Origin of the sequence: Microcystis sp. LEGE 00066 (assembly GCF_015207925.1) — a bacterium.
Classification (GTDB): domain Bacteria; phylum Cyanobacteriota; class Cyanobacteriia; order Cyanobacteriales; family Microcystaceae; genus Microcystis; species Microcystis ichthyoblabe_A.
In genome coordinates, this window is sequence record NZ_JADEVX010000015.1 from 1 (window position 1) to 41,980 (window position 41,980).

A 41,980-nucleotide genomic window follows, 5' to 3' on the forward strand; every position below is an offset into this window, starting at 1 on the left:
GTGTGGGGTGTGGGGTGTGGGGAGAATAAATAAAAATAATCTCCTGAATACTGTCTCCTGACTCCTGAATACTGTCTCCTGACTCCTTTTTTAAATATTTTTCCACATCAGCAAAGAGCGAGTTTGAAAGCCGAGATTTTGGTAGAGATTAAGAGCATTGTCGTTATTGATGAAGACTTGTAAACCGACGCGGGTTTGTCCGCGACTTTTTGCCCAATCCTTAGCTCGATCGATTAGTGCGCTGGCGATACCTTGGCGACGATGCTGGGGATCGACGTAAATTAGGAAAATATGACCATAGCGATCGCCTGTCACCTGATCGACGGCGCTCCCCATCCAGAGACAAGCGATCGCCGTTTGTTGTCCTTCGACGATCCACAGAGGAGTATCAAGGCAAAAAAACTGTCTGACTGTATCAGCTAGATGGGAGAGGTTTTTTTGTTCGGGAAAAAATTCTTGATAGCTGCGGGTGAGAAAATTAATGAGTAGATAGCGATCGCCCATTTTGCCCAGTCGCAGCCGATAATTTTCGGGAAGGTTAGCCATGCCAAGGATAAGAGAAAATTATGCCCAGGGATGGCTCGATCGGAGCGGGTGCCGCTAAATCTGCCGGCAAAAAAATCCGGATGCCAGTGGCAACCAGAGCCACTAAAAACACTAAGATAGTCAGGAGCGGGGCGATATATTGTCGGAAAAAAGCCATAATTATTTGATCTCTAAACTGCTGTTTCTTCTATTTTAGGGATTGCCAGTTAGGATATCAGCAATTAAAAAAAATTCGCCCAAAAAAAGTGATCGGCATACCGATCACTACAAACCGACAACTAGACTATGACTAAACACCGATTAAATCTAACGAAGGTGCAAATAGGCCGCCTCTGCTTCTAATTGACGCACTAAAGCTTCATTTCCCTGCGCTCTAGCTACTTCCAGTCGGTGTTGCAAATTTCTGCGGAGTGTTTCTCTATGAGCGACGGTGGCCTGTGTTAGGACTTGCTGACGATTTTTGTTCATGATGGACAGACTTTTGAGCGACTTAACTTACCTTATATCTAAATCATAACATTCTCCTTGGAGAACTGTATCTTTAGCTACTGAATTTCCCATTAAGATTTATTAACGCTGTTGGCCAACCTAGGGACAAGTCAATGAAGGAACAGGCACTAATAACCCTTACTAGCGATTTTGGACTACAGGACGGTTATGTGGGCATTATCAAGGGAGTAATCGCAGGAATTGCCCCCCATGCTCGCACGATCGATCTGAATCATCAAATTTCGCCCCAAGACCTTTATACTGCTCGTTTTATCCTCCTGAATGCCTATCAATATTTTCCCGAAGGCACTATTCATCTGGCAGTTATAGATCCGGGGGTGGGAAGCAAAAGACGCGGGGTAGGGATTCGTTTTGCTGGTGGTTATTTAGTCGGGCCAGATAATGGTTTATTTAGTGGCATTTTAAGTCAATTTCCCGCTATATCTGCCGTTAATCTCAATAATTCTTCCTATTGGCGCACCCCTAACCCTAGCACTACTTTTCACGGTCGTGATATTTTTGCTCCTGTGGCCGCTTATTTGTCCCGGGGAGTACCCCTAGAAATGTTAGGTGAGATTATTGATCCCGATAGCTTGCAACAATTAGCGATCGCTGTTCCGCAAATCGAGGAAGATAAAATCAGGGGTCAAATTCAATATATTGACATTTTCGGCAATTTAATCAGCAATATTCCCGATTATCTCCTAGAGGGAAAAAATTGGTCAGTGCAGTTAGGACAAAAAATTATCCCCACAAAAAACACCTACAGTGATGTTCCTTGCGGGGAAATAGTTGCTTTTATCGGTAGTCACGGGGGGTTAGAAATTGCCGTCAATAGTGGTAGCGCCCAAAAGCAATTACACCTAAATATTGGCGATGCGATCGAGGTTAGAATAGATAGGAGACAGTGATCAAAACTGATAACTGACAACTGATAACTGATAACTGATAACTGATATAGCCTTTTAATCAATTTTCATACTAATATCTAACCAAGTAGAACGGGTAACTGGGGCGCTAGTGGAAATATAATCTACTCCTGTTTCGGCCACGTTGCGAATGCGATCGAGGGTAATATTTCCCGATGCTTCTATTTTGGTTTTACTATTAAAATTGCGGATCATCTCCACAGCAGTTTGCATCATCTCTAAATCCATATTATCTAACATAATGATCTCTACCTGCTGCTGCAGAGCTTGATTCACTTCTTCTAATTGACTGGTTTCCACCTCAATTGTGAGAGGATAGGGCATATTTTGCCGTACACGAAGCACTGCTTCCTCAATGCTGCCGGCTGCTTGAATATGATTATCTTTAATCATAATTGCATCATCTAACCCCAAACGATGGTTAATAGCGCCACCGATACCGGAGGCATATTTTTCTAAAATTCGCAATCCGGGGGTAGTTTTGCGAGTATCCACCAATCTTGTCGATAAATCGGCAATTTTCTCCACATATTTGCGAGTTTCACTAGCAATCCCACTCAAGCGCATGGCAAGATTTAAAGCGACTCTTTCCCCGATTAACAGCGCATCGAAGGAACCCTCTATCTCGGCAATAACTTTAGATTTGGGGCAGAATTCCCCCTCGGCAACGGTGGGGGTAAAGTGAATAGTGGGGTTAAGCAGTTGAAAAACTCTTTCAGCTACGGGTAAACCGGCAATAACTCCCGCTTCCTTGGCAATCCAACTAGCTTGACCGATTTTAGCATGACCGAAGAAAATTGCTTGGGTGGTGCGATCGCCTCTACCGAGATCTTCTCGTAACCAGTTTTCTAACAAGGGATCAAGAACTAATAGGGGCGGTAACATAGAATTTATCGAAACAATCGGGACGTATTTATTTTAAGTCTAGGAATGTTTGACATTTTTGTAAACTTTCTTTAATCGAAACTTATCCCCTCATAGATTAACTCGATCGCACAGTGAAAATCGAGACTAGATAGAATAATTTCTTCCCCTTGACTATAAGCGCAGTAAAACCAAATTTTATCTTCACCGCGACGATAAACCTCAACACTGATCGATTCGGGATCGACTAAAACGTATTCTTGTAAACTAGGAATCTGACGATAATATTGTAACTTTTTAGTGCGATCATAGTTTCCTGTACTGGGGGAAAGCACTTCAATAATCACTTGTGGATGTTGAATAAAATTACGAGATTGTCTATCCCTAAAATCGCAACTAATCACCAAATCGGGATAAAAATAACGACTATTATTAGCTTGTACTTTCGCATCAGATACATTGACTCGACAGCCTCGCGGACGGAGATGAAGTCTTAAAGCGGTGTAAAAATTTAGGGTAATATCATTATGAGGCAGACTACCCCCAGTCATGGCGATAATTTCTCCATCAATGTATTCATGGCGCAATTCCTGGGTAGCTTCCCATTCTAGATACTCTTCCGGGGTCATTCTTTCTGGGTATTGAGGTTGAGCGATCATTTTTCTTTTTCCTTGTCAACTAACTAAATTAATATCCCATTTCCTTTTTATGTTATACCATTTTCTCAGCCAAAGATTGAAGAATAGTCATAATTAAGCGGCGACTGATTACCCTAATGATAAGATAGAGAGACAAAGCATTATTGTCGCAGGTCGCTAAGATGACGAAAACAGTTGCCGATATCATGACTCCCAATCCCATCACCGTCACCGCTAACACTTCTCTGTCGGAAGCAGTGAAGATTTTGGCCGAAAAGCGGTTTAGTGGTTTACCTGTGGTGGATGACAATATACGACTGATTGGGGTTATCTCCGAAACTGACCTTATGTGGCAGGAAACGGGAGTAGAAGCTCCTCCTTACATTATGCTCCTCGATAGCGTCATCTATCTACAAAATCCTAGCCGTCACGAGAAATTACTCCATAAAGCTCTCGGTCAAACCGTGGGGGAAGTAATGACCGATAAACCTATTAGTATCACGGCTGATCGCCCTTTGAAAGAAGCGGCCTCGTTAATGTATGATCGTCATGTGCGTCGTTTACCGGTGATTGAGGAAGAAACCCACAAAGTAATTGGTATTGTCACTCGCGGCGATATCATTCGCGATATGGCAAAATCGGAAGCATAATGGCTTTTCTAGGGCAAAAATTAACTAAAAAGTCTTGAACAAATGAATCAATCTCAGGAAACGGTTACTTATTCCCTAGAAACTATCTTGATGCGGATTGAGGGAAAAATCGATTCGTTACAAAAAGATGTGAGGGATTTAAAGGTAGGACAAGCGGTGTTAACGGGAAAAGTTGAGGGAATAGAAAATCGACTAAACTCATTAGAAGGAAACCAAAAATATCAGGTTTGGGCATTAATTGTCCTCTTAGCTGGGGTAATTGTGAAAACTTTTTTTCTGAGCAGTAATCCCTAAATTCTTGCTTCCCTTGCAATTTCTCGGCTCTTCTAGGTTCTGTGTGATAAGTTTAACTTACTATATGATAGATCGATCTTTGTGTCCTTTGTGTCTTTGTGGTTCGTTCCACCCCCTTGCTAGGAGCAATGTATCTTAGAATACATTTTACCCACCAAATCCAAGAGAGCCATTTCTCTAACAACTATCAGGATGAAGCGCCGTCAATTTCTCACTACTACTGCCCTAACTGCTGTTAGTTTTTCCCTAATTCCTAGAAAAGTTGTTAGTAATAATTTTCCTCTAATTAAACCGCCACATCTACAACCGGGGGATGGAGTGGGTATTATTAGTCCGGCGGGGGCAACTTTTAAAGAAGATGATTTGAATATAGTCATTGAGGCTATTAAAGCTTTAAAATTAGTCCCAAAAATTGGTCAACACGCTTTAAATCGTTATGGTTATTTAGCTGGTAAAGATAGGGAGCGAGCGTCGGATATAAATCAATTTTTTGCTGATGATAATATTGCCTTAATTTTACCAATTCGCGGCGGTTGGGGAAGCGCTCGTTTATTACCTTATCTCGACTACGATTTAATTCGTCGTCATCCGAAAATTATCTGTGGTTTTAGTGATATAACTTCTTTATTATTAGCTATTTATGCCAAAACTGGTTTAGTTACTTTCCATGCTCCCAATGGCTTTTCTAGTTGGCGCACTGCTCAAACTGAAAGCTTTCGACAGGTTTTATTTTCTGGGGAAAAGTTAACTTTTAGAAATCTTCCCGATCCCGATGATGCTAATCGTTTAATGCAGGTAAAAAATCGCATTCAAACTATTACTAAAGGTCAAGCAAAAGGTAAATTAATCGGCGGTAATTTAACTACTTTAGCCTCAATAGTTGGCTCTCCCTATCTACCAGATTTTACCGGAGCTATCCTATTTTTAGAAGATATTGGTGAAGATGTTTATGAAATTGATCGCCTGTTAAATCAATTAAAGTTAGCGGGAATTTTCGATAATTTAGCTGGGTTTATCTTCGGTCAATGTAGCAATTGTAGTGCCAATAGTGAGTATGGTTCCTTAACTTTAGAAGAAGTAATCAGAGAATATATCCAACCCTTAAAAATTCCCGCTTGTCTAGGATTAACTATCGGACATTTAGAAATTATTGAAACTATTCCCATCGGTATTGCAGTAGAATTTGATGCTAATCAGGGAACGATTACTATGTTAGAATCGGCGGTTAGTAAACCCTAAAATAGCTGACTGTTGCTATTCGCTTTTTTAACTGATAAAGGAATATTTAGACTGGCGAATTCGGCTCCATCTTATTATTAGATTAAATCCGTTGATTATAGGCCACATATCAGGAGAGGCACTCATGCAAGAGGCAAAAGCTTCCAGAAGCTGATTACTGATTACTGAAAAAGCCGATTACTGTCGCGGTTGTACGGGGAAACCTTGACGCTGCAACACTTCCGCCGCATCTTGGCCCGGTTGATAGTTGATACCGAGGGTAGAGGTGGCCGAATCTTCGATGATTTTGGGAGTGAGGAGAATAATCACCTCCGAGCGACTATTCTGATTAGTCCGACTGCGGAATAAAGCCCCTAAAATGGGAATATCGCCTAAAATCGGCACTTTTGTCTCAGAACTTTGTTGGCGTTCTTGGATAATCCCGGAAAGAATTAAACTCTGTCCATCCCGGAGACGAATTAAACCCGATAATAATTCCCGGGTAATCAAAGGAGTCAATTGGTTGATTGTCGCCCCACCGCTATTAAATGGAATCTGGGGACCTGGTTGGGCAATTGTAGGCGCAACATTTAAACTGATGTAACCATTATCATCAATTTGATTCACATCGACGGTTAAGGTCAGTCCAGCATCACCAAACACAGGAGTTGTAGTTCTCACATTGCCATTGCTATTGGTATCAATTGTTGTTTCAACACTGACCAGCACTTTCTCGGTTAGTTTCACCACTGCCTGTTGACCTTCCTGCACTACCAGCGAGGGATCGGTAAGAATCTTGGCATTTCCTGTCTGAATTGAGGCTTGCAGGGTCATCAGGAATTTTTGGGGATATTGAAATAGGGTCGGCGGTTCGTATTCATACTCTATTATTCCCGTCTCTGGGTCAATATTAACATCACTCAAACCGGGTTGGAAGGGGTTAACAGTGCGACCAAAACTGGGACGAGCATAGGGTGTTGTGCCACCTACAAAGTCATTCGGTCCCTGGTTAACACGGCCAAAGGAAGCGCCATTCTGAACATCAAAAAAAGGTGCTATTTCCCGGTCCGGGTTTGTACTCCCCGATATGATATCGAAAATCGGCACAACAGGCTGTGCAAAAGCCCCCGGTCTGCCTACAGTCTCACTACTGGGTGGGTTGATATTGCCAAAGTTCAGCACCGCCGCCCCTCCATCTTGAACGAAGAAACCATCGTTAAAACCGAAGGAAAAACTACTGCGAAATTCGTCCGTATTGAGCAGGTTGACATCGATAACTTTGACGTTAACCACCACCTGACGGCGACGGGCATCCAGTTGGGTTAATAAGGAGGTGGCGATCTGGACTTGTCGGGGTTCGCCGATTAAATTGATAGAATTAAGGCGCTCGTCGGCGGCAATTCTTAAACCAGTTAAAAGTAGGGCAGCTTTTGAGCCTTCTGTGTTTTGGGGTTTCAGTGGCTCTAGGGTGGGAGGAACATCCCGGCGACCGATTACCCGTTGGGTGAGGGGATCGACGATATCCTCGGTTTTGGTAACCAAACGCTGGTATTCTGCTCCTTGGGTGGCGAGGAAAGTGGCGGCGGCGACGGCTTTAACTTGGTTGAGGCGCAGGGTGCGGCTAATCAGATTACGAGCGCCCTGGGGTAATTGCGCCCCGACAAAGATGGTTTTACCCTGACGGTTGGCCTGGAGTCCGGAAACTAACAACACGGCGTTAAAAATGTTTTCCACCGATTCGTTAGTAAATTCCAAGGAAACTGTCTGAGAAGTGGCGTTAGCTTCCCCCTGGGCGCTGGTGAAAACGACGTTATAACCAGCAATGTTAGCAAGGGTCATTAACACTTCTCTAGCGGAAGCTTCCCGCAGTAAAACACGAGGTACGGTGATATTGCGATCAAATTTGATCTTTTCGGCACTAGCATCGATATTAGAGATGGCAATATCTCCCACTGGTGGGGCGATGGCCCGGGGTAGGGTGGGAGCGCCGGAGGCTTGAGGTATGCCTTGAATGATAATTTCCGGATTGGGGACAAGGGGCGCACTTTGGGCAAGTAGTTTTTCACTGTCTAAAATGCGATCGCTGATTTCCTTTTCTACGGCCGCGCTGGAAGGGACAAGCTGATTTAGCGATTTTTGTAAAGTTTCTTGACTAAACTCTTGCGAAAATTCAATTTTTGATGTAGCAGATTTTAACTCTGAACCATGGAAGGAAATGGCGGTTTCGGCCAAGACGCTCAGGGGAGCCATCAATAAAAACGAGGCAATTGGGGGGATAAACAGGGCATAACGGGACGGATTCACTTTAACTTCACTCCTCAACGATTACGGGATTCAACGGACAAAAAACGCAATACTCACACCGGATTGAAGACTATTATTGGCGCGGACTGGCGGAGGGTTGACCTTCGGCGGGGGGTTGACCTTCAGGAGGTGGGGGTGGTGCTAACTTGGCTAATTCGGTGGCACTGAGAGGAATAATCACATCGAGAATAAAAGTCGTGGTCACGGGTCGATCACCTTGAAGAACGATAGTGGCCTTATTGTTGCCAGTACTAACTACTTTAAACGTCGATCCTTGCTTTTCCATCTGGGTATTGAGACTGTTGAGCAAAATGAGCGGCTGTAATCTTTCTAAATCCCGAATAACCTTTTGAGTGTTAACATAGTTTCCTTGAATCTTGACGTTAAAAGTTTGACGTTTGAGCTTATTATTAACCTCACTACCGAGGGAACCATCGGAGACTACCACCGGTTCTAGTCCTTGGGGTTGAAAACTAACCAGCTTAACATCGCCAGACTTAAATATATTACTAACATCTAAGAGAATAGTGCTTAAGTCCCTTTCTCTAGCAAAAAGCGAGAGTATTTGCTGTTTCATAGCTTTTTGTTGTTGTAACTGACTCTCGATTTTTTGGAATTCTGAAAATTCGAGACGGCTTTTTTGTTGATCTAGCAGTTGTTGTTTGTCGGCGGCATCGGTTTGCAGTTGCTGCAAGGTATCATAAGCGGGCATCACCCAGTTAAAAAGCAGATAGAGGGAGCCAAGTAAACCTAGCATAGCGGCAGCGATGCCACTATTACGGGGAGTAAAATTTATCCCGAAAGCGATAGGATACTCCTGAAATTCCTCTAATTTCAGCTTCTCAAATTCTTCGTTAAAGGTCATGGTTGAATCGCTCCTTGGCTTTTGAGAGTATTAATCCTAGTGATAACTCCGATCGCTCCATTCCTGACCAGATTGGGCAGTTGTTGAGTGGTGGGAGTATCACTTAATTGGGCGGTGATCACAAATTGAACCACTTGGGGGAAAGTAATATTAATATTTTTATACTGATTGTCCACCTCTACGGGTAAATCGGCCAGGGCAGCACTTTCGATCACCGTTTGCTTACCCTGCAAAAAAGGAGAAGCTTGTAGAGTTAAGAGATAATCATTGACTGCTTCGTAATTACTGGCAAAACCACTGATTTTTAAGCGCGTAGCCGAATTGGGTTGCCCTTGATTGGGGTTCGCGGGAACCTCCACCTGTTGCACACTATTTAACTGCACCCTAGGAGGAGTTTGTTGGCGAATTTCTTGGAGAATGGCTGACCAAGGACTAATCTGATTGAATACACCCACCAGAGCTTGATTTTCTGCTTCTACCGCCTTTAGTTCCCCTCTGATGTCTTCTAGTTTTTTACTTTGGACTTGTACTTGACCTAATTCCCCGTCCAATTGCTGAATTTTGGCCTGAGCTTCGCCAGTTTTCCAACCGACGGCTAAACCGAGTAATCCCGTCAGTGCCAATAATCCGGCCCCAACTCCCACACCGATGAACAGGGGTATTTGTTTACTTCGGTCAATAACGGTGGAAACCTCGAAGTTAGAGGCTGTTTGGCTAAGATGGCGATCTTTAAGAAAATTAACGTCAAGACTATACATAATTTCTGTTTATACCGATACTTTTTTGCTAACATTGATTAAGCTAAGACGTATTTTAATCGCTTATTCTTGGATTAGCCGAATTTCCCCCAATCCCTTTACTTTTGCCTCTTGCCTCGTTTCAACAAGCAATTTGAATTAGGAACAGCTTAACATTTCTGTTAATGGGTTAACAATGCACGCTCAAAGAGTCTTTGAACGAGGGTGTATCTACCAGAGCAAGAAGGAATAACCCCGGTACTCCATGAGGATACCTGTCCATTTGTCGCCCATCAATTTCTGATTTAATTACTTTTTTTCCACCCAAATTATCGATTAATTCACCAGTCCGGCTACCTGTCTTTGACCTATAAGCTTCACAACAATTTATAACGGTTTTTTCGTACTCAAATGCCTTAGATCTTAAGAATATTTTAAACTGATACTGTGACCAAGTTAACATCTGTATAACAGACTTTGATTGGATTTTTCTTCCAGACCTTAAGACCATTTCTGATACTTCAAATGTCGGCAATAAAATCCCATCGAAGTTTTCTACTAAGAATCTAGCTACTTTGTGATGTAGTTCATCAACTAGGTTTCTAATTCTTAATCTTAGTCGGTTACAGGTGTTATGATGGCATTTACAGGTTTTGGCTTTAACTTTAGTGGAACGAAAAATTAAGTCATCTAAATGATAGCACAAACGAAGACTTCTAATCACTTTAAAATGAGCGGTAATGTCTTCACTCATTGACAGTCTTGCCCCTTTGAGAGCCAGTTTCAGATCAGACCTATCCATAATATTATCTTAATACTAAAAGTTTTTCTAGTTAAGGAATCTAACCAAATAAAAATGATTTTAATTGTCTCATATTTTTTCAGTGAAATTGAATCAGCAACGATAGATATACATTTCAGGTATAGAAATAGTCAGTTAGTACACAAGCTAAAAGCAAGCTGTGATTGGGTTATAATTTTTGTGTCTATTGTCGATAATATCATCGGGTAATTTTGAGAGGTAGTTCAGCGAGATCAGCCAGGCTGTTGGCCAGGGTTCTTTTTTTGACTTGATTTCCTTCTTGATAGGAATCTGGTCGAAGAACAGCGGGAGGGTAATTACGGTTAGGAACTTTTTCTATATACATGACCTCTATTCTAGCAAATGGGGATAATTCTTGTCCATTAATAAATGTTACAAATTACATGGCTCCATCCAGAAAAGTTAATGGGTATATCCATTGATGGATAAAGATTTTCGGCTATTGTAGTAGATATGTATGGGGGAATTTCAGTAATAAGTCTATGACAAATTGATCTCTAATAACCCCGGTGGTGGTGCAATCTCGATGCGTGCCGCTTTCAGATCCACCAGTGGAACAATTTCTTTGACAAAGGGAACCAGGGCCGTGGCTTTTGAGTCGGAGGAAGGGCTTTTTTTCTTGACAGAGGCGAGATTTGCTTCTAGTTGCACTGCTAAAATGTCATTACCCGCCCACAAAATATCTACTACAACCCCGATTTTTTCTCCTGTCAGGTGATGATAAACCTCCAAGTTTACTAGCTCACTAACATGATATTCATCCGCTTTTAGGCGAGGTTTTTCCAGTTTATTCGCCCATAATTTATATCCGCGCAAAGCTTGGGCCTGTTCCCGATTTTCAACCCCCTCTAACTTGATAACATAAACATTTTTGCCCGGTAGCTCACGTCCCCTGAGCAGAGTAATTTCTCGGATTTCTCCCCCTTGAGTCTCTTGTATCCCCCTAATACCTCGCTTCTGAAAACGTTCGGGAAAATCTGATACCGATAAAACTCGCAATTCTCCCTCCAGTCCCTGGGGTGCTACTATTGTCCCAATTTCTAGCCAATTTTCTTCCATTGTCTCAATATTTTTTGCTATAGCTTTCCCTAGTATATAGCCTTTTTTGTCTCGCTCCTAGATTTTTAAAGTCTTGGTAAGGTAAAATTTTTAGTTGACCTCTACTCCTGACCATTTTTTGACTTTTTACTGGTGGCTTTTGACTGAATTATGACTATTTGGCAAGCGGATTTTTATAAATCTTCATCTTCTCCTTCTCTTAGCACAGTCTGGCAATTGTTAATTTCCGATTCTCTTGGTCATCTTATCTATGAAAATTCCTGTCCCCAATCCCAAGCTAATAGCGACTGGTTAACCCAACAGTTACAGCAAGCTTGTCAAGTCTCCCCCCCAGAAATTATCCAAGTTTTTCGCCCCCAATGCGCCAATTTATTTCTCCTCGCTGGTCAAAATTTACAGATCAAAATTGAGTTAACCCGTCACGTTAACGCTCTGAAAAAACAGCTAGAATTACGGCAAATCCCCATAAATATCGACTCTCCTCCACCGCAACCCCTACCAGACCAATTTTTAGGTCAAGAGTGGCGTTTTGCTCGTTTTCCCGCCGTTGATTTAGTTAACTTTTTTGGCGATCGCAGAATACCGATTCTTTCCCTACCAGAGGCCTTTTCTCCTTTAAAATTAGGTTTAGCCTCCACTTTAATGATCCCCGGTGTGGTTATTACCGGTGGTAAAAAATCTCTTGCCATCGCTCGTTGGTTAGAGGAAATTAACCCGGTATTTATCGATCATATTCCCACAGAAAGGGGGCGATCGGGCGGTTTAGTTTTGGAATCGGGTCTAAATGAACGTTGGATTTTTCTGACCTACGAAGATGAAGAAGTGGCCTTGGCAGCCAATGTTTATCAAGCAACCAAACAGGAAAGCCAAGGTTTGCACTTTCTCCTGATACAACCGGATGATTCTGGTCGCACTTTTACCGGCTTTTGGCTACTGAAACAAGTTTAACCCCCAAGCTGTCCCCAAGAGGCAGAGAATACCCGCTAAACCCGCTAAAGGTTGGTTATAGATACCTTTAACCCAAACTAACCCAGAATCGCTGTAAGACATCAATTCGGCACTGTCTAGCAAAGCTAATCCCCACACCCAACCGCTATGAAGTCCCCAAGCTAATCCTAAACTACCATTATCGATCGCCCGCGCCCAGACCAGAACCATCCCCATCAGAAATAAACCGGGTAGTTGCGGCAGCGTTTGCTGACGTTCCCAAAGCAGATGCAGCAGGGCAAAAATTAGGCTAGAAATGGCTCCCGCCACCCAAAAACCGTATTCTTGGCTTAATTGGCTCAAAAAGATGCCCCTAAAGATTAATTCCTCGGTAATACCCACCCAGAGAGCCACTATCAACAGGGGTAAACTCAAGGCAAAAGCACGACTTAGATTTTTTGGCTGCCAATGTACCCAGGACAAAATCCCCTCCAGAAAAAAAATTATCCCTAATCCCACCACTGCCAAGATTAATCCTTTGGTTAGGGAGATAAATAGGGAAAATGACCAAATTAATCCGTAATTATGGAGGCTGCTCCCCTCTATCTTCAATAATCCCCAGATAACTAAGGGAGCCAAGGCGTAAAGAGAGGCCACTAGGGGCAATTTCTGCTCAGGTTTTGTCCCTTGCAGCGGTTGCCATCCCAAACGACTCCCTAAACCAATGGCAATCGGCAGCCAGAGAATTAACCAGGCTAACAGGAAAATAATAATTTTTATTAAGGCAGCCATGTTCATTGTCAATTAGGTGTCAGAGAAGTGGGGTGTGGGGTGTGGGGTGTGGGAAGAATAAACAAAAATAATCTCCTGAATACTAACTCGGAGTCTCCTGTCTCCTAACACCCATAAAACAAACCCCCTAGGCATAGGATAACTGTGGAACTCTGCTCTGGTAAAGCCTAGCTCCAACAAAAATCCATCCCTAGGGGGTTGCGAAAAAGAAGAAAAAGTGCTTAAGGAAAACCCCTCAAGTTGATAAAAGAGGCGGTCAGGGGTTAGAATTAGGGATAAGAATCTATATTGTCTTCTTAGTCGGTCTTGTCAAAACTAGCCCTTTTGACTGCCGATTTTTTTTGTCCTTATCCCTACTCCGTAACCTATTTAAGCTTCTACCGGTTCTTCTGATTCCGTTTGTTTGAGGTGGATGTGCTTGTAGCCAAGTTTGATTTCAAACTCATCGCCGGGCTGCAAGTTCATTTGTTCGGTATAGGTGGAACCGATGACGATTTGACCATTTTTATGGACACTAACCCGGAAAGTGGGTTCGCGGCCGCGGCCATCTTTAGTGCCTTCGGGATCGAGAGGAACCCCTTTTGCACCTAAAACAGCATCGTAAAAGTCGGTTAAATTGACCCGAACCTGGCCATCTTTACTTTGAGAGTAGTAACCACAACGTTTTGCCGTTTCGCGACGGGGTAAGTGGGATAACTCTTTGACTTTTTGAAGTAGAGCTTTCCCGGTTAGGGGAGTAGGAGAGATGTCACTCATGGTACTTTTTAATGTTCCTTGATTTTTGACTGACTGTCAATTAAGTTTACACTGACAAATTGATCATACCAAAAATCTTGCCAAAAATGTCTAGAGGGGAATAATAAATTTTTTAAAACTGATGGTTCGGTGATGACAATCGTGCTAAGAAGACCCCGGACTAGGTAGTAACTGTAAACCTTGTGGGGGAGAGGAAATTTTTGGACAAGACTCTGGCAATTTTTGGTCGGGTGCGAGGAAAACAGGAGGGAGAAAGTGAGGACATAAAACCGTTTAAGCTATACCTAGCAAGGAATTGAGAAACTATACTTGTGGTTGGAGTTGGCAAAAAACTAATGACCCAGAGCAGTAAATCCGGGGGGATTAAACTGTTTTCGAGCGACTTGCCCATCTATCATTAGGCCTAGATACCCACCCCTTGGCTCAACCGACCGGGGAAAATCTTAAGGATTAATTACCATTACTAGCTCCCCTTTGGCCCGTTAACATCGATTATCCTGAGTATTAGGAGTCCCTCACCCCCGTGCCGAGTATGGAAGTTTCTTTTAAAATTCTGCGTCAACGACCCAACGACACCCCCTACCTAGAAAATTTTACCCTAGAGGTGGAGGCCGGAAATACAATTCTCGACTGCCTTAATCGCATCAAATGGGAACTTGATGGAACTTTGGCCTTTCGTAAAAATTGCCGCAATACAATTTGTGGCAGCTGTGCGATGAAAATTAACGGTCGTTCGGCCTTGGCTTGTCAACAAAATATCGCCAGTGAATTAAACCATTGTAGCCAAAAAGATGCCGGAGAAATTCCCGAAATCACGATCGCCCCTCTGGGGAATTTACTAATTATTCGGGATTTAATCGTCAATATGCAGCCATTTTGGGACGATTTAGAAAAGGTTGAACCTTATATTAGTAGTCAAGCACGCACCATTCCCGAACGAGAATTTCTGCAAACTCCAGAAGAAAGAGCCAATCTCAATCAGATGGGTAACTGCATTATGTGCGGGGCCTGTTATTCGGAATGTAACGCCAAGCAAGTGAATCCTGATTTTGTCGGTCCCCACGCTTTAGCAAAAGCGCAGCGCACCCTAGCAGATTCCCGCGATGGTAATCAGGAAAGTCGCCTAGAACTTTATCATCAAGGCACCGCCGGGGTTTGGGGGTGTACGCGCTGCTATTTCTGTAATGCGGTTTGTCCTATGGAAGTGGCTCCTATGGATCAGATCGGTAAAATTAAACAGGAAATACTCGCTCGCAAGTCGGACGATAGTAGTCGTCCCATTCGTCACCGGAAAGTTTTAGTGGAATTAGTCAAAGCAGGGGGATGGGTTGATGAACGCAAATTCGGCCTCTATGTGCTGGGCAATTATTGGCGCGATTTACAGGGTTTATTAAGTATTGCCCCCTTGGGATTGCGGATGATTGCTAAGGGTAAATTTCCCACTTCCTTTGAAGCTTCCGAGGGAACCGAGGAAGTGAGAGGTTTAATTACTGCCATTCAAAATTCTTCCTCTTGATCACTCTCGATGGTTAGAGTAATTCTGAGATGATTATGATCTATATTCTATTTGACTGGAGAACCCCTTATCATGTTCGATCGAGATAGTATCCGTGGTTTTTCTGCCCTGATTACCCTTGTGGGAGTCGCTTCTAGTTTGGGTTTTAGCTTCAACGCACCGGCTTTCTCCCAAGCTACCTCTAACAATTTACCATTACTCTTAGCCCAAAAAAGCGAAAAGGTGCGAGTAGCGGTTTTAGACTTCGATTATAGCGGTCTCAGTAATCCCCAGTGGTTAACATTTCTCAGTGGTGGAGCCAGTGGTGTCAGTGATATTCTCGTCAACAAATTGGTGGAAAGTGGTCGCTATACAGTCATTGAGCGCAGTCGCATTGATGCCGTCCTCAGAGAACAAAATTTTGGGGCTTCGGGACGGGTAGATGCCGCTACCGCCGCTCAAATCGGGCAAATTTTGGGGGTGGACGTGGTAATTATCGGTTCGATTACCCAATTCGATTTACAAAAAAAACAATCAGGTGGCTCGTTTATTATTTTTAGCACCGCCAAGACAGAAACCGATGCTTTTGTCAAGTTGAATGTCCGGGCAATTAATACCACCACGGCCGAAATTATTACCACCGCTCAGGGAGATGGTAGTGCCAATCAATCCGATGGTTCAACCGTGGTTTTAGGGGTTGGGGGTGGTTCCCAAACCTCCAACGAAGGGAAATTACTCAGTATTGCCACCGATAAGGCAGTGGCGCAGGTGGTGGATAATCTCAATAATAAAGCCGACCAAATCGCCGCTACACCTCGCTCGCTCCCGACTGTCACCGCTTTAGTGGCTGCCGTGGCGGGAAATGAAGTAATTCTCAATAAAGGTACGGGAGAGGGTTATCGTGTTGGTTTACGCATTTCCATCGAAAGGACGACCCAAACGGTCAAGGATCCGCAAACGGGTAAGGTGATCCGTCAGATTACTCAACCGATTGGCACTCTCGAAATTGTCGAAGCTGATGGTCAATCTAGCGTCGGTCGTATCATTACCGGTAATGGTTTTAAAATCGGTGATTTAGCTAAACCGATTCGTTAATTGGGAATTATGAATTGGGGAGGTGGGGAGGGGGGGAGATCGGTAAACTTAAAACTCAAATCTGATAACTGATAACTGATCACTGATCACTGATAAGTGAACACTCACGAAAATTTGAAGTTATGTAAAGGGAACCTGGGGGTCAGGTAAGACAACCGATAAAATTTATGATTGGAATCCCTTGGATATTCCCTAGACCAGAGCGATTAACGAAAACTATCAAACAATGGTACAAGATCAAAAACCCACGGTGATCATTACTGGGACAACTTCTGGAGTCGGTCTCTACGCCGCTAAATCCCTTGCTCAAAGAGGTTGGTTTGTGGTTATGGCCTGTCGGGATATCCCGAAAATGGAACAGGCGGCCAAGGAATTGAACATTCCCCGGGATAACTACTGTATTGAATTTATCGACCTCGGTTCCCTCAATAGCGTCCGGCGCTTCGTTAAAAATTTCCGGGCCTTGGGCCGCTCTCTAACCGCTTTAGTCTGCAATGCCGCTATCTATCTGCCTTTGCTCAAAGAACCCTTAAGAAGTCCCGACGGTTATGAATTGAGCATGGCCACCAATCATTTAGGTCATTTCCTGCTCTCGAATTTGCTCTTGGAAGATCTAAAAAATTCCCCTTCTCCCGACCGCCGTTTAGTCATTCTCGGCACTGTCACCCATAATCCCGATGAATTAGGCGGTAAAATTCCTCCTCGTCCCGATTTGGGCGATTTGGAAGGGTTTGCCAAGGGTTTCAAAGAGCCGATTACTATGGCCGACGGTAAAAAATTTGAATCGGTCAAAGCCTACAAAGATAGTAAGGTGTGTAATGTTCTCACCATGCGGGAACTGCACAAACGCTATCACGAATCCACCGGAATCACTTTTACTTCCCTCTATCCGGGTTGTGTGGCCGATACACCCCTTTTCCGCAATCATTACCCCTTTTTCCAGCAGTTTTTCCCCTGGTTCCAGAAAAATATCACCGGTGGCTATGTTTCCCAAGAATTAGCCGGGGAAAGAGTCGCCATCGTGGTTGCTGACCCCCAATACCGTCAATCTGGTGCTTACTGGAGTTGGGGCAACCGTCAGAAAAAAGAGGGTAAATCTTTTGTACAAAGGGTTTCTCCTCAAGCTCGCGACGAGGAAAGAGGCGAAAAAATGTGGGAATACAGCGCTAAATTAGTCGGATTAGCCTAATTTCCGATTTTGAGACTGAAAAGGGACACAAGATAACTTGTGTCCTTGTGGAAACGGGGAGCGCTGGGACAGGGAGAAACAGTCCATAACTGGGTTTTTAAAGTTTGATTGGCAGTTAATGATATTATTAAAAACCGATTTGGTATTAGGCTCTCGGCTCTTCTGGTTTCTGTGTGGAAACGAGGTCTATACTGATACTTTCTTCCGCAAAATAGCCCTAAAAGTCTTGCCCGATAAGCATTTCACGATTCCATAAGCAAAAATTATCACACAAAGTCGAGAAGAGCCGGCTCTCTTGGATTTGGTGGGTAAAATGTATTCTAAGATACATTCCTCCTAGCGAGGGGCTAGACTAACCACAAAGACACAAAGAACACAAAGATTGATCGATTCTATGTAAGTTAAACTTATCACACAGAACCTAGAAGAGCCATTGTCCAATTGACGAAACGCTCGGCAACCCCAAAGATGGCCTGATCTCTATGCTGTTGCCAGATTTTGTTTAGCTTTCCCGTTTTTTGACTAGAATAACAACGCAACCGATCACCAGCAATCCTGCTAGGGTTGAGGGTTCGGGTACAGTTTCGACGCTAAAGGCGAGAAATTGAGTAAATTGGAACTGGGTAAAGTTATTGTCGCTGACGAGAATTATTGAGCGCTTGCCGTTCGGTAAATAGGGGCCGAAGGTAATCCCCTCCACGTTATCGATGGGGATATTTAACGAGGTCAGATCGAATAATAGGGTTTTCTGGGCGGCCACGATACCCGAAACCCCATTAATACTGGGAAAGGCACTAATATCGGTGGCCCCCTCCAGGGAAACCTCGTAGATTTTCACAGTATAGCCCGTATTCCCCGGTGTTCCCGTCGTTATGGAGAAAGAACGTTCTAGGGAGAGAAAGCGTTTGCCACTATTATCAAGTGCCAGTAAATCGACGAGTCCGTTGACATCGACTGGGCTTGGAATAATCGGGGGAAGGGCGATTGGATCGGTATTGTAGAGGAATTGAGCGATCGGCTGTCCATTAGCGAGATCGTACTGCAATATCCGTGAGGGAGAACCGTTCGTTGGCGTCGCAGCCGGCCCATCCTGCACAAGCGCGTTCTCGGAGGCCGTGAACAGGAATCGCTGATCTGGGGTGGTGGTCAGACTTTCTAGAGCCAGATTATTGCGAACCCCGCTTGTGGTGGGAATCGAGTTCGGCGCGGGGATAAACTGGTTTGGAATCGGTAAAGTATCGTTCTGTTGACCGTTGGCCAGCGCGAATCGATTGACAAAGGGATCGAGAATCTGATTGTTAGAGACCTCCCCTTCGGAGGAAATATACAGATTAGAACCCACGAGCGCGATCCCTTCTGGATCGAGACTCAGCGCGGGGAAAGTTTGCCCGTTAGTCTGTAAAAGTGGGGTAACACCGGTAAAGGTAACGCCGCTATTCGTCCCATTAACATTAAATAGCGTCGGATTGATCGTTGCGGTGTAGAAACGCGCCGGGCCGTTCTGAGAGCGATCGTCCGAGATGATGTAAAAGTTATTACCCGCCGGATCGTAGGTAATGCCCGATAATCCCCCGACCGGAACGGAGACACCGTTCACGGTTCCCGCTGGGCCTGAGGGAATAAACCCCGTGGGAACAATCGATTGACCGAGAAATTGTAAATTTAAAGGCGAAGCTTGAACCGACGAGATAGCGAGGAAACCGACCGTTATGGTTCCGGCGATCCCGATGAAAAAACGAGAGGGGGATTTCATGATTTCTGTCCAAAAAAACATTAGAACTCTTGCAAATTAATTATATGTTACAATCATGTGTTAACTAATTTTTTTGGGAAAATTAGTCGCTTAGTAAACTCGTACTAAATAGGAGCCTGAAGTTTAACTTTTAACCCAAAAATATTTAGATATGCTTTAATCTCTTCGGGTCTAATTCCCCGCCGCTCGCAGGGTATAATAGAAAAATGAGTGAATACATCCATAAGAGCCATAATGTAAGTGTTTTGGGTTCTTCGTTACTTGGTATGATTCGATAGGGGGGCATAAATCGACTAAATCCTTATCTGGCAAGAGACTTAATTGATTAGTTTGCTCTAGAGCAAAAACAATTGACAAAAATCGCTAAATGCCTTTCTATATAGGGGTTACATCCCTTATAACCCCCGTCCCTTGCATAACACAAACCGAAGAACCATAATTACTTGATCGATAAAAATTTTTAAGTCAGAAAATTCAAAAATTGCTGGATGATAAAAGCATTAAACAAATCAATAAAAAATGCCCCCACCAAAGGAACAATAATAAATGCTTGGGGAGAAGCCCCAAAATTTTCCGTTACTGCTGTCATATTGGCGATAGCTGTGGGAGTTGCCCCTAGAGTTAAACCCAAATAACCGGCGCAAACTACTGAAGCATGATAGTTTTTTCCCATTAAGGGAAAGACCAGTAAAACAGTATAAATAATACTGAGTGAGAACTGCACTAATAACAGGATAGCAATCGGTCCGGCCAAATCAATCAATGTCCATAATTGTAAACTCATCAAGGACATAGATAGGAACAAACCGAGACTAACATCAGAAATTAAGGCTAAAGAGGGCGTATTAGCGGGCCAAGGAAAGCGTTTCAACACCAAAGGTATGGTATTAGTCAGGATAATTCCTGCCAATAAACAGGTGACAAAATCAGGCAATTTTAAACCGAGGGTAGTTACCCAGTAGTTAATCTGAATACCCAAACCGATAGTTAAACCAATCACCAAGATTGAATGGAGCATCGTATTGTAATCGATATTAACATTCCTCTGGCTTTGTTTAATTCCCACCGTTAAATCTTGATCTTGATTATTGGCTCGCAGTCGATTTCTCGTAATTAACCATTGAGCCACCGGTCCGCCAATAATTCCCCCTAAAACTAGCCCAAAAGTAGCACTAGCTACACCGATTTCTGATGCTTTGACGATGCCATAATTATCACGAAAAATAGGAGCCCAAGCAATGGCAGTCCCGTGACCGCCACTCAAAGAAACGGAACCAGCAATCAAACCGATGGGTAAATCTAATCCCATCACTTTTGCCACTCCTAGACCGGCTAAATTTTGTAGAATGAGATAAACCACAGCAATTATCAATAAAATTAGCAAGGGTTTCCCCCCTTGCAGCAGGGTTTTTAGTTTTGAGGACAGCCCGATAGTAGTAAAAAAAACGATTAACAGGGCATCCCGAACATTAAGGGTAAATTCAATTTGCCATTTAAAAACAGCAAAAAATAGACCGAAAAATAAGGAAGCCAAGACACCACCAGCAACGGCATCAGGAATGTTATAATATTGTAGAAATTTGATATTTTTGGTTAAATACTTACCGAGATAGAGGACTAGAATAGCAATAATAATTGTCTGGCGTTCGCTAAATTGGTAAATTTCCATTTTCTTAATCTTAGTCCTCCAAGATGGTTTACCTAAGTTTAGTCCTAATTTTCGGTGACAGACTTATCTTTAAGAAAGCCGCAACAAAAAAAGGACACAAGGTAACTTGTGTCCTTCCCGAAGCTAAGAACTTAATTTTTATTTAGCGTCGGAGAATTCCGCATCGATGACATCATCGCCACCACCAGCACCACCAGAGGGGCCATTGTTATCATTGCCACCAGGGGGGTTGCTAGGGGGCGCTTGCTGATACACACTGCTACCGATCGCGTAGAGGGCTTGTTGCAATTCCGGTAGGATGGTTTTGATCTTACCATCATCGTCTTGAGCGATCGCTTCTTTTAGGTCTTTAATCAACCCTTGGGCTTTATTTTTCTCAGATGGGGGAACCTTATCGCCTAACTCTTCCAACTGCTTCTCAGCTTGATAAACCAAGGAATCAGCTTGATTTTTGCGTTCAATGCGTTCGCGACGTTCCTTATCCACCGAGGCGTTCGATTCTGCCTCATTTACCATGCGTTCCACTTCATTTTGGGGCAAGGTAGAAGCGCCGGTGATGCTGATCGATTGTTCTTTTCCTGTACCTTTATCCTTAGCGGTGACATTGAGAATACCGTTAGCATCGATGTCGAAAACCACTTCGATTTGAGGCACACCACGAGGAGCGGGAGGGATGCCATCGAGTCGGAAAGTTCCCAAACTCTTGTTATCTTTGGCCATTTCCCGTTCCCCTTGCAGGACGTGGATTTCCACGTTAGTTTGTCCATCCACTGCCGTGGAGAAAACTTCCGATTTTTTGGTGGGAATAGTGGTGTTGCGGGTAATAATCCGCGTCATCACACCGCCGAGGGTTTCCACACCCAAAGACAGGGGCGAAACATCAAGCAGAAGAATATCTTTGACTTCACCAGCGAGGACACCACCTTGAATAGCGGCACCGACGGCTACCACTTCATCGGGGTTAACGCTTTGGTTAGGATCTTTGCCCAGAACTTTTTTAACTAATTCTTGGACGGCGGGAATCCGGGTTGAACCACCGACGAGAACCACTTCATCGAGGGCAGATTTATCGATTTTGGCATCACGGATGGCGTTTTCGACGGGAATCCGACAGCGATCAATTAAATCGGCGCAAATTTCCTCAAATTTAGCTCTAGTTAAAGTAGTATCTAGGTGTTTTGGTCCTTCGGCGGTAGCGGTGATGAAGGGCAGGTTAATTTCCGCTTGGGTAACGCTAGAAAGCTCAATTTTGGCTTTTTCTGCCGCTTCCGTGAGACGTTGCAAGGCCTGTTTATCTTGGCGGAGATCTATTCCTTCAACTTTTTTGAATTCTCCGGCTAGATAATCGACGATTTTTTTATCGAAGTCATCACCACCGAGATGAGTATCTCCAGAGGTGGCGAGAACTTCAAAGACACCATCACCCACTTCTAGAACCGATACGTCAAAGGTTCCCCCACCCAAGTCAAAAACAAGAATGGTTTCGTTAGCTTTTTTGTCTAATCCGTAGGCAAGAGAGGCGGCGGTGGGTTCGTTGATAATGCGGAGAACTTCAACCCCAGCAATTCTCCCGGCATCTTTGGTGGCTTGACGTTGGGAGTCATTAAAATAAGCGGGTACGGTGATGACTGCTTGGGTAACGGTTTCGCCGAGGTATTTACTGGCATCTTCCACCAGTTTCCGCAGTACCTGGGCGGAAATTTCTTCGGGGGCGAATTGTTTGCCCTGGGCGGGACAGTCTAATTTAACGTTGCCGTTGCCGTCCTGGAGAGTTTTGTAGGATACTTCTGTGGCTTCGTTGGTAACTTCGTTGAATTTCCGGCCGATGAAGCGTTTGACGGAATAAAAGGTATTTTGCGGGTTCATTACCGCTTGACGTTTGGCGATTTGTCCTACTAGGCGATCGCCACTTTTGGCGTAGGCGACGACTGAGGGCGTGGTTCTAAACCCTTCGGCGTTGGCGATAACGGTGGGTTTACCCCCTTCCATAACCGCGACGCAGGAGTTAGTCGTCCCTAAGTCAATTCCAACTACTTTTCCCATAATCTTTGTGCTGCTCCGATACAACTTATAGTGACTTCTAGAATCGGAACTGTACTCGGTTTTTAGGCGATACCCACCCCTATCAGTTCCTTTGTTATCTCTATAGTGCAAAATAACCCCGCTTTCTCGATAGTGTAGGTATCCGAACCTTTTTGGTAGTATTACAGTAGTCGGTAAACCTCCGGTAAAAGTGAAAAATTGTCCTGGAGTCAGTCTGAGCGGGTAATTTAGATAGTCAACAGCTTATCCTCTGTGTTAAAACACGATCGCCGATAACAATTTATCTAAATTTATCTAATTTATCGCAGAATCTCAATTGCGTTATTTTGGTTGTATCGGCTTTTTATTTGATTATTTCATAAAAACTATGACTTACAAAACTCTGGAACTTTCCACCCCGACACCGATTTTATCTTGGGCTGGCCATGAATTGGGACCCCAAGAAACCCAAATGGCTAAAAATGTCGCTTCCCTACCTTTTGTTTATAAACACATTTCTTTAATGCCCGATGTTCACTTGGGGAAAGGTGCTTTAGTCGGTTCGGTGATTGCCACGAAAGATGCCGTAATTCCTGCCGCCGTCGGAGTCGATATCGGTTGCGGCATGGCTGCCCTAAAAATGCCTTTCACTGGTGAACAATTGCAGGGAAAACTTAAAAAAATTCGCCTCGATGTGGAAGAAAATATTCCCGTCGGTTTTGCTGAAAATAAAGAAGTGGATCGGGAAGTGACCAAATGGTCAAAATGGGCGGAATTTAAACAGATTCATCGAGGTGTACAAAACCTAGAGAAAAAAGCCCTTAAACAAATGGGTTCTCTGGGGGGTGGTAATCACTTTATCGAAATTTGTTTAGATACAGAAAATCAAGTTTGGTTAATGCTCCATTCCGGTTCTAGAGGTATTGGTAATCAACTGGCCCAATGTCATATTAATACCGCCAAAGAGTTAGCCAAACTAGCAGAATGTAAATTACCTGACCTCGATCTGGCCTACTTTGTCGCCGGTACAGAAGAATTTGCCGCCTACTGGCATGACCTACAATGGGCCCAGGAATATGCCCGTTATAATCGGGAAATTATGATGGCTAGATTTAAACGCATTGTTGAAAAACATCTAGCGGGAGGCAACCCAACTAAACCCCTCTTAGTAGTTAATTGTCATCACAATTATGCCGAAAAAGAAATTCATTTTGGGGAGGAGGTTTATGTCACTCGAAAAGGAGCCGTTCGCGCCAGAGAAACCGATTATGGTATTATCCCCGGTTCCATGGGAGCGCAATCTTATATTGTTAAAGGTAAAGGAGAACATAATAGCTTCTGTTCCTGTTCCCACGGGGCCGGGCGCTTGATGTCGAGAAATCTGGCTAAAAAAACCTTTACTCTTGATGATTTAATCGCCCAAACCCAAGGGGTTGAATGCCGCAAAGATGAGGGGGTTATTGATGAGATTCCGGGGGCCTATAAACCGATCCAACAGGTGATGAATCAACAGGCGGATCTAGTGGAAATTGTCGCCACTCTCAAGCAGGTGATGTGTGTCAAAGGTTAAAAATCATGGCCAGAGCGATCGATTTTTGCCGTTTTTCTCTAGCATGAAAAAGATAGGAATCGATCGAGGATTATAAGCGATGAGTCTGACTATTGCTGCCCAATTAGCACAAATTCCCGCCCATCATCTCAATATCATGGGCTATGTGGATGAATCCGCCGTTAACGGTCCCGGTTGTCGGGCCGTGGTCTGGGTACAGGGTTGTTCTCGCGAGTGTCGAGGTTGTTTTAATCAAGCTTCCTGGTCCTTCGAGATCAATCAATTAATTACTGTTGAGTCTCTAGCTGCCAAAATTTTGGCTAATCCCCGCAATAGCGGCCTAACTTTCTCCGGGGGTGAACCTTTTTGGCAAGCAAAAGCCTTGACAGAATTGGCTAAATATGTTAAGGAAAAAGGCTTAAATGTGATGTCCTTCACGGGATTTACGATCGAACAATTGCGCTCAACCGAAGCACCGCCCCACTCTCAAGAATTATTGGCCCAGTTAGATATTTTGGTAGATGGGGCCTATGTGGAATCCCTGGCTATTCATTCTCCCGATTCTCCCGTTTCTTCTAGCAATCAACGGATTCATCTCCTCAATCCCGCTCTGGAAGATCAGATTAATTGGGCATCGGATCAAGTAGAAATTCATATTCTCAAAGACGGAACTCGAATTTTTACGGGATTTTGGGGACAGATTATCTCTTGATTGGGCCCAGAATCAGTGAGCAGTCTAGGAATTTAGGATCACAGATCCCCTAACATCAATTCCTCGACTAAATCAAAATTAGCCGTCACCGATTGCACATCATCAAGGGATTCTAGGGTGTCGATTAACTTGAATAAAAAACGGGCCTGCTCTTGATCGCTTACTTCTAGGGTATTAGTGGGAATCCAGCGTAACTCTGCTTCTTTGACCTTAAATCCCGCTGCTTGCAGAACCTTATTCAATCTCTCCAGGTTAGACACCTCAGTAAAAACTTCTGCTCCTTGACCTTCCTCCTCACTGTCAAAAAACTCGTAGGATTGGGCCTGGCCCTCTAGGGAAGCTTCTAAAAGCTTATCCTCATCAATAGTTCCCTCAAGGCGAATTACCCCCTTATGGTCAAACATCCAGCCCACACAGCCCGTTTCACCTAAATTACCGCCATTTTTGCTAAAAGCCGCCCGCAGATCCGCAGCCGTGCGATTGCGATTATCGGTCAGTGCTTCGATCAGGATCGCCACACCCCCGGGACCATAACCCTCGTAGCGAATTTCCTCAAAAGCTGAGTCATTTTCCCAAGTTCCCGCCCCTTTAGCGATCGCTCTTTCGATATTGTCATTAGGAATACCGGCCGCCTTGGCTTTTTCGATCGCCGTGCGTAGCTGAAAATTGCCCGCCGGATCGGGAACACCGTTACGCGTAGCCACGATAATGTCCCGGGATAACTGGGTGAAAGTTTGCCCTTTTTTGGCATCAACCCGCGCTTTTTGTCGTTTAATATTTGCCCATTTACTATGACCAGCCATATCTATCTAAGATATCCAACATCAAAAATCTAGCAGATCGATCGCTCTTGGTAAATCGGGGGATAATTGTCAACCAGTGCCGGGTAATGATAATAAATCCTGTTGAGAAACTATAGGGGGGCGGGTAGTGCGAGCATTTGTACTACAATTCCCGATAGGCGGTTTAAATCCAGTACAGCTTATTATAGAAAAGGTTGATTGATCAGGTGGCAATATGGCGCAATTTTCTCGCAAAACTCTACTAACCTTGGTTGCTAGTATATTAGTATTATTATTCTCCTTGGCTCCGGCCCAAGCGCTAAGTTATAATAACCGCAATTTGACCGATAACGACTTTGGGGGGCAGGATTTGCGCGATTCCACCTTCGATCACTCCAATCTGCGCGCTAGTAACTTCAGTCATGCCAATCTAGAGGGAGTGCGCTTTTTTTCGGCCAACTTGGAGGGGGCCGACTTTAGCGATGCCAATATGAGAAATGTGGATTTAGAATCGGCCCGTTTAACCAGAGCCAACTTTACCAATGCCGTTCTCGAAGGAGCTTTCGCCACTAACATTTTAATCAAAGGTGCAATTATCGACGGGGCCGATTTTACCGATGCAATTATTCGCTCTGATGTGGAAAAATATCTTTGTGAGATAGCCAAGGGAACTAACCCCATAACTGGCAGAAATACCCGCGATACCCTGTTTTGTCCCTAATCGCGCTGTCATGACCGATCGAATCTAGAGCCAGATCGGCCATAATTGCTGTAAGCTAGTATTCGATTTTTTAACAAAACCTTTAGAATAGACTTTCAAGCCAGTTCGATCGATCAGTCCCCTCTTGGAAAAAGGAAATTGTAACCATCGTGTCCACCAGTACCCTCGGCAATCAAGATAAAGAGCAGCAGTCCAGTAGTTCCCCCGATAGCTTTCTTCAGGGAGTCTCCAGAGTTGCAGGGGGAACCGCTCTCGGCCTGTTGATGGTATCCACCGCCGTGGTGACGGGGGCTGTGGTAGGATTAGCGATTAGTTACCGCAATCTACCCGATGTGAGGATTTTACGCGGTTACGTTCCCACGGAAACCAGTTATATCTACGATGTTAAAGGCAGACCCCTGACCAGCTTACACGGGGAAGCGCATCGGGAAGTGGTGGAACTCGATCAAATTTCTCCCAATCTAAAACGCGCAGTGATGGCGATCGAAGATAGCCATTTTTATCAGCATCGTGGTATTAATCCTAATAGTATCGGTCGGGCAGTAGTGGCTAACTGGAAAAGTGGCGGTGTGGTGGAAGGTGCATCTACCCTTACCATGCAGTTAGTCAAAAATATCTTTCTTTCCCATCAGCGCACCGTTAGCCGTAAATTAGCCGAAGCAGTTCTAGCAATACGAGTAGAACAGGTTTTTAGCAAAAATGACATTCTGGAAATGTACCTCAATAATATCTATTGGGGTCATAATAATTATGGAGTCCAAACCGCTGCTAAAAGTTATTTTAATAAACCCGCCTCCGAGTTAAATTTAGCAGAATCGGCGATGATGGCCGGATTAATCCAAGCGCCGGAGGTTTATAGTCCTTTTAATAATTATAAAACCGCCAAGGAAAGACAGGCACTGGTTCTCAGTCGGATGCGTACCTTGGGTTGGATTACCCCCGCACAGGAAGAGGCCGCTTTAAAGGAACCGCTGAAACTGGGTAAACCCACCGCTTGGCAAGAAAGTAAATTACCCTACGTTACCGATGCAGTGGTGGCAGAATTGCGGCAAAAATTTGGCAAAGAAACCCTAACTAAAGGGGGAATGCGGATTCAAACCACGATCGATCTCGACTTTCAAAACATGGCCGAGTCCACCATCCAACGGGCCTATAATAGCTTGCGTGGTCGCGGTATTCGCACCAAAGACCTACAAATTTCTCTAGTCGCGGTGGATCCCCGCACCCATTTCGTCAAAGCGCTCGTCGGTGGCGTTGATTACAATAAAAGTCAATTAAACCGCGCTATTCAATCCCGTCGTCAACCGGGGTCAGCTTTTAAACCCTTCGTCTATTATACTGCCTTCGCTAGTGGTCGTTTTACCCCTGAAACGGTGGTTAATGATGCTCCTGTCCGTTTTCGCGAGGCCGGCGGCTTCTATAGCCCAAAAAACTACGGTGGCGGCTTTTCTGGTCCGGTTTCCCTGCGTAGCGCTCTGATGCAGTCTCTGAATATTCCCGCGGTTGTTCTCGGTCGTCGTGTCGGGATAAATAAAGTCATTGAAGTCTGTCGTCTGCTGGGTTTCGAGAGTCCTTTAATTGCCGTCACCTCTTTACCTTTGGGTTCCGTGGATGTGACTCCTCTGGAAATGGCGGGAGCTTACGCTACTTTTGCCAGTAATGGCTGGCATTCTGAGCCGACCTTTATCATGCGTGTTACCGATAGCCGGGGTAACGTCATGCTCGATAATACACCCAAACCGAAGCTAGTTTTAGACCCCTGGGCCACCGCTTCTCTCAATTCTGTCCTACAGGGAGTTATTCAAGGGGGAACAGCAACCTCGGCTCAAATCGGTCGTCCGGCAGCGGGAAAAACCGGTACTACCGATAACGAGAAAAATGTCTGGTTTGTCGGTTATGTACCCCAATTAGCCACCGCAGTGTGGATTGGAGATGACCGAAACCGCACTTTAGGCAAAGGTATCACCGGCGGTGGTTTTGCCGCTCCCATTTGGCGCGATTTCATGGCACAAGCGCTTAAAAATGAACGAGTAGAATATTTTCCTTCTCCTTCCAAATTTCGCAAACCAACAGTTAAGTAGATAGTTAATATAATTGGTTTGATCGTAATTTATCGATCGAGTAAAGGTGGCTAGGTTAAAAATGAAACCCACGCTTTGAGCCTTCAGGTTTCCGATTAATAGGCAAGTTACCATGAGTACCATCCAAGTTCAAATTCCCGACTCATTACAGAAAAGTTTAGATGATCTAGCGGCTCGTGATGGAATTTCGATCGATCAATTTATCTCTACTGCGATCGCTGAGAAACTTTCAGCGTTGATGACAGAAAATTACCTAATAGAAAGGACCAAAAGGGGGAGTCGAGAAAAGTATCAGACAATCTTAACAAAAGTTCCCGATGTTGAGCCAGAAGCCTATGACCGGCTGCCGACTATCTGACATATCAATGCACCCGACTTTCTGCTAGACTTTGACAAGGCGGGTGAGTTCAACCGTTAGATCGATAGCGATATACCCATTAAGTTTGTCTATTTCTCGAAGGGATTAGACGAGCAAAAATGGTTAGCTTCGTTGCTGAGTTCCGAGAAATTATCGATGATTGCAAAGGTTAAGAATCGATAAGCGGGAGCGGTCACGAAGTGTTCTAAGCCATGATGCAAGCAGATCGAGGTATAACCAATCATTGCACCCGACTCAATCAAATTGACTAGCTGAGAGACTGTATGTCTGGGAAAAAGTTAGGTATTCATACTACTATCGAAATTGTAGCTTTTCTATCAGCTTTGGCTACAATTATGGGTTTTGTCTATTTTTTCTATGATCGCCACTTTGTAACTTGTAAACCTATGGAGGGATTTTCGTCAAACAGAGACGCTTATTATTCATGTCTTCGTAAACTACTTAAAGAAAATAGGTGGGAGGACGCTAATAGAGAGACTCTAAGACTAATGTTGCAAACGGTCAATAGAGAAGGAGAAGGATTTATAGATACAAAAACTATGAAAGAATTTCCTTGCAAAGATTTGTTGATTATTGAAGATTTGTGGTCAAAAGCAAGTCAAGGCAGATTTGGCTTTGATACTCAGCAAAAAATATGGAAAAGTGAAGGCGGTGAACCCTATTTAACTGATGAGAATTCAGAGGCTTACCATAGGTTTCGCAGTGCAGTGGGATGGAAAAAAGGAAAAGACCCTAACTTTTCTCTGAATGCTCCATATGGCCATTTACCAATATTAGGATCTCATGGAAAAATAGGAGGAATTGCAAACACATATCGAATTGCAGAGTGTCTAGAAAAGAAAGAGTGGGAAGCACCATAACCAAGGTGAGAGCATCTGAAAAGCTATTGACAATTGGCCAATTTTGTGATCTCTGTGGGTATTTCCAGTGATACCGGTCAGTCAGAATAGTTAAGAAGTCGACCCATTTGATTGAGATGGCCAATTCTCATCAAATATACCTGAATGGTCGGTAAGCAACCCACATAAACTTCATTTATAATAAAGTCACAAAAAAAACCTTTGCTTGAACCGATGACGACTTCCTTGACTGAGAGTCTCACCCTTGAAGATTTCCTCAAATTGCCACATTTGGAGGATTCTCCAGCATGGGAATACTTGCATGGAGTCGCAATTCAGAAACCCATGCCTAAGACTCGACACTCTATCCTGCAAAAACGTCTTTTAGCTGCGGTTGACAGCCACACTGTTGATTATACAGCTTTACCTGAGTTGCGATGTACCTTCGGCGGGCGTTCGATCGTTCCTGATGTGGCGGTAATTGCATGGAATCGAATTAACCTCAATCAAGCAGGTGAACCGGAGGACGACTTTAGGGAAGCACCTGATTGGACTATCGAAATTCTTTCACCAGATCAAAAGGTAAACCGTGTAATTGACAACATTTTACATTGTTTAAAACATGGCAGTAAATTAGGATGGATGCTTGATCCAGATGATTATTCTGTTTTAATGTTTACTCCCCAACAAGAGCCAGAAGTTTGCAGAGGGGATCACCAACTTAAGGTAATTGCAGGGGTTCAGTTAACACTGACTCCACAACAAATCTTTGCATGGCTAAAAGTTGGTCAAGCTAGACAAAGTAAGTAGAAGTCTCGGGAAAAGCACGAGGACTAACTTGGTCGTTAGAAGAAATTCAATAATAAACGGATTTAGGATAAAATGTCAAAAATTAAAAGTCCTCTGCGCTATCCGGGGGGGAAATCCCGGGCAATTAAGCAAATTCTGCCGCAAATTCCTGTCAATATTAGGGAATATCGAGAACCTTTTTTTGGTGGTGGTTCTGTGTTTTTTGCTGTTAAGCAACTCTTTGGACAACAAATAAAAACCTATTGGATTAATGACTTAAATTATGATTTATATTGTTTCTGGCAATGCGCTCAAGAAAATATTGATTTATTGGTAGCAAAAATAACAGAAATTAAACAGAAATATGATAGCGGACGAGAATTATTTCAAGATTTGACAAGGGAAGATTTAAAGTTAACCAACTTTGAGAAAGCGGTGCGTTTTTTTATCTTAAATCGGATTACTTTTTCGGGAACAGTGGATTCGGGGGGGTATTCCCAAGCGGCTTTTACCAGTAGATTTACTGATTCATCAATGGCCAGATTAACTCAAATTGCGCCGTTATTAGCATCGGTCAAAATTACTAACCAAGACTACGAAGAATTATTATTTGCTGAGGGAAAAGAAGTTTTTATCTTCCTCGATCCCCCCTACTATAGTGCCACAAAATCCCGTTTGTACGGTGTGAGAGGTAATTTACATACCAGCTTCGATCATCAACGTTTTGCCGATAATATGCGTCAATGTCAGGCTAAATGGTTAATTACCTACGATGATTGTCCAGAGATACGAAAACTCTTTAATTTTGCCCATATTATCGAGTGGAATCTTCAGTATGGCATGAATAATTATAAACAAGGAGCGGCGGCATCTGGTAGGGAATTAATGATCAAAAATTATTAGTGCGATGCCGAAGGCACTGCGTAGCAGTAAGCTAATCTTATAGCGATTGTCCCCAAGACGATAGGAGAGAATTTCCCATCCCTAGTTAGGGTTTGCTGAAAAAGTTTTTCCTGGTGGCAGGGTGTGGGGTTTGGGGTTTTACCCATTTTCAGGTGGTCAATTACCTGATTTTCAGGGAAAAAGTACCTGAATTTTCCCCCCAATCACTCCAAAGGTCGGCACTTTTTGAGGGGAAAAAAGTCCAAAAGTCTTATCCAACAAGGTTTTTAGATTTATTCAGCAGACCCTAATTAAACATTCATATTAGTGTTTTATGTTAAATCTAATGTGTATCGCATAACATCTTCCAATTGCTGTAAATAACTAGAAGAAAGTGTCCCCAACTGTCGTTGAAGTCGTTGTCTATCAATAACAACAATTTGATAACATAAGGCTACTGATTCCTGATTTAAGCCTCCTCGTCCTGCGGGAATAACCATTGTTCCGGGGATTTGTGCGCGACGTAAATTACTGGTTAATGGAATTACAACAACAGTGCTAGTGAAGCGATCAATATTGTTATGTTGGACAATAATAACAGGTCGAATACCAGCTTGTTCTGAACCACGACTCGGATTCAAATCAGCTAGATAAATATCGCCTCGCATTTATTCCTTATTCTCTTGTTCAAGGTGAGATAAATAATCGGGTAAAAAAATACTTTCTGAAAAGCTAATATCCTCTTGAGCAAATTCATTTTGTAACGATTGTGCTTCTGCATCTGAAATATTGTCCCATTTCTGAAAACGTGAATTTCTTTGTAAGGATTTGACAAATTCAAGGACTTTTTGCTGTTTTTGTAGCGGTAAAGTCTTAATACTTTGCAAAATCTGGTCTTGAAGATTATTAATATGGGTGACAGACATTTCAACTTTTACTATATCTACACTAGGCCAACCATTTTACCATAAAAAAACGCTCTTGTTGTCAATTAGTTAGCAACAATTAAATAATAGACAATAAACAATACACAAAAAACACCCCCTCAACTGACTAAATCAAGGGGCATTTATAGTATTTTTAGAAGCAATTTAGCCGACTTTTGTGGTTTCTTTTTCAGTGGATTGGGAGGGTTTTAGTTTGCGCTTGAGGGTTGAAACTGCGCCAAGTGTGCCGAGGGAGAGGAGGAAAGTTATAATTTGAGGAACACTATTAGATATGTAGATATGATTAGATAAGGTACAATGAAAGATGTAGATGCACCTACTTAAGCCATGAAACAAGTTCTCAAAAATATTGAGGTATCAGAGATTCCCACACTAATCGATACATGGATAGATATTCCTGTAAATTAATCGATAGTAAACAATGTTGTGAGTCCCCCATTTGTTCCTATGGAATAATATGTATTGACTGGAACACCATCTAAAGCTGGTATGGCTAAAGAACAACGATGGAAAGTTTTATCAAGAAATCTTTTGTACATACATCTTTTTACCGATTTCACGGGGATCAGGCAACTAACCCTACTGGAAGTTGCACCAGGAATACCTGGCACTATCGAAAATCTGCCATGATCATTTATACACTTATATACTTGACCAGATTGAGCTATTAAAAAGTCTTTGTTTTCACTTAAGTTAAATGTTTTAGCTTGTCGAGACACAGTTAGTCCCAATAAAGTTAATACAGCCGTTATGTATATTACACTTGTTTTCATTAATGTATCTCCTCAAAGTGCGAGCGCTCCCCCTCGCAGCCAGATTAAGCAACAACCCAACACCAAAGGCGGACAAAACAAAAGTACACACTCCCCCCACAACTGTATTAAAAGTTACAATTTAATAAATTTTTATATTTCTCTCTTAATCCCGATAAAGAAACCGCAGAACCAAGTCGGTTGTGAACAGCCCACCGCTTTTACCATTTTTGGTTAGTATCTGGATGTGGTATTATTTGAGGTGTGTTCGGATTATCTGATACTATCAAGGTCTATGACAACTTACTATGAAATCCTCAGCCAAATAGAGAATCTTCCCCTTACGGATAAGTTGCGACTTTTAGAGGATTTAAAAACTATCATCAAGCCGACCGTAGCACCAAAAGATGACGATGAGATCATTCCAGCCGAAGAACTTGCTGAAAGCCAAGCAGCATGGCAAGATTATTTATCCGGTCGAGATACTGGAATCACTTCAACAGAATTAAAATACAAACTATTTGGAGATAAACTTGGCTGATTATATTCTACTTAGACAAGCAGAACGCTACTTAGAAAGGATGCCTAAAAATGATCAAATTCGTCTTCTTGAAGCTTTGGATACTTTGATTTCGGATTCTACAAAATTAGATATTAAACCCCTTTACGGAAGAGATGAACTAAGATTGCGAGTGGGTAAGTATCGAGTGTTGTTTTTTGAAGATAGAGATAACAATCTATAAGTCATTACAACTATTAAACCTCGCGGCGATGTCTATAAATAATACCAGAACTCTTTTCTAGACTGCTGTTTCTCCTTTCGCCATAAAACAGTGATTCACAGAAGAAGGAGTCTCAGGTGTTTTCTTCTGTTTTACTGCTTCTCAGGCTGTATATCCTCATTCCGTGAGATATTGTGACGCGGTATGTCGGATTTGCTGCCTAATTATTGGGAATTAATGAAATCTTGAGGATGAACGATGGTAATATTGGGAATAGGGATAAAGTCATCAGGATTAAAGGTTAATAAATGGGTAATGTTAGAAGCTTTCATAACAGCAAGAAGCCTAATATCATGAGTGCGTTTTCCTTTAATGTTGTAGATGGTGACTAATTGAAACCAAAGGGGAAAAATATCCGGCGTTTCTGCAATTAATGTAAAGTTATCTAATAAATCATTGACATAATTTGTAGCTTGTGCTGGAGTCCAACCTAAACCATTAACATCAAGGGGGCGGGTTGCAACTACCCAAAATTCAATTAAAACTTGAGGAATAATAACACATTCATTAGCTGTTTCAACGATTTGAGTAATTACATTGTTAGCAAAAGAATAAGTTGCTGAAGACGTATCAGCCGCCCGAAGCAAAATGTTAGTATCCAGTAAATATTGAGTCATTAGTCTTCATACATAGTGTCACGGTGTAAAGCTTCATCAGGTAAATTCGCACTTGTTTTAGGAAGTTTAGCGATTACTTTCTGCCATTTTTGAGCTTTTTCCTGGGGAGTGAGACTATAATCTGGGGAAGGGAGGGAAATTCCTGAGGTGAGAGATTCGGTGAAGGATAACACTTCTTGTTGTTTTTCTAAGGGAAGTTTTCTTAGGTTTTTAATGATAACTTGTTCAATGTTCATTTGACTTAGACTAATAGGCAACCATATCAATCATATCTCATGCCGCAATTTCTCTATATTTAATAAATCTTTACATTCTTCTCCCTCATGGCTTACGCTGGTATCTGCACTACTTCCTTGTCAGCATCAGGATTTTCAGTGATTTAGGGATAATAGAAATAATTGAATAGGGCTACATTACCGGAGGAAACCTTAACGAGCATTTTTGATCTACTGCGTCAACTAGCGGATCAGATAGAGTACGCATCGGCAACGGAATGGCAACTTTTTACAGAATATGGGGAAAATGAACGGACATTATCAGAATTAGAAGAATTATCTAATGCCAGAGAGAGGGTAACTAATTCCTACTCCCGAATTAATAATATCCTGCTGAGAATTTTACAAGAGCAGCCGACTCTCTCAAATACGATGCTAGAGATGTTAGAAAGAGCGATTTTGCAAGGAACAGCCAGTGTGGATGCTGTTAGTGCTAGTGTTGATGAAGTAAAGAGGCAATGGAACTTATGATGACTTACCGCACCTCCTATCCCGATGAAGCAACGAGAAAACAATGTCTTGAAAGCTTACGGGAAACTAACCGCCAGATTGAGCTTTGTAATCTTTTTTTAGACGATATACTCGCCCAACTGGAAACAGAATCCCGTCAAAAGAGACGAGAAAGGCTATTGCAAAGAGGGCAAACTATTAAATAGAGGGATGCACAGAAGAAGGAGTTTCAGGTAGTTTCTCTTGTTTTACTCCTTCTCAGGCTGTATATCCTCATTCCGTGAGATATTGTGGCGCAGTATGTCCTATTCGCCTTTGCCTTCTCCCTTGACTGATCCTCAACTCGATCGCCAACTAAATTAAACAGAATTAATATCAACCGACGGGACTCAACTGACCCAATTCCACGCTCACCGCATCAAAGCGATTGTCCCTGGGACGATAGGAGAGAATTTCCAATCCCTACTTAACAATAACGGGTACGGTAGGGATCGAACCTACAACCGTCCGCTTAGAAGGCGGATGCTCTATCCATTGAGCTACGTACCCAGGAAAGCACAATTATAGATTATACTTCCAAAAGTGACAAGTGGTAGGACTAATTTTCGCCGTTGCCCCTCTTTGCCACTGTCCAAGCTTAATGATGATGGTGATGTCCGTGGTGATGATGGTGATCGGAATGAATGTGAGGAATTGTTACAGAACTATTGACAGATAAAGCCTCTTGTGATATCAAAGCTTCGATGTGTTCCTCGGCCCAATCGGCGACCATCTGGCAAAATTCGGGGTTATCGTTGACACAGGCCATCTGCACATAATTAACTTGGTCGTGTTTGCGGCGTAAAGCTTCGATAATATGCTCCACATCCAGCAAAGTTTCGTGATTTTCCGTAGCAAAGCCAATCGGCATGAAAATTAAGGCTTTTGCCCCCAATTCGATTAAATTCTTCGCCGCTAACTCTGCATTCGGTCGCGTCCATTTAATTAAGGGGGTTTGGTGATTTAACCAACCCACAGAAATCAAGGGATAACGATAGATTAATTTTTCCCGGACTAACTCGTATAAAGCTTGACTTTCATCGATTCCCGACGTAAATCCCTTAGCTTCGTGGGGACAACCGTGATTCATTAAAATAATGCCAATTTGCGAGGGAAGACAGCTACTAGCTACCTCGGCAGCGATTTTTTCTTCCACTAACCGCGCCATTAGATCTATATAAGCGGGTTGGTTATAAAACGAGGGAATATAGCGCAATCCTTTAACCCAATGTTCCCGCGTTTGTCCTTGAGCTAAAGCTTTATTAACCTGTTCGATCGCAATGCCACTGGTAAAGATAGAATCAACAACGAGGAGAGGATAGATCAAAATTTTCTCGAATTCCCGCTCGCGGATTTCCGTTAATACCTGTGCCGGTAAAAAAGGCGCACAGAAGTTAAACGCTTTGAATACCTCCACCCGATTACCCCATTTTGCCTGCAAATTGCGCTCGATTTCCTGTCTTTGATGCTCGAAAATGTGGTTATGGGGGGAAATAAAGTGATTATGCTGGTGTTGCCATTCGTGTAGGTCAAATAGGGCCAATAATTTCGCTAGGGGAGGATAAACCCAAGTCGGTACGGGAGCGAACTTAGCCGTCAGCAGATTTAAGGCCTGTTCATTATAGTTGGCGAAGTCCTCATAACTCTCCACTTCCCCGTATCCCATCAATAATACCGCCACTCGATCGCTGTGGTTGTGGGTAGCGGCTAACGGTTGTTGATCTGAAATGGCAACCACGTTTTTAACCCCGATTTTCTAAGTGAAAAACGCTATATCACTGAGATAGTAACGTTTTTCCATCCTATCCCCTCCCACGCGATAGACCGCTAAAAATTTATAACCTCTACAGAATCATACAGATTGCTTATCATCTTCATTAATAAAACGATATGTAAAGAAACTTTAAATAATGTTAAGATCGTTGCAGTCCCACCTATGAGAGATATGACAGCAGGCGTGTTTGGTAGCTTACCTTTTCCCAATCAGAGCGGCGATCAACTCATCAGTAAAGTGGTGAGTGCTGCGATCGCTGCATTATTCAAACGCACAGGCAAGCTGACAGCGACTGTCCGCGCCGAACCCGTAGCCAAATTACTGCAAGGCAGTATCGACGGTTTTGACTTTATCGGTCAGTCGATGCTCATGTACAATGGCCTACGCATCGAAGCCATGGAATTGTATGTGCAAGCGGTGGCGATCGATTTTAGTGCCATTTTTACCGGACAGGTGAAACTCCGTCAACCGACGCGGGCCACTTTGCGGGTAGTTTTAACGGAAGAAGACTTAACCACCTCTTTTAATACACCTTTTATTGTCGAAAAACTGCAAAGATTAGAGTACGAAGGTAAATCAATTCACTGTCAGAACACGGAATTAATTCTCAATGACGATAAAACTTTAACTCTGAAAAGTCTCATCAAATTGGGAGAAGAAGAACCAATTCTTCTAGAAATGACCACTGCTGTGGTTGTGGAAGAACGGCGAAAAATTCAATTTGTTGAGGTGGTTTATCAAGGCGACGAAAGATCGAAAGCTTTAGGAGAAGCTTTAATCAGCCACGTTAACAACCTCATGGATTTAGATAAATTTGCCCTCGATGGTACTCAATTAAGGGTCGATCGACTACGTTTAAAAGATAAACAGATTATCTTTTATGGTATCGCAGATATCGAGCGTTTTCCCAAAAGAAAATAGGCAATCATCAACGGGTCTAAAAATATCAATAGTTTTACAGACTTTATCCTAAAGATGAAGTATAACCTAGTTTGCTATTGACTCCTGAATCCTGACTCCTGAATCCCCAAAACGAAAACTTCTTATCTCACCATTGAGATAACTGCTGTGGCTTTTAATCGTGCTTGTGGCTACAGGGAGGCACAGGATCGTAACCTCCGGGGTGAAAGGGATGACAACGGAGAATACGCTTAATTGCTAACCAAGAACCCCGTAGCACACCAAAGCGATCGATCGCTTCTATGGCATACTGGGAACAGGTGGGTTGAAAACGACAGGAAGGGGGAAATAGCGGCGAAATAAACCGTCTATATCCCTCAATTAAGCCAATAAAAATTCCTTTCATCAATGTCACCTCGATCGCCTAAACTAAATAGATAGTCAATTTTCGCTTTTGCCACGTGGAACTATCCCACTCTCTCCTATTTTCGATCGGTTTAGTCGCCTGTTACCTAGCTGTTCTGATTCTGATCGCTGAAAAATTAAAAAGTGTTTTCAGTACCGATGGCGAAATTACCCGCAAAGTTGTCCACATTGGCACAGGAAACGTCATCCTTTTTGCCTGGTGGTTAAATATCCCCGCTTGGGTGGGAATAAGTGCGGCCATCCTAGCGGCAATTATTGCTATCCTATCCTATTTTTTCCCCATTTTGCCCAGTCTTAATAGTGTTGGTCGCCGCAGTTGGGGAACTTTTTTTTATGCTGTTAGTATCGGTGTTCTTGTGGCTTATTTTTGGCCAATTTCTCACCCCGAATACGCAGCAATGGGTATTTTAATTATGGCTTTAGGAGACGGATTAGCAGCCCTAGTGGGACAAAATTTCGGTCAACATCCCTACAAAATTTTCGGCAGTGGCAAAAGTCTGGAAGGTTCCCTGACTATGTTAGGAGTCAGCTTTCTAGTCAGCTTGATTATTTTATCTTTTATTAATGGCATAAATCCGCCAATTATTTTAGTATCTTTATTGACAGCGATCGGAGCTACTATTCTAGAAACTTTCTCGAAACTGGGTATAGATAATCTCACTGTACCCGTTGGTAGCGCCGCCATTGCCTATTTTCTTACTCAAATTTTCATCTCAAGCTAGTCTATCTCAGCTTATTCACAAGGGACGAATCTAAAACCTCATTGGTTAAGCTAAGTAGGGAGGCACAATTATTTGTTAGGATGGGTTAGTGGTAGCGTAACATGATCGGGTGTTGGGTTTCATGCTTCAACCCAACCTACGTTCTATGTTAGCTGATAACTGATAACTGATAACTGATATGACCTTTACTATCACTCAAAACCAAAATCAATATCTTACCTATTGTCTCAAGGATGAAGAGGCTGACGCTTATCTGGAAGTGGTTCCCGCTAGAGGAGGAATCATCAACCGTTGGCAAATTTGCGGAGAAGATATTTTCTATCTGGACAGAGAAAGATTCAAAGATCCTAACCTCAGCGTCCGCGGAGGAGTCCCGATTTTATTCCCTATCTGTGGTAACTTACCCGATAATACCTATCAATACCAAGGCCGAAACTATAGCCTCAAACAACACGGATTTGCTCGTGATTTACCTTGGCAAGTCAGCAAACAAAGCAGCGAAACCGCCGCTAGTTTAACCCTAGAATTAAACAGTAATGAAGCCACTCGTCAAGTCTATCCCTTTGATTTTCAATTAATTTTTACCTATCAACTGCAAGGAAACAGCCTCAGAATTCACCAAAAAGTAATCAATCTTTCCCCCGAAAAAATGCCCTTTTCTATCGGCTTCCATCCCTATTTTCAAGTCACCGATAAAACCCGATTGTCCTTTGATATTCCCTCCTCCCAATACCTCGACCAACGCACGAAAACCTTCCATTACTACTCTGGTAACTTTGACTTTAATCTCGAAGAAATTGATGCCGCTTTTCCGCAAATTACGCGCCATCAAAGTGGTTTTAGTGATTCTTATCATCAGCGCCAAATTGTCCTCAGTTACGACGATCTCTATACAACTATAGTTTTTTGGACCCTGAAAGATAAAAATTATATCTGTCTCGAACCTTGGAGCGCTCCCCGCAACGCCCTTAACACAGGCGAACATTTGACCTACTTAGAGCCCCAGAGCAGCCGCGAGGCGATCGTGAAAATGCGAGTCAATCAAATTTAAATTACCCCTTGACTTAGCCTCGATAAGATGTTATACTGATGAATCGTGTGCAGAACACGAAACGGGTCGCTAGCTCAGCGGTAGAGCACTCGGCTTTTAACCGATTGGTCTTGGGTTCGAATCCCAGGCGACCCATAAAAACTTACTGATACAGAAAGATCGACTTGTCTTCCCCTGTCTATGGATTAGCTTTGCATACCAGCAGTCCCCAACTGGGACTGGCCCTCTCTAATTTCAGTGATGATAGTCGTCAACAAACTTGGGACTTAGACAGGGACTTATCGAACCTATTCCACCCCTATCTAAAACAGTTCCTAGCCCCGCAAAAATGGGCAGATTTAGCCTTTCTAGCCACTGCTAGCGGTCCGGGGAGCTTTACCAGTACCCGCATCGGTATAGTCACCGGTAGAACCCTAGCACAACAATTACAGCTACCGATTTTTACCGTCTCCAGTTTAGCGGCCTTTGCTTGGTCACAACGGGATTTTTACCCCCTTGATACCTATCTAGCCCTAGAAATGCCCGCCACTAGGGGACAATTGTATGTGGGCATCTATCGGGGTAATCGGGTTTATTTAGCTGATAGCCTGATGACTCCAGAACAATGGCAGCAGACCTTAGAAAACTTAACCATTCCCTATCAAAGATTAGCCACACCCAACTATTTAGGCATAAATGCCCCCGCTATCCTCGATTTAGCCCATTTAGATTGGCAAACGGGAAAACGCCCCCATTGGTCGGAGGCGCTACCATTTTACGCGATGTGATTGGGGTTTGCGGCAAAAAGTTTCTCGTGGGGTGTGGGGTGTAGGGTTTTACCCATTTTCAGGGGGTCAATTACCTAATTTTCGGGGAAAAAGTACCTGAATTTTCCCCCTGATCACTCCCACGCCTGGCACTTTTGGATTTCAAAAAGGTCTAAAAGTCTTACCCAACAACCCACATTCCGCACCCTAAGTGTCACAACGTCTCAAAAGAGGAAGGAGCGTGAGTCAAAATACTTATCTAGAGGAGTGAGTTGGCGGCAAGCTGCCGGCAACTAAGCCGAAAATTTCAGGGTTCCCCCAGTAATTCTCAATAAACAGTGCTTGTTGATAATAGACCTCTTGCATAATTTTTTTATAGTATGATATAAAGTTTTGCTTTTTTCTCAATTCTTAGATTGAAGTGGAAAAAAGAATAAAATCGGTGTGTATAAACAAACATATAGAAAGATGGTAGAATCAGTAAAAAGTGTTGAAGCCGACTCTAATTCACCATCTAAAAGGGGACCGAAACCTAAACTATCTATAGAAGAACAAGTTTTAGTAACGTTAGAATATTGGCGAGAATATAGAACATATTTTCACATTGGTACAAGCTGGGAACTATCAGAATCAACTATATGTCGGATTGTA

48 protein-coding genes, 2 tRNA genes and 3 pseudogenes are annotated in these 41,980 nt (G+C 43.1%); 26 read left to right on the plus strand and 27 right to left on the minus strand.

All coding sequences use genetic code 11. The features are described 5' to 3' along the window. Positions 1-90 precede the first annotated feature (90 nt). The 3 genes from IQ224_RS03785 to IQ224_RS03795 form a co-directional block, all read right to left on the minus strand. Positions 91-546, minus strand: a complete 456-nt coding sequence (locus IQ224_RS03785) for an N-acetyltransferase (protein ID WP_194032579.1) — start codon at positions 544-546, stop codon at positions 91-93. Continuing rightward, a complete protein-coding gene (locus IQ224_RS03790) occupies positions 539-703 on the minus strand; it encodes a hypothetical protein (protein ID WP_002732944.1) in 165 nt (54 codons plus the stop codon). Before IQ224_RS03790 ends, IQ224_RS03785 begins: the two co-directional genes overlap by 8 nt. A gap of 149 nt (positions 704-852) precedes the next feature. Further along, entirely contained in the window at positions 853-1,014 is a 162-nt protein-coding gene (locus IQ224_RS03795; RefSeq protein WP_002733724.1) for a hypothetical protein, read from the minus strand. A 134-nt stretch (positions 1,015-1,148) separates the two neighbouring features. Between IQ224_RS03795 and IQ224_RS03800 the strand changes: the two genes are divergently transcribed. Further along, on the plus strand, positions 1,149-1,946 hold the full coding sequence (locus IQ224_RS03800) for an S-adenosyl-l-methionine hydroxide adenosyltransferase family protein (RefSeq protein WP_194032580.1): 798 nt from the start codon (positions 1,149-1,151) through the stop codon (positions 1,944-1,946). A gap of 54 nt (positions 1,947-2,000) precedes the next feature. Here IQ224_RS03800 and nadC read toward each other — a convergent pair whose 3' ends face one another. Further along, entirely contained in the window at positions 2,001-2,849 is an 849-nt protein-coding gene (gene nadC, locus IQ224_RS03805) for a carboxylating nicotinate-nucleotide diphosphorylase (protein WP_002750509.1), read from the minus strand. Between the two features lie 71 nt (positions 2,850-2,920). After that, complete coding sequence (locus tag IQ224_RS03810; protein WP_002746445.1) at positions 2,921-3,487, minus strand: Uma2 family endonuclease; 567 nt, start codon at positions 3,485-3,487, stop codon at positions 2,921-2,923. A 161-nt stretch (positions 3,488-3,648) separates the two neighbouring features. Here IQ224_RS03810 and IQ224_RS03815 point away from each other — a divergent pair, with 161 nt between their 5' ends. The 3 genes from IQ224_RS03815 to IQ224_RS03825 all read left to right on the plus strand — a co-directional run bounded on the left by IQ224_RS03815 (position 3,649) and on the right by IQ224_RS03825 (position 5,649). Then, positions 3,649-4,116 (plus strand): CBS domain-containing protein, encoded by a 468-nt coding sequence (locus IQ224_RS03815; protein ID WP_002750505.1) that lies wholly within the window; start codon positions 3,649-3,651, stop codon positions 4,114-4,116. A gap of 42 nt (positions 4,117-4,158) precedes the next feature. Then, entirely contained in the window at positions 4,159-4,410 is a 252-nt protein-coding gene (locus IQ224_RS03820; protein ID WP_002746457.1) for a hemolysin XhlA family protein, read from the plus strand. Between the two features lie 192 nt (positions 4,411-4,602). Then, positions 4,603-5,649 carry an LD-carboxypeptidase gene (locus IQ224_RS03825; protein ID WP_002746458.1) on the plus strand — a complete coding sequence of 349 codons (1,047 nt, stop codon included), beginning with the start codon at positions 4,603-4,605 and terminating at the stop codon, positions 5,647-5,649. Positions 5,650-5,826: 177 nt separating this feature from the next. On the opposite strand, the gene IQ224_RS03830 is transcribed toward IQ224_RS03825, so the two are convergent. From IQ224_RS03830 to rimM, 5 genes are all read right to left on the minus strand, one after another. Further along, entirely contained in the window at positions 5,827-7,932 is a 2,106-nt protein-coding gene (locus IQ224_RS03830) for a secretin N-terminal domain-containing protein (RefSeq protein WP_194032581.1), read from the minus strand. A gap of 73 nt (positions 7,933-8,005) precedes the next feature. Continuing rightward, entirely contained in the window at positions 8,006-8,797 is a 792-nt protein-coding gene (locus tag IQ224_RS03835) for a hypothetical protein (protein ID WP_002746460.1), read from the minus strand. Beyond that, entirely contained in the window at positions 8,794-9,555 is a 762-nt protein-coding gene (locus tag IQ224_RS03840; protein ID WP_002746461.1) for a PilN domain-containing protein, read from the minus strand. Before IQ224_RS03840 ends, IQ224_RS03835 begins: the two co-directional genes overlap by 4 nt. 169 nt (positions 9,556-9,724) lie before the next feature. Then, complete coding sequence (locus IQ224_RS03845; protein ID WP_228036080.1) at positions 9,725-10,288, minus strand: transposase; 564 nt, start codon at positions 10,286-10,288, stop codon at positions 9,725-9,727. A 549-nt stretch (positions 10,289-10,837) separates the two neighbouring features. Further along, entirely contained in the window at positions 10,838-11,416 is a 579-nt protein-coding gene (gene rimM, locus IQ224_RS03850) for a ribosome maturation factor RimM (protein ID WP_194032582.1), read from the minus strand. Between the two features lie 150 nt (positions 11,417-11,566). Between rimM and IQ224_RS03855 the strand changes: the two genes are divergently transcribed. Beyond that, positions 11,567-12,364: a Tab2/Atab2 family RNA-binding protein gene (locus IQ224_RS03855; RefSeq protein WP_002746467.1), complete on the plus strand. Its 798-nt coding sequence runs from the start codon at positions 11,567-11,569 to the stop codon at positions 12,362-12,364. On the opposite strand, the gene IQ224_RS03860 is transcribed toward IQ224_RS03855, so the two are convergent. Together IQ224_RS03860 and IQ224_RS03865 are read right to left on the minus strand one after the other, a co-directional pair. Continuing rightward, entirely contained in the window at positions 12,347-13,141 is a 795-nt protein-coding gene (locus IQ224_RS03860) for a CPBP family intramembrane glutamic endopeptidase (protein ID WP_036402132.1), read from the minus strand. The genes IQ224_RS03855 and IQ224_RS03860 overlap by 18 nt on opposite strands. Before the next feature lie 363 nt (positions 13,142-13,504). Further along, positions 13,505-13,891, minus strand: coding sequence for an AbrB family transcriptional regulator (locus IQ224_RS03865; RefSeq protein WP_002734386.1), 387 nt, complete (start codon positions 13,889-13,891; stop codon positions 13,505-13,507). 532 nt (positions 13,892-14,423) lie between these two features. On the opposite strand from IQ224_RS03865, the gene IQ224_RS03870 reads away from it, so the two are divergent. The 3 genes from IQ224_RS03870 (at position 14,424) to IQ224_RS03880 (ending at position 17,670) form a co-directional block, all read left to right on the plus strand. Next, entirely contained in the window at positions 14,424-15,407 is a 984-nt protein-coding gene (locus IQ224_RS03870) for a succinate dehydrogenase/fumarate reductase iron-sulfur subunit (RefSeq protein ID WP_002746472.1), read from the plus strand. A gap of 72 nt (positions 15,408-15,479) precedes the next feature. After that, positions 15,480-16,481 carry a CsgG/HfaB family protein gene (locus tag IQ224_RS03875; protein WP_002746475.1) on the plus strand — a complete coding sequence of 334 codons (1,002 nt, stop codon included), beginning with the start codon at positions 15,480-15,482 and terminating at the stop codon, positions 16,479-16,481. A 226-nt stretch (positions 16,482-16,707) separates the two neighbouring features. Continuing rightward, positions 16,708-17,670, plus strand: coding sequence for a protochlorophyllide reductase (locus IQ224_RS03880; protein ID WP_002746477.1), 963 nt, complete (start codon positions 16,708-16,710; stop codon positions 17,668-17,670). 217 nt (positions 17,671-17,887) lie between these two features. Here IQ224_RS03880 and IQ224_RS23790 read toward each other — a convergent pair. The 5 genes and pseudogenes from IQ224_RS23790 to dnaK form a co-directional block, all read right to left on the minus strand. Further along, positions 17,888-18,084 (minus strand): annotated as a pseudogene (locus tag IQ224_RS23790) (hypothetical protein). An 88-nt stretch (positions 18,085-18,172) separates the two neighbouring features. Continuing rightward, positions 18,173-19,444, minus strand: a complete 1,272-nt coding sequence (locus tag IQ224_RS03885; RefSeq protein WP_002746483.1) for an esterase-like activity of phytase family protein — start codon at positions 19,442-19,444, stop codon at positions 18,173-18,175. Between the two features lie 150 nt (positions 19,445-19,594). Then, a pseudogene (locus tag IQ224_RS24865) lies at positions 19,595-19,840 on the minus strand (hypothetical protein). A 43-nt stretch (positions 19,841-19,883) separates the two neighbouring features. After that, on the minus strand, positions 19,884-21,092 hold the full coding sequence (gltS, locus tag IQ224_RS03890; RefSeq protein WP_194032583.1) for a sodium/glutamate symporter: 1,209 nt from the start codon (positions 21,090-21,092) through the stop codon (positions 19,884-19,886). 138 nt (positions 21,093-21,230) lie between these two features. Continuing rightward, entirely contained in the window at positions 21,231-23,135 is a 1,905-nt protein-coding gene (gene dnaK, locus IQ224_RS03895; protein WP_194032584.1) for a molecular chaperone DnaK, read from the minus strand. 367 nt (positions 23,136-23,502) lie between these two features. On the opposite strand from dnaK, the gene IQ224_RS03900 reads away from it, so the two are divergent. Both IQ224_RS03900 and IQ224_RS03905 read left to right on the plus strand, forming a co-directional pair. Next, complete coding sequence (locus tag IQ224_RS03900; protein ID WP_194032585.1) at positions 23,503-24,684, plus strand: RtcB family protein; 1,182 nt, start codon at positions 23,503-23,505, stop codon at positions 24,682-24,684. 79 nt (positions 24,685-24,763) lie between these two features. Next, positions 24,764-25,375, plus strand: coding sequence for a 4Fe-4S single cluster domain-containing protein (locus IQ224_RS03905; RefSeq protein ID WP_194032586.1), 612 nt, complete (start codon positions 24,764-24,766; stop codon positions 25,373-25,375). Positions 25,376-25,413: 38 nt separating this feature from the next. Here IQ224_RS03905 and IQ224_RS03910 read toward each other — a convergent pair whose 3' ends face one another. Further along, positions 25,414-26,178: a YebC/PmpR family DNA-binding transcriptional regulator gene (locus IQ224_RS03910; protein WP_194032587.1), complete on the minus strand. Its 765-nt coding sequence runs from the start codon at positions 26,176-26,178 to the stop codon at positions 25,414-25,416. 214 nt (positions 26,179-26,392) lie between these two features. Here IQ224_RS03910 and IQ224_RS03915 point away from each other — a divergent pair, with 214 nt between their 5' ends. From IQ224_RS03915 to IQ224_RS03940, 6 genes are all read left to right on the plus strand, one after another. Further along, a complete protein-coding gene (locus IQ224_RS03915; protein WP_036402138.1) occupies positions 26,393-26,878 on the plus strand; it encodes a pentapeptide repeat-containing protein in 486 nt (161 codons plus the stop codon). A 149-nt stretch (positions 26,879-27,027) separates the two neighbouring features. After that, positions 27,028-28,959 (plus strand): penicillin-binding protein 1A, encoded by a 1,932-nt coding sequence (locus IQ224_RS03920; protein ID WP_194032588.1) that lies wholly within the window; start codon positions 27,028-27,030, stop codon positions 28,957-28,959. A 112-nt stretch (positions 28,960-29,071) separates the two neighbouring features. Next, complete coding sequence (locus tag IQ224_RS03925; RefSeq protein ID WP_002746505.1) at positions 29,072-29,317, plus strand: hypothetical protein; 246 nt, start codon at positions 29,072-29,074, stop codon at positions 29,315-29,317. 284 nt (positions 29,318-29,601) lie between these two features. Continuing rightward, positions 29,602-30,198 (plus strand): GUN4 domain-containing protein, encoded by a 597-nt coding sequence (locus IQ224_RS03930; RefSeq protein WP_002746508.1) that lies wholly within the window; start codon positions 29,602-29,604, stop codon positions 30,196-30,198. Between the two features lie 213 nt (positions 30,199-30,411). After that, a complete protein-coding gene (locus IQ224_RS03935) occupies positions 30,412-30,987 on the plus strand; it encodes a Uma2 family endonuclease (protein ID WP_002746510.1) in 576 nt (191 codons plus the stop codon). Positions 30,988-31,059: 72 nt separating this feature from the next. Next, a complete protein-coding gene (locus IQ224_RS03940) occupies positions 31,060-31,869 on the plus strand; it encodes a DNA adenine methylase (RefSeq protein ID WP_002746512.1) in 810 nt (269 codons plus the stop codon). Positions 31,870-32,180: 311 nt separating this feature from the next. Here the strand turns inward: IQ224_RS03940 and IQ224_RS03945 are convergent, their stop codons facing one another. The 4 genes and pseudogenes from IQ224_RS03945 to IQ224_RS03955 all read right to left on the minus strand — a co-directional run bounded on the left by IQ224_RS03945 (position 32,181) and on the right by IQ224_RS03955 (position 33,568). Beyond that, positions 32,181-32,516, minus strand: a complete 336-nt coding sequence (locus IQ224_RS03945; protein ID WP_002746514.1) for a type II toxin-antitoxin system PemK/MazF family toxin — start codon at positions 32,514-32,516, stop codon at positions 32,181-32,183. After that, the gene (locus tag IQ224_RS03950) at positions 32,517-32,774 is read right to left on the minus strand and encodes a hypothetical protein (protein ID WP_002746515.1); all 258 of its coding nucleotides are present in this window, start codon (positions 32,772-32,774) and stop codon (positions 32,517-32,519) included. It abuts the gene before it with no gap. A gap of 165 nt (positions 32,775-32,939) precedes the next feature. After that, positions 32,940-33,035, minus strand: a pseudogene (locus IQ224_RS23795) (PEP-CTERM sorting domain-containing protein); the annotation flags it as partial. A 164-nt stretch (positions 33,036-33,199) separates the two neighbouring features. Then, on the minus strand, positions 33,200-33,568 hold the full coding sequence (locus IQ224_RS03955; RefSeq protein WP_155119317.1) for a hypothetical protein: 369 nt from the start codon (positions 33,566-33,568) through the stop codon (positions 33,200-33,202). Positions 33,569-33,842: 274 nt separating this feature from the next. Between IQ224_RS03955 and IQ224_RS03960 the strand changes: the two genes are divergently transcribed. Next, a complete protein-coding gene (locus tag IQ224_RS03960; protein ID WP_002734321.1) occupies positions 33,843-34,088 on the plus strand; it encodes a hypothetical protein in 246 nt (81 codons plus the stop codon). Then, a complete protein-coding gene (locus IQ224_RS03965) occupies positions 34,081-34,290 on the plus strand; it encodes a type II toxin-antitoxin system RelE/ParE family toxin (RefSeq protein WP_002798168.1) in 210 nt (69 codons plus the stop codon). Before IQ224_RS03960 ends, IQ224_RS03965 begins: the two co-directional genes overlap by 8 nt. 203 nt (positions 34,291-34,493) lie before the next feature. Here IQ224_RS03965 and IQ224_RS03970 read toward each other — a convergent pair whose 3' ends face one another. Both IQ224_RS03970 and IQ224_RS03975 read right to left on the minus strand, forming a co-directional pair. Continuing rightward, positions 34,494-34,946 (minus strand): PIN domain-containing protein, encoded by a 453-nt coding sequence (locus IQ224_RS03970; RefSeq protein ID WP_002746521.1) that lies wholly within the window; start codon positions 34,944-34,946, stop codon positions 34,494-34,496. Beyond that, positions 34,946-35,182: a hypothetical protein gene (locus IQ224_RS03975; RefSeq protein ID WP_002746523.1), complete on the minus strand. Its 237-nt coding sequence runs from the start codon at positions 35,180-35,182 to the stop codon at positions 34,946-34,948. Before IQ224_RS03975 ends, IQ224_RS03970 begins: the two co-directional genes overlap by 1 nt. Before the next feature lie 162 nt (positions 35,183-35,344). Between IQ224_RS03975 and IQ224_RS03980 the strand changes: the two genes are divergently transcribed. Both IQ224_RS03980 and IQ224_RS03985 read left to right on the plus strand, forming a co-directional pair. After that, a complete protein-coding gene (locus tag IQ224_RS03980; RefSeq protein WP_002746526.1) occupies positions 35,345-35,692 on the plus strand; it encodes a hypothetical protein in 348 nt (115 codons plus the stop codon). Next, positions 35,692-35,877, plus strand: coding sequence for a hypothetical protein (locus tag IQ224_RS03985; RefSeq protein ID WP_228036081.1), 186 nt, complete (start codon positions 35,692-35,694; stop codon positions 35,875-35,877). Before IQ224_RS03980 ends, IQ224_RS03985 begins: the two co-directional genes overlap by 1 nt. Before the next feature lie 270 nt (positions 35,878-36,147). On the opposite strand, the gene IQ224_RS03990 is transcribed toward IQ224_RS03985, so the two are convergent. Beyond that, positions 36,148-36,220 (minus strand) — tRNA-Arg (locus IQ224_RS03990). Between the two features lie 88 nt (positions 36,221-36,308). Then, a complete protein-coding gene (locus tag IQ224_RS03995) occupies positions 36,309-37,448 on the minus strand; it encodes a ferrochelatase (protein WP_194032589.1) in 1,140 nt (379 codons plus the stop codon). Between the two features lie 198 nt (positions 37,449-37,646). On the opposite strand from IQ224_RS03995, the gene IQ224_RS04000 reads away from it, so the two are divergent. Continuing rightward, on the plus strand, positions 37,647-38,405 hold the full coding sequence (locus tag IQ224_RS04000) for a DUF2993 domain-containing protein (protein WP_080612748.1): 759 nt from the start codon (positions 37,647-37,649) through the stop codon (positions 38,403-38,405). A 154-nt stretch (positions 38,406-38,559) separates the two neighbouring features. Here the strand turns inward: IQ224_RS04000 and yidD are convergent, their stop codons facing one another. Next, positions 38,560-38,790: a membrane protein insertion efficiency factor YidD gene (yidD, locus tag IQ224_RS04005; protein ID WP_002732315.1), complete on the minus strand. Its 231-nt coding sequence runs from the start codon at positions 38,788-38,790 to the stop codon at positions 38,560-38,562. Positions 38,791-38,845: 55 nt separating this feature from the next. Between yidD and IQ224_RS04010 the strand changes: the two genes are divergently transcribed. From IQ224_RS04010 to IQ224_RS04030, 5 genes are all read left to right on the plus strand, one after another. Next, positions 38,846-39,532: a diacylglycerol/polyprenol kinase family protein gene (locus IQ224_RS04010; protein WP_194032590.1), complete on the plus strand. Its 687-nt coding sequence runs from the start codon at positions 38,846-38,848 to the stop codon at positions 39,530-39,532. Positions 39,533-39,710: 178 nt separating this feature from the next. Continuing rightward, positions 39,711-40,583 (plus strand): aldose epimerase, encoded by an 873-nt coding sequence (locus IQ224_RS04015; RefSeq protein WP_194032591.1) that lies wholly within the window; start codon positions 39,711-39,713, stop codon positions 40,581-40,583. A 63-nt stretch (positions 40,584-40,646) separates the two neighbouring features. Then, positions 40,647-40,718: transfer RNA gene (locus IQ224_RS04020), tRNA-Lys, on the plus strand. 29 nt (positions 40,719-40,747) lie between these two features. Next, complete coding sequence (gene tsaB / locus IQ224_RS04025; RefSeq protein ID WP_002746542.1) at positions 40,748-41,350, plus strand: tRNA (adenosine(37)-N6)-threonylcarbamoyltransferase complex dimerization subunit type 1 TsaB; 603 nt, start codon at positions 40,748-40,750, stop codon at positions 41,348-41,350. A gap of 417 nt (positions 41,351-41,767) precedes the next feature. Continuing rightward, positions 41,768-41,980: transposase family protein (locus tag IQ224_RS04030; protein WP_194032592.1), on the plus strand; the 213-nt coding region annotated here is incomplete at its 3' end.

Excerpts from the sequence above, each read along its gene's own strand:
- IQ224_RS03820 (WP_002746457.1), top strand. The coding sequence starts at position 4,159 with ATGAATCAATCTCAGGAAACGGTTACTTATTCCCTAGAAACTATCTTG.
- IQ224_RS03900 (WP_194032585.1), top strand. The coding sequence starts at position 23,503 with ATGACTTACAAAACTCTGGAACTTTCCACCCCGACACCGATTTTATCT.
- IQ224_RS03795 (WP_002733724.1), bottom strand. The coding sequence starts at position 1,014 with ATGAACAAAAATCGTCAGCAAGTCCTAACACAGGCCACCGTCGCTCAT.
- dnaK (WP_194032584.1), bottom strand. The coding sequence starts at position 23,135 with ATGGGAAAAGTAGTTGGAATTGACTTAGGGACGACTAACTCCTGCGTC.
- IQ224_RS03840 (WP_002746461.1), bottom strand. The coding sequence starts at position 9,555 with ATGTATAGTCTTGACGTTAATTTTCTTAAAGATCGCCATCTTAGCCAA.
- IQ224_RS03875 (WP_002746475.1), top strand. The coding sequence starts at position 15,480 with ATGTTCGATCGAGATAGTATCCGTGGTTTTTCTGCCCTGATTACCCTT.
- IQ224_RS03930 (WP_002746508.1), top strand. The coding sequence starts at position 29,602 with ATGTCTGGGAAAAAGTTAGGTATTCATACTACTATCGAAATTGTAGCT.
- gltS (WP_194032583.1), bottom strand. The coding sequence starts at position 21,092 with ATGGAAATTTACCAATTTAGCGAACGCCAGACAATTATTATTGCTATT.
- IQ224_RS03810 (WP_002746445.1), bottom strand. The coding sequence starts at position 3,487 with ATGATCGCTCAACCTCAATACCCAGAAAGAATGACCCCGGAAGAGTAT.
- IQ224_RS03860 (WP_036402132.1), bottom strand. The coding sequence starts at position 13,141 with ATGAACATGGCTGCCTTAATAAAAATTATTATTTTCCTGTTAGCCTGG.
- IQ224_RS03870 (WP_002746472.1), top strand. The coding sequence starts at position 14,424 with ATGGAAGTTTCTTTTAAAATTCTGCGTCAACGACCCAACGACACCCCC.
- IQ224_RS03955 (WP_155119317.1), bottom strand. The coding sequence starts at position 33,568 with ATGAAAACAAGTGTAATATACATAACGGCTGTATTAACTTTATTGGGA.
- IQ224_RS03945 (WP_002746514.1), bottom strand. The coding sequence starts at position 32,516 with ATGCGAGGCGATATTTATCTAGCTGATTTGAATCCGAGTCGTGGTTCA.
- IQ224_RS03825 (WP_002746458.1), top strand. The coding sequence starts at position 4,603 with ATGAAGCGCCGTCAATTTCTCACTACTACTGCCCTAACTGCTGTTAGT.
- IQ224_RS03925 (WP_002746505.1), top strand. The coding sequence starts at position 29,072 with ATGAGTACCATCCAAGTTCAAATTCCCGACTCATTACAGAAAAGTTTA.
- nadC (WP_002750509.1), bottom strand. The coding sequence starts at position 2,849 with ATGTTACCGCCCCTATTAGTTCTTGATCCCTTGTTAGAAAACTGGTTA.
- IQ224_RS03885 (WP_002746483.1), bottom strand. The coding sequence starts at position 19,444 with ATGTTTTTTTGGACAGAAATCATGAAATCCCCCTCTCGTTTTTTCATC.
- rimM (WP_194032582.1), bottom strand. The coding sequence starts at position 11,416 with ATGGAAGAAAATTGGCTAGAAATTGGGACAATAGTAGCACCCCAGGGA.
- IQ224_RS03950 (WP_002746515.1), bottom strand. The coding sequence starts at position 32,774 with ATGTCTGTCACCCATATTAATAATCTTCAAGACCAGATTTTGCAAAGT.
- IQ224_RS03970 (WP_002746521.1), bottom strand. The coding sequence starts at position 34,946 with ATGACTCAATATTTACTGGATACTAACATTTTGCTTCGGGCGGCTGAT.
- IQ224_RS03880 (WP_002746477.1), top strand. The coding sequence starts at position 16,708 with ATGGTACAAGATCAAAAACCCACGGTGATCATTACTGGGACAACTTCT.
- IQ224_RS03960 (WP_002734321.1), top strand. The coding sequence starts at position 33,843 with ATGACAACTTACTATGAAATCCTCAGCCAAATAGAGAATCTTCCCCTT.
- IQ224_RS03785 (WP_194032579.1), bottom strand. The coding sequence starts at position 546 with ATGGCTAACCTTCCCGAAAATTATCGGCTGCGACTGGGCAAAATGGGC.
- IQ224_RS03845 (WP_228036080.1), bottom strand. The coding sequence starts at position 10,288 with ATGAGTGAAGACATTACCGCTCATTTTAAAGTGATTAGAAGTCTTCGT.
- IQ224_RS03910 (WP_194032587.1), bottom strand. The coding sequence starts at position 26,178 with ATGGCTGGTCATAGTAAATGGGCAAATATTAAACGACAAAAAGCGCGG.
- yidD (WP_002732315.1), bottom strand. The coding sequence starts at position 38,790 with ATGAAAGGAATTTTTATTGGCTTAATTGAGGGATATAGACGGTTTATT.
- IQ224_RS03975 (WP_002746523.1), bottom strand. The coding sequence starts at position 35,182 with ATGAACATTGAACAAGTTATCATTAAAAACCTAAGAAAACTTCCCTTA.
- IQ224_RS03915 (WP_036402138.1), top strand. The coding sequence starts at position 26,393 with ATGGCGCAATTTTCTCGCAAAACTCTACTAACCTTGGTTGCTAGTATA.
- IQ224_RS04000 (WP_080612748.1), top strand. The coding sequence starts at position 37,647 with ATGAGAGATATGACAGCAGGCGTGTTTGGTAGCTTACCTTTTCCCAAT.
- IQ224_RS03940 (WP_002746512.1), top strand. The coding sequence starts at position 31,060 with ATGTCAAAAATTAAAAGTCCTCTGCGCTATCCGGGGGGGAAATCCCGG.
- IQ224_RS03790 (WP_002732944.1), bottom strand. The coding sequence starts at position 703 with ATGGCTTTTTTCCGACAATATATCGCCCCGCTCCTGACTATCTTAGTG.
- IQ224_RS04015 (WP_194032591.1), top strand. The coding sequence starts at position 39,711 with ATGACCTTTACTATCACTCAAAACCAAAATCAATATCTTACCTATTGT.
- IQ224_RS03800 (WP_194032580.1), top strand. The coding sequence starts at position 1,149 with ATGAAGGAACAGGCACTAATAACCCTTACTAGCGATTTTGGACTACAG.
- IQ224_RS03835 (WP_002746460.1), bottom strand. The coding sequence starts at position 8,797 with ATGACCTTTAACGAAGAATTTGAGAAGCTGAAATTAGAGGAATTTCAG.
- IQ224_RS03865 (WP_002734386.1), bottom strand. The coding sequence starts at position 13,891 with ATGAGTGACATCTCTCCTACTCCCCTAACCGGGAAAGCTCTACTTCAA.
- IQ224_RS03985 (WP_228036081.1), top strand. The coding sequence starts at position 35,692 with ATGACTTACCGCACCTCCTATCCCGATGAAGCAACGAGAAAACAATGT.
- IQ224_RS03905 (WP_194032586.1), top strand. The coding sequence starts at position 24,764 with ATGAGTCTGACTATTGCTGCCCAATTAGCACAAATTCCCGCCCATCAT.
- IQ224_RS03935 (WP_002746510.1), top strand. The coding sequence starts at position 30,412 with ATGACGACTTCCTTGACTGAGAGTCTCACCCTTGAAGATTTCCTCAAA.
- IQ224_RS03855 (WP_002746467.1), top strand. The coding sequence starts at position 11,567 with ATGACTATTTGGCAAGCGGATTTTTATAAATCTTCATCTTCTCCTTCT.
- IQ224_RS03815 (WP_002750505.1), top strand. The coding sequence starts at position 3,649 with ATGACGAAAACAGTTGCCGATATCATGACTCCCAATCCCATCACCGTC.